Consider the following 49,698-nt stretch of genomic DNA (forward strand, 5'->3'; position numbering starts at 1 on the left):
GCAATGGCTGAGTCGGCGTTTTCAGTCACGCTCAGGATGGGCACATTTCTCGCAGCCAGTCCGGGCAGCAGTCGGGTGAGTTCATCCGAATTTCCCCCGCGTGATAGCATAATGACCAGGTCGTCGGCGCGTAAAAAACCGAGATCGCCATGCGCCGCATCCGTCGCGTTGAGGTAAATCGCCGGACGTTCCACGCAGGCGAGCATGTGCGCAACTTTACGCGCCGCAATACCGGATGTACCGACGCCAGTGACGACGATTTTCCCCTGGCAACCGCGCAGCTCCGCCATTAGCGACTGCCAGACCGGTTCAGTCAGATGCTGTCCCAGACCTGCGAGGGCATCGCTATAGAGCTGAAATACGCCGGTGGCCTGAGACCAGGAGTCACTCATGCGTCCTCCTGCATCAGTTGGCGGTATTTCATATGATCCTGATACATCTCGTGGAATACCCGATATTTGCGATCGTAGTACTGCTTAATGCGATTGGTCTGCGGGGTGACCGTTTTACCAATCCGGCTCATTGCCGACATCGCTTCCGGGAACGTGTCGAACACGCCTGCGGCGATAGTCCCCATCATCGCGCCGCCCAGCAGCATGGCTTCGCTCTCTTCAGGCAGCAGCATGGCGCAACCGGTGGCGTTGGCATGCTCCTGAACGAAGATTGGGTTTTTCGTCCCGCCGCCGCTGGCCATAATCGTATCGATGGTGTAGCCGCTTTGGTTCATCGTTTCAATGATATGGCGCGTTCCCAGCGCAATGGCCTGGATGGTTGCGAGGTACTGGAGCGCCATATCTTCCGGCGTGCGGGACAGCTTCAGTCCGGTGATTGCTCCCGTGAGCGTGGGGTTAGCGCGCGGCGAGCGGTTGCCGTGGAAATAGGGCAGGATGTGCATGTCTCGGGTCAAAAAGGCGATATCTTCCGGCTCACCAGCCATTTTACGCAGCAGCGCATTCAGCACTTCATAAATGGTTTGCCCCTGAGACTTAGCCTGCGTCAGCAGGGTTTCGTAACACGGATGCGACTGAATAACGTGGTCGATTAACGCCCCGGTTGCTGACTGCCCGCCTTCATTGAGCCAGTATTCCGGCAGTACGGCTGAGTAGTAAGGACCCCAGACGCCGCCGATAAAACGCGGCTCTTTGGAAATCGCCATGTGTCCGGTGGAGGTGCCACCAATTAGCGCGACACGACGGTCAAAATCCGCCACCTCGCCGGAAACTCCGCTTGCGCCGAGCGTACCGAGCGTGCCGGCGTGGGCATCGATTATCGAGACGCTGACCGCGGTCCCCGGAATCAGTCCCATTTCGCTGGCGGCGCGCGCGGACAGCCCGTGACCGAGCGGTTCGCCCATGGTTTTCACGTAGCGACCAATTTTGGCAGCATCATGTTCCAGCAGGTCTTCCAGCCCAATCTGGCGGAAATAGCTGGCATCCCATTTGTCTTCATGGCCCATATAGGTCCATTTACACACTGTCGAACACAATGATCGTGTGTCATCGCCAGTTGCGCGCCAGGTCAGAAAATCGGGCAGATCAAAGTAGTAACCCGCATTGGCCCAGGTATTGGGCATATGCTGCTTCAGCCACAGCAGCTTGGGCGTTTGCATTTCCGGGGAGATAATGCCGCCAACGTAGTCCAGCACCCGATGATGCAGGGCGTTAATGCGTTCAGCCTGGGTAATGGCGCGGTGATCCATCCACACAATGATGTTCTGTTCGCTGCGCCCGGACGGGCTGATGGTCAGCGGTTTACCTTCTTTATCCAGCACCACCAGTGAGCAGGTAGCGTCAAAGCCCAGACCTTTCACCTGGATTGGGTTGATATCCGACTGGTTAATCGCATCGCGAACCGCGTTACACACCGCCTGCCAGATGTTATCGGAAGACTGCTCAACAAAATCGGCCTGCGGGCGGTAAATCTCGATAGCCCGACTGGCCTGGCCGACCATTCTGCCGTTGAGATCAAACACGCCGGCACGGGCGCTTCCGGTTCCGACATCCACACCAATAAAGTAACTTGCCATAATTTTTTCTCCTGAAATCAGGCTTTACGATTCTGTAATGCGATAAAGAGGATCAGCACCGCGCCCCACAGGGCCATCGTCAGATAGCTGCTCACCCCCAGCAAGTTAAGGCCGCTTTCCAGCATTTGCAGCACAATCAGCGCCAGTACCAGGCCGATAATGCGCCCGAAACCGCCATCCGGGTTGATGCCGCCGAGGACGGAGGCAAGGATGGTGACCAGCAGGTATGACTCACCGTATCCGGCTTTTGCCGAGTTGAATTTCGCCATCATCAGAATGGCGGCGACCCAGCCGAGCAGGGCAGAAATCACGTACACGGAAATTTGTACCCGGACGGTATTTACGCCGCTGTAGCGGGTAGCCTGTTCATTGGAACCCACGAGATACAGACTGCGCCCAAGCGTGGTGTGCTCCAGCAGTACCCACAGCAGGATTGCCACCAGGAAAAAGAGCAGCAGCGCTACCGGAATACCGGCAATCGTGGCGTTACCAAGATATTGAATGGCGGTCGGGAAACCGGAAATCACTGTCCCATTGGAAAGCAGAATATTCAGCCCGGAGATAAGCGTCATCGTGCCGAGCGTGGCGAGAATCGGCGAAACCCCGACCCAGGCAATCAGCGCGCCGTTGAGCGTACCGATTGCGACCGCCACGGCAGCGCCTGCCATCAGCGCCAGCACCAGAAACAGCGGGTTATCCGGATGGGTGACGATAATCGCCGCCATTACCAGCGAGCAGGCATTCGCTCCTGCAATTATCGACAGGTTTATGCCGCCGGTCAGCATGGTCATACCCATCCCGAGGGCCAGCATGCCAAGGATCGGCAGCTGCGAGCCAATCGACTGGAAGTTAGCGACGCTGAAAAAACGGCTGCCGAGCAGGGCCGAGAAGACCAGGGCGACGACCACAATAATGACGCATTGCAGACGAATGATGGCATCACCGGGTAAAAATCTGGCGATTGTTTTCATCTCAAAGCTCCCTTGCCAGTTTGCGTTTTTCGTTCCAGGCCGTGGCGCTAATGCTGACCAGGATAATGGCGCCGCTGAACACGGTGTGCCAGTAAGAGGAGACGCTGAGCAGCGTCAGGCCATTTTGTAAGAAGGCCAGCAGAACCACGCCGAGCAGGGTTCCGGTTAATGTTCCGCGTCCGCCGCTCATGCTGGTTCCGCCGAGCACGACCGCCGCCAGCACCGTCAACTCAAAGCCGAGCAGCGAATTGGGCGCAACTGACTGGGTGATTTGCGCCTGAACCACGGCGGCAACGCCTGCCAGAATGCCCATGTAGCCATACACGTAGAAATGCAGCTTCAGCAGATTCAGCCCCAGGCGCGAGGCCGCATCACGATTACCGCCCATGGCGTAAACCTGACGGCCAAGACGGGTATAGTTCATCAGCACGGCGGTAAAGATGATCACAGCCGCCAGGCACAGCAGAGGCAGTGTCAAGCCGTAGTCGTAGCCATCCGCCGCGGTGAACGAGAACCAATTGATGCCGTTCATAAACCAGTCCGGAAAGCCGTACAGCCAGGTGCCTTTGGTGGCGTACACCAGCAGACCGTAGTAAACGTTCAACGTGGCGATGGTAATGATGATGGCCGGAACGCGCAGCCAGTAGACCAGGAAACCATTAATAAGTCCCAGCAGCAGACCCACCGCAATCGCGATGATTAACGCCAGCGCGAAGTTGCCGCCGTGGCCGATAACCCAACTGGCCATCGCATACTGGGCTATCGCGGTCATCGCCGGAAATGAGATGTCGATCCCGCCGGAAATCAGTACCACAAACAGCCCGCAGGCAAGGATGCCGAGAATCGCATAGCTGGTAGCCACATCCGTCAGGTTCCCCAAAGACAAGAACTCATCGGTGCTGATGCTCAGCCCAACGGCAAGGGCCACAACCAGCAGGCCCAGCCAAAATTCATGTTGCCCGATTAAACGGGAGAGATGCATCTTATTCATTGATTACCTCGACCACTTCAGCAATCTCCTCTTCACGGCACTGATGAGGATTAAATTCCGCCACCAGCCTGCCGCGACGCATCACCAGCACGCGGTGGCTGTTGTAATACGCTTCCGGGATTTCATCGCAAATCATCAGCACCGCCATACCCTGTTCCGCCAAATCGCGGGCTATCTGGTAAATACCCTCTTTGTTGGCGATATCTACGCCTACGGTAGGGGAGTCGAGGATCAGGATGCGGGGGTTAGTCGCCACCCATTTGGCAATGGCGATACGCTGGGCATTACCGCCGGAAAGGGTTTTAACCGGCAGGTGTGGATCGGACACTTTGATATTCAGCTCGCGGATCAAGTCGGCGACCAGTTTTTGCGCTTTACGGTGATCGAGCAGGCCGCTGCCGGTATGCAGTTGATCAAACACCGTGACGATGGTGTTGTCGTAGATCGACTGCTCCATGATCAGCCCCTGCGTCAGGCGATCTTCTGAGACGTAGCCGATCCCATGTTTGATGGCGTCATGGTTATTGCGAAGAGTGACCGGCTGGCCGTTAATGCGAATCTCACCGCTTTCTGGGTGCGTCATGCCAAACAGGCTCAGACAAAGTTCGGTGCGTCCGGCGCCCAGCAGGCCCACAATGGAGACAATCTCGCCGCCGTGCAGCGACAGATTAATGTTTTGGTATTTGCCTCTGCGGCTGAGGTTGCGCAGTTCCAGCAGGGGCTCTTGCTCAATAGCGGGTCTTTCCGGCAGCGGGCTATAGTGGAAGCGTTGTCCGGTCATCAGGAAAGCCAGCTCGTGGCTGTCGAGTTCGCTGGCAGGATAAGTGCCCACCAGTTTGCCGTCGCGCATCACGCTGATGCGGTCAGCCACTTCCATCACTTCATCCAGACGGTGGCTGACAAACACTACACAAATTCCGGCAGCTTTTAGTTCGTTAACGACCCGTAGCAGGCCATTAACCTCCTGACGGGTTAGTGAGGCGGTAGGCTCGTCCATAATCACCAGACGCGCGTCGGCGGCAATCGCCCGGCAAATGGCGACCAGTTGTCGGTCGGCAATCGAGAGTTTTTCAACCTTTTTATCGGGATCGATGTTCACACCGATGCGCTTCATGGCTGCCAGCGCCTGCTGCTTCATGGCGCCACGACGTACCCAGATATCGCCACCGGGCAGATAGCGGTTAACCGCGATATTCTCCGCGACGCTAAAGTTAGGGAATAACGACAGGTCCTGGTAAATAACCTGAATGCCATAATGGGAAGAGAGCTGCGGCGTCAGGTGATGGAACAATTTGCCATCGAGTAAAATCTGCGCGCCTTTTTCCGGATGATAAACTCCGGAGATCACTTTAATAATGGTACTTTTACCACAGCCGTTTTGACCCGCCAGACAGTGAACTTCGCCTTTTCTCAGCGTCAGATTCACGTTATCCAGCGCCAGCACGCCCGGGAATTGTTTGCTGATATTCTCAAGAGTGATAAATGCGGTGGTGTCTGCCATGGACAATACCCCTGCGAGCGCCCGGATGGACGCTGAGTGTTAGTTTGGTTGATAGCGCCGGCCAGACGGCCGGCGTTAAGGTTCCCTGGTGTTGGCTAAAGCCTTAGAAACCAAGTGATTGTGCGTTGTCTTTGGTGACTTCGAGGATCTTGTTAAAGCGGATCACTTTCTTCTCCGTGTCGATATCGGCTTTCCCTAAACCATCGATACTCAGGTCGGCGTTAACTTCTTTGCCCTGCAACAGCTGATCGGCAACCGTTACCAGCGCGTAGCCCGCGTCTTTTGGATCCCACAGCAGCGCTTTTTTGATATCACCGCGCATCAGGTAAGGTGCAGCCTGTGCTGGCATTGCAATCCCGACAACGGCGATTTTATCTTTGGCGCGTTTTTTCTGCACAGCCTGACCCGCCCCGATTGGACCCAGCGAGCCGAAACCGATAATGCCTTTCATCTGCGGATAAGTTTTCATGAGGTCCAGCGTTGTGGCGTAGGATTTATCGATGCTTTCCGCAACCGGCAGACGTGAAGTGACCTCAAACATTTCCGGATATTTTTCTTTCTGGTACTTAATTGCATAATCCGCCCACGCGTTATGCAGCGGCACCGTCAGTGAACCGACATAGATGGCGTAACCCCCTTTGCCGCCCATGTTTTTTGCTAACTCATCGACGTTGGCCTGTGCGTATTTTTCACTATCGATGGTTTCGATATCCCATTGGCCAATTTGCTCATCCGGGGATTCGTGCGTCAGAACGACAATGCCTTTATCGCGCGCTTTTTTCAGTACTGGCTCAAGGACCTTGGCATCATTCGGTACCACGATGATGGCGTTGACGTTTTTGGCGATCAGATCCTCAATCACTTTGACCTGCTGTGCCGGATCCGGCGTGGAAGGCCCGGTCTGGTAAGCATTCACATCCAGTTTTTTTGCTGCTTCATTAACACCGGTTTCCATCCGGTTAAACCACGGAATCCCGGTGACTTTGGCAACCACAGCAATTTCATATTTTTCCGCCGCAAAGGACGTGCCGGACAACATGCATGCAGAAACCAGGGTTGCACTGAGTAATGCGAGTTTGAATTTCATAGTTGTACCTTTCGTAGGGGGCAGGACATGTCACGGCGTGAAGTTAACAACGAATGGAAGAGGGAATGAATTACAAGTTTGGTGAATGTGATCTATGCCCATTATTGTAATTTTATGGAAAATAAATGGTTAAATATTGGTTAAATTTGAACGGAAATACACTCAGGAATTTAAATTCAGTGTTAACAAAGCATTAAAATGAAACCATAAATTAACAAATTGTTATCATTTTACTTAAGTTGTGGCGACGAAAAGGTATTTGGGAGGATGTTGCTGAAGAAGAAATTGTTGAAATTGAGAACTGAATCGATACCGGAAAAGGAGGCTCAACATTTTTTCGTTCAATGGTATCCTCAGCACACTTTCGCCAAACACAGCATCATTATTTGTGGCGGTGTAGATTTTTCTCGTGGAGAACTCATGCAAGGCGTTAAACGTATCATTATGACGTTGTTTCTCGCGATCCTGTCCTTTGGCGCAGGTGCGCATCCCCACAGCTTTATCCATTTGAAAACCGAGATAGTGAGCGAGAATGACCAGTTCGTCGCGCTAAAAATGCGCTGGACGATGGATGAAATCACCTCGGCAGATCTGCTTTACGATGCGGGAAATGCCAAACCTGGTGATGAGATCTGGAAAAAACTGGCGGCAGAAGTGATGGCCAACGTCCTCGGGCAGCACTATTTCACCGAAGTGTGGCACGACGGGAAAAAGGTAAAGTTTAAAAACAGGCCGACGGAATATGGCATGGAGCGTGAAGAACATCAGGCAGTGCTGACGTTCGTGTTGCCGCTGGCGGAAGCTCAGCCGCTGAGCGGTCAAAAATATACCATTTCAACCTTCGACCCCACCTACTACGTTGATATGAGCTATGACAAAGACAGCGATGCCAGGCTGGCGCAGGCCATAAGTCAGCAATGCCGTATTTCAGTACATACGCCGACGCCGAATGAACAAATGCTGAGCTTTGCGCAGTCGCTGGATAAAGAAGACGCACCGCCGGAGGATATGGAATTGGGTAAACAGTTTGCACAGACGGTGACGCTGCAATGTCCGTAGTTTATCAACAACGCGCCGCCAGACGCCGCTGGCTGACACTATGGCCGCTGGCGGTGTTTTTACTGTTGGCTGCAGTCGGCATACTGTGGCTATGGCAGGCCTGGCCGCAGGTGATGATGAAGAGTGTCGTCTGGCAGCGCGACGTTAACCAGCAGATGAGCGGTTTGCTGAAAGCCGTTGCCGCCAATCCGGCCCAGGCCGGGGGATCGCTGCTGCTGTTTAGTTTTCTCTATGGCGTGCTGCATGCGTTGGGACCAGGACATGGAAAAGTCGTCATTACCACCTGGCTGGCAACGCATCCCTCGAAGCTGAGATCGAGTATTGGCCTGACGCTGGCCTCATCTTTATTACAGGGACTGGTCGCCATCGGGCTGGTGGTTGTGGTGCTCACCATTTTGCAGTTGCCTGCACGACGGCTACATATGAGTAGTTTCTGGCTGGAGAAAGGGAGTTATGCGCTGGTTGGCGTGTTGGGCGTTTTATTGTGCGTCCGTGCGCTGAAGAAATTGCGCCAGTTACTGCGTCGCCCGAAATTTATCGCCTTCACGCCGCACCATGTGCATCACGAGGGATGTGGCTGTGGGCATCAGCATTTGCCTGATCCTGAACAGCTGCAAAGCGGTGATGACTGGCGCGCCCGGCTGATGATCGTTTTGTCTATGGGAATGCGGCCATGCTCCGGGGCAATTATGGTTTTACTGTTTAGCAAAGTGGTTGGCGTTTTTAGCTGGGGCATGGCGTCGGCGCTGGCGATGGCGGCAGGAACCTCTTTGACCATTACGTCACTGGCTTTGCTGGTACACAGTTTCCGCTCGCTGGCGGTGAGACTTAGCGGACATAAAGCGCCGGTGCTGTGGCGACAGATTGGCTGGACGACGCTGGCATTAGCCGGTGGTGCGGTGCTGATTGCTGCTGCGGTAGTGATGTGGGGGAGCGCGGTGCCGATGGGGCGAGGGATTAGACCGTTTTAATCAAAGCCGGATGGCGCTACGCCTTGTCCGGCCTGTATCAACACGTAAGCCCGGTAAGCATGACACCACCGGGCTGTACTGAATTAACGCTTCAGCGCGTCGCTCAGTTCGTCACGCATGTTAGCCAGCATGGCTTTCACTACGCGCGGATTACCTGCAACGATGTTGCCAGTCGCCATGTAGTTATGACCGCCGGTGAAGTCGCAAACCAGTGCGCCTGCTTCACGAGCAATCAGCTCACCTGCGGCGAAATCCCATGGTTTCAGACCGATTTCGAAGTAACCGTCAACGCGTGCAGCGGCAACGTAAGCCAGATCCAGCGCAGCAGAACCTGTGCGGCGGAAGTCAGCGCACTCGGTAAACATCTTGCCAAGAATTTTCATGTAAGACGTGGCGTGCTGTTTCGCTTTGAACGGGAAACCGGTGGCGATGATGGTGCCGTCCAGATCGCGTGCAGTGCTGCCACGCAGACGGTAGCCGTTCAGCTGTGCGCCCTGGCCGCGGGTTGCGGTGAACAGTTCGTTACGCATTGGATCGTAAACAACGGCGACTTCAGTACGGCCTTTAATGCGTACTGCGATGGAAACCGCGAAGTGCGGCAGACGTTTTACGAAGTTGGTAGTGCCATCCAGTGGATCGATAACCCATTGAACATCCTGATCTTCACCAACATGCTCACCGCTTTCTTCGGTGATGATGGTGTGCTGTGGGTAAGATTTGCGAATTGTTTCGATAATAATCGCTTCGGCGGCTTTATCGACGTTAGTCACAAAATCATTGCTGCCTTTCTGGCTGGTTTCTACAGAGTCTGGCGTTTCGTAGTGTTTGGCAATTACATTACCCGCCTTGCGCGCTGCGCGCACGGCGATGGTCAGCATCGGATGCATCGGTCTCTCTCACTGGATGTTAAAGAACGGGAAAACGGCGCAGAGTATAGCAGCGAGTTCGGAATATGTCTTCGTTTTATGATAATATGCCCGAATAATCTTTAGCCGAAGAAATACAATGCTGCAAAATATTCGAATCGTGCTGGTGGAAACCTCTCACACTGGCAACATGGGCTCTGTGGCCCGCGCAATGAAAACCATGGGTTTAACTAATCTGTGGCTGGTAAATCCACTGGTTAAACCGGACTCCCAGGCCATCGCCCTGGCGGCTGGTGCCAGCGATGTGATCGGCAGCGCGCAGATCGTCGATACTCTCGATGAAGCGCTGGCGGGTTGCAGCCTGGTGGTGGGTACCAGCGCGCGCTCCCGTACGCTGCCGTGGCCGATGCTGGATCCGCGTGAATGCGGTTTAAAAAGCGTCTCTGAAGCAACGAACTCGCCGGTGGCGCTGGTGTTTGGACGTGAACGCGTTGGCCTGACCAACGAAGAGCTGCAGAAGTGTCATTATCACGTCGCCATTGCCGCGAACCCGGAATACAGCTCGCTCAACCTGGCGATGGCGGTGCAGGTCATCTCTTATGAAGTTCGCATGGCCTGGCTGGCAACGCAGGAAAGCGACAAGACTGCAGAATACGAAGAAGCTGAGTATCCGCTGGTCGATGATTTAGAGCGTTTTTACGGTCATCTGGAACAAACGCTGCTGTCGACCGGGTTTATCCGCGAAGGACATCCGGGGCAGGTAATGAACAAGCTGCGCCGTCTGTTCACTCGTGCGCGTCCTGAGAGCCAGGAGCTGAACATTTTGCGCGGAATTTTAGCTTCTATAGAGCAGCAGAATAAAGGCAAGTAAGCGTCTTGATGCCGGATGGCTGCACGATTTCCAGGCCGGATTAGCGAAGCGCCATCCGGTAAATGAAAATGGCACTGAAGGTTAAATACCTGACTAAATTAGTCAAGTAAATAGTTGACTGATTTAGTCGGGAATGTCAGACTTGCCCCTGCTATGCAATACCCCCATTTTACAATAAAAAACCCCGGGCAGGGGCGAGTTTGAGGCTAAGTAAGACATGAGACTGACATCAAAAGGGCGTTATGCCGTGACCGCAATGTTGGACGTTGCGCTCAACTCCGAAACGGGCCCGGTACCGTTGGCTGATATTTCTGAACGTCAGGGAATTTCCCTGTCATATCTGGAGCAGCTGTTTTCCCGTTTGCGTAAAAACGGTCTGGTTTCCAGCGTACGTGGACCAGGCGGCGGGTATCTGCTGGGTAAAGATGCCGGCAGCATCGCAGTAGGTGAAGTGATTAGCGCTGTTGACGAGTCTGTAGACGCGACCCGTTGCCAGGGCAAAGGCGGTTGTCAGGGCGGCGATAAATGCCTGACCCACGCGCTGTGGCGCGATCTGAGCGATCGTCTGACCGGTTTCCTCAACAACATTACGTTGGGCGAACTGGTGAATAATCAGGAAGTCCTGGATGTGTCTGGTCGCCAGCACACACATGACGCTCCACGCAGCACCCGCACGCAAGACGCTATCGACGTCAAACTGCGTGCCTAATAAAAATTACGCAATATCTTCTGGTTGCATCAAGGCAGCCAGAAAGATGAAGCGTAAAAAGTATTTCAGAATCAGGCCGGGGTGCCAGACGCCCCGTTAACTCGGTCGTACATCCAGCCGGTTGCCTGATTCCTTGCATTGAAGCGATGTACGGAGTTTATAGAGCAATGAAATTACCGATCTATCTCGACTACTCCGCAACCACGCCGGTGGACCCGCGTGTTGCCGAGAAAATGATGCAGTGTCTGACCCTGGACGGAAACTTTGGTAACCCAGCTTCCCGTTCACACCGTTTCGGCTGGCAGGCTGAAGAGGCGGTAGATATCGCCCGTAACCAGATTGCCGACCTCGTGGGCGCTGACCCGCGTGAAATCGTCTTTACTTCCGGTGCGACTGAATCCGATAACCTGGCGATTAAAGGTGCAGCCAACTTTTATCAGAAAAAAGGCAAGCACATCATCACCAGCAAAACCGAACACAAAGCCGTGCTGGACACCTGCCGTCAGCTGGAGCGCGAAGGGTTTGAAGTGACCTACCTCGCCCCGCAGCGTAATGGCATTATCGACCTGAAAGAACTTGAAGCGGCAATGCGTGACGACACCATTCTGGTCTCCATCATGCACGTTAACAACGAAATCGGCGTGGTACAGGATATCGCAACCATCGGCGAAATGTGCCGTGCCCGCGGTATCATCTATCACGTTGATGCGACTCAGAGCGTGGGCAAACTGCCTATCGATCTGAGCCAACTGAAAGTTGACCTGATGTCCTTCTCCGGCCACAAAATCTATGGTCCGAAAGGTATCGGCGCGCTGTACGTTCGTCGTAAACCGCGTATTCGTATTGAAGCGCAGATGCACGGCGGCGGTCACGAGCGCGGTATGCGTTCCGGTACGCTGCCTGTGCACCAAATCGTTGGGATGGGTGAAGCTTACCGTATCGCCAAAGAAGAGATGGAAACCGAGATGGCGCGCCTGCGCACTCTGCGTAACCGTCTGTGGAACGGCGTGAAAGATATGGAAGAGGTGTACCTCAATGGTGACCTCGAGCAGGGCGCGCCGAACATTCTCAACGTTAGCTTCAACTTTGTTGAAGGCGAGTCGCTGATTATGGCGCTGAAAGACCTGGCTGTATCCTCCGGTTCTGCATGTACCTCTGCAAGCCTGGAGCCATCCTACGTGCTGCGCGCGCTGGGGATGACCGACGAGCTGGCACATAGCTCAATTCGTTTCTCTTTAGGTCGTTTCACTACCGAAGAAGAGATTGACTACGCCATCAATCTGGTTCGCAACTCCATTGGCCGCCTGCGCGACCTTTCCCCGCTGTGGGAAATGTTCAAACAGGGCGTGGATTTGAACAGTATTGAATGGTCACATCACTAATCGGTACCGATAAGGAGAATTCATCATGGCTTATAGCGAAAAAGTAATCGATCATTACGAGAATCCACGTAACGTGGGCTCTTTTGACAACAGCGACGAGAACGTGGGCAGCGGCATGGTGGGTGCACCGGCCTGTGGCGACGTGATGAAGTTGCAGATCAAAGTCAACAATGAGGGTATCATTGAAGACGCGCGTTTCAAGACTTACGGCTGCGGTTCCGCTATTGCCTCCAGTTCTCTGGTTACCGAATGGGTAAAAGGGAAATCTCTGGACGAAGCACAGGCGATCAAAAATACCGATATCGCCGACGAGCTTGAACTGCCACCGGTGAAAATTCACTGCTCTATTCTGGCTGAAGACGCGATTAAAGCCGCGATTGCGGATTACAAAAGCAAACGTGAAGCAAAATAATTAAGAGTTGAGGTTTTATTATGTCGATTACCTTAAGCGACAGTGCAGCAGCGCGTGTAAATACCTTCCTGGCAAACCGCGGTAAAGGGTTTGGTCTGCGTCTGGGCGTGAGAACCTCCGGCTGCTCAGGTATGGCTTATGTACTGGAATTTGTTGACGAGCCGGCGGCTGAAGATACCGTGTTTGAAGACAAAGGCGTAAAAGTCGTGATCGACGGTAAGAGCCTGCAATTCCTCGACGGTACGCAGTTAGACTTCGTCAAAGAAGGTCTGAACGAAGGGTTTAAGTTCACTAACCCGAACGTGAAAGACGAATGTGGATGCGGCGAAAGCTTCCACGTGTAACGCGCTTACTGATAACCCCACCGTGGTCGCCTGCGCGTGGGGTTTGTTTTACCTGACTCTCTGATTTTGCCTCATCGAACAACAGAGAATCGATGCCCTGAGAATGTTATGGACTACTTCACCCTCTTTGGCTTACCGGCCCGTTATCAGCTCGATACTCAGGCGCTGAGCCTACGTTTTCAGGATCTACAACGTCAGTATCATCCTGATAAATTCGCCAGCGGTTCTCAGGCGGAACAACTTGCTGCGGTTTCGCAGTCCGCCACTATCAACCAGGCCTGGCAAACGCTGCGTCATCCTTTGATGCGCGCCGAATACTTGTTGTCTTTACACGGCTTTGATATCCGCAGCGAGCAGCACACGGTGCGCGATACCGCGTTCCTGATGGAGCAACTTGAGCTGCGCGAAGAGCTGGACGAGATTGAACAGGCAAAAGACAATCAACGGCTGGATGCGTTTATGCAACGCGTCAGCGAAATGTACAACGTTCGCCATCAACTGATGGTGGAACAGCTGGATAGCGAGACGTGGGACGCAGCGGCAGATACCGTGCGTAAGCTGCGTTTTCTCGATAAACTGCGAAGCAGTGCAGAACAACTCGAAGAAAAACTGCTCGATTTTTAATTTCCGGAAGCGAAAATGGCCTTATTACAAATTAGTGAGCCTGGTCTGAGCGCCGCGCCGCACCAGCGTCGTCTGGCGGTCGGTATCGATTTAGGCACCACCAACTCCCTGGTTGCGACCGTACGCAGCGGCCAGGCCGAAACGCTGGCAGATCATGAAGGTCGCCACCTGTTGCCGTCAGTGGTTCACTATCAGCAACAGGGCTACTCGGTCGGTTACGATGCCCGCGCCAATGCAGCGCAGGATACGGCAAACACCGTCAGCTCGGTAAAACGCATGATGGGCCGCTCTCTGGCGGATATCCAGGCGCGTTACCCACATCTGCCTTATTCATTCCAGGCGAGCGAAAACGGCCTGCCGATGATTGAAACCGCTGCCGGTTTGCTTAATCCGGTGCGCGTATCCGCTGACATTCTGAAAGCGCTGGCCGCGCGGGCAACCGAATCGTTGTCCGGCGAACTGGATGGCGTAGTGATCACCGTTCCGGCTTACTTTGACGATGCACAGCGTCAGGGGACGAAAGACGCCGCGCGTCTGGCGGGCCTGCACGTATTGCGTCTGCTGAACGAACCGACCGCTGCGGCGATCGCTTATGGCCTGGATTCCGGTCAGGAAGGCGTGATCGCGGTCTATGACCTTGGCGGCGGTACTTTTGATATTTCTATTCTGCGCCTGAGTCGCGGCGTGTTCGAAGTGTTGGCGACCGGTGGTGATTCCGCGCTCGGCGGCGACGATTTTGACCATCTGCTGGCCGATTACATTCGCGAGCAGGCGGGCGTTGCCGATCGCAGCGATAACCGCGTACAGCGCGAGCTGCTGGATGCCGCGATTGCAGCGAAAATCGCACTCAGCGACGCCGATTCTGTGACGGTTAACGTGGCGGGATGGCAGGGTGAAATCACCCGTGAAACCTTTAATGAACTCATTTCCGCACTGGTTAAACGTACGCTGCTGGCCTGCCGCCGTGCGCTGAAAGATGCGGGCGTTGAGCCGCAGGATGTGCTGGAAGTGGTAATGGTCGGTGGTTCAACGCGCGTGCCGCTGGTACGTGAACGCGTCGGTGAATTCTTTGGCCGTACGCCGCTGACCTCTATCGACCCGGACAAAGTGGTCGCTATCGGTGCGGCAATCCAGGCGGATATTCTGGTCGGGAATAAACCGGACAGCGAAATGCTGCTGCTGGACGTTATCCCGCTGTCTCTGGGACTGGAAACCATGGGCGGTCTGGTGGAGAAAGTGATCCCGCGTAACACCACTATCCCGGTGGCGCGCGCGCAGGACTTCACCACGTTTAAAGATGGCCAAACCGCGATGTCCATTCACGTGATGCAAGGCGAGCGTGAGCTGGTGCAAGACTGTCGTTCACTGGCGCGTTTTGCGCTGCGCGGTATCCCGGCGTTGCCGGCAGGCGGCGCGCATATCCGCGTGACCTTCCAGGTCGATGCTGATGGGCTGCTGAGCGTCACCGCTATGGAGAAATCCACCGGCGTTGAGTCCTCGATTCAGGTCAAACCGTCCTACGGTCTGACCGACAGTGAAATCGCCTCCATGATTCAGGATTCGATGAGTTTTGCCGAGCAGGACGTTAAAGCTCGTATGCTGGCAGAACAGAAAGTCGAAGCGGCACGCGTACTGGAGAGTTTATCCGGTGCGCTGAACGCTGATGCCGCGCTGTTAAGCGCCGCAGAACGTCAGGCTATCGACACCGCCGCCGCGCACTTGGGCGAGGTAGCACAGGGTGACGATGTTGACGCGATAGAACAAGCCATTAAAAACGTAGACAAACAAACCCAGGAATTCGCCGCTCGCCGTATGGACAAATCCGTCCGTAGCGCGCTGAAAGGCCATTCCGTGGACGAGGTTTAATATGCCAAAGATTGTTATTTTGCCTCATCAGGATCTCTGTCCCGATGGCGCAGTTCTGGAAGCTGAGACCGGCGAAACCATTCTCGACGTTGCCCTGCGTAACGGTATCGAGATTGAACACGCCTGTGAAAAATCCTGTGCCTGCACGACCTGCCACTGCATCGTACGTGAAGGTTTTGATTCTTTGCCGGAAAGCACAGAAGAAGAAGACGACATGCTGGATAAAGCCTGGGGACTGGAGCCGGAGAGCCGTTTAAGCTGTCAGGCACGGGTAACCGAGGACGATTTAGTGGTCGAAATCCCACGTTACACAATCAATCATGCACGTGAGCATTAACAGAGGGTAGTATGGGACTGAAGTGGACCGATAGCCGCGAAATCGGCGAGGCGCTGTACGACGCGTTCCCCGATCTCGATCCCAAGACCGTTCGTTTCACCGATCTGCACCAATGGATCTGTGACCTGGAAGAGTTCGATGATGATCCACAGGCATCGAACGAAAAAATCCTTGAGGCCATTTTACTGGTCTGGCTGGACGAAGCCGAATAAGTCAACGGGCTGCCCACGGGTGGCCCGTTTTCCTGTATGCGCGAAATAAGGATAAATAAAATGACAGAAGCCATGAAAATTACGCTTTCCACGCAACCCGCTGACGCTCGCTGGGGTGAAAAGGCGACATACAGCATTAATAATGACGGTATTACCCTGCACCTGAACGGAAAAGATGATCTCAGCCTTATCCAGCGCGCCGCGCGTAAAATTGACGGCCTGGGTATTAAACATGTCCAACTGGATGGTGAAGGCTGGGATACCGAACGTAGCTGGGCGTTCTGGCAGGGTTACAAAGGACCAAAAGGCACCCGCAAAGTTGAGTGGGCCGCTCTGGACGAGGCGCAGCGCAAAGAGCTGGATAACCGTCTGAAGATTATTGACTGGGTGCGCGATACCATTAACGCACCTGCAGAAGAGTTGGGCCCGGAACAGCTGGCGCAACGCGCGGTAGACCTGCTGTGTGGCGTGGCCTGCGACAACGTCTCGTACCGTATCACCAAAGGTGAAGATCTGCGCGAGCAGAACTACATGGGGCTGCATACCGTAGGTCGAGGCTCTGAACGTCCGCCGGTGCTGCTGGCGCTGGATTACAACCCGACTGGCGACAAAGAAGCTCCAGTTTATGCCTGCCTGGTTGGCAAGGGAATTACCTTTGACTCCGGCGGATACAGCATCAAGCAAAGCGCATTTATGGACTCAATGAAGTCCGATATGGGCGGTGCGGCAACGGTCACCGGCGCGCTGGCGTTTGCCATCACCCGTGGCCTGAACAAGCGTGTGAAGCTGTATCTGTGCTGCGCGGATAACCTGATCAGCGGCAACGCCTTTAAGCTTGGCGATATCATTCACTATCGCAACGGTAAAAAAGTTGAAGTGATGAATACCGATGCTGAAGGGCGTCTGGTACTGGCCGATGGCCTGATCGATGCCAGCGCGCAAAAACCTGAATTGATCATTGATGCTGCCACGCTGACCGGCGCGGCAAAAACCGCACTGGGCAACGATTACCACGCGCTGTTTAGCTTTGATGACCAACTGGCCGCGCGTTTGTTGGCAAGTGCGGCGCAAGAAAACGAGCCGTTCTGGCGTTTGCCGTTAGCAGAGTTCCACCGTAGCCAACTGCCGTCAAATTTTGCCGAGCTGAACAATACCGGCAGTGCGGCCTACCCAGCGGGTGCAAGCACCGCGGCGGGCTTCCTGTCCCATTTCGTGGAAAATTACCAGCAAGGCTGGCTGCACATCGATTGCTCTGCAACCTATCGCAAAGCGCCGGTTGAGCAGTGGTCTGCGGGCGCAACCGGTCTGGGTGTGCGCACCATCGCGAATCTGCTGACCGCATAATTCACGACTGTATTGCCGGATGGCGCTACGCTTATCCGGCTTACATGTATTCATCCAATTTGTGATACTTATGTCCGAAACAAAAAATGAATTAGAAACGTTGCTGGAGCAAGCAGCGACAGAGCCTGCGCATCGTCCGGCATTTTTCCGTACATTACTGGAATCCACCGTCTGGGTGCCGGGTACTGCCGCAGAAGGCGAGGCGGTGGTTGAAGACAGCGCCCTCGACCTTCAACACTGGGAAAAAGAAGACGGCACGACCGTGATCCCGTTCTTCACCTCCCTGGAAGCCCTGCAACAGGCGGTTGAAGATGAGCAAGCATTTGTCGTTATGCCGGTGCGTACGCTATTTGAAATGACGCTTGGCGAAACGCTCTTTCTCAACGCTAAACTGCCGACCGGCAAAGAGTTTATGCCGCGCGAAATCAGCCTGCTGATGGGGGAAGAGGGTAATCCGCTAAGCACCCAGGAAGTACTGGAAGGTGGTGAATCGCTGATCCTTTCTGAAGTCGCCGAACCTCCGGCGCAGATGATTGACTCACTGACCACGCTGTTTAAAACCATTAAGCCGGTAAAACGCGCATTTCTCTGCTCAATCAAAGAAAGTGCGGAAGCCCAGCCGAATCTGCTGATTGGTATTGAAGCTGAAGGTGATATTGAAGAGATCATCCATGCTGCGGGTAGCGTCGCGACCGATACGTTGCCGGGTGATGAACCCATTGATATCTGCCAGGTGAAGAAAGGTGAGAAGGGCGTGAGTCACTTTATCACTGAGCACATCGCACCGTTCTACGAACGCCGCTGGGGCGGTTTCCTGCGCGATTTCAAACAGAACCGGATTATCTGAGTGAAGGAAAGCCGCCACGAAGGATAATACCTCGCGCACTGAATAATTTTGCCGCTAACTCAGTTGGCTTTTTCTCCCTCAAAAGGGAGTATTAGTTCGCTACGATGAGCCTGCTTTGCTAAAGCAGCACAGCCTGCTGGAAAGGCCCCGAACCGGACTGGCACAAAAAAACCGCTCATTGAGCGGTTTTTTTGTGGGTGAAAAAGATGAGTAAATGAGAATTTATTGAGTCTCAGCCGGTTCTACCGGTAAATCGTTACGCGCGCCCCATTCGCTCCATGCGCCGTCATACAATGCGACGTTAGAAACGCCCAGCGTGGCAAGCGCCAGCACAACCACCGCCGCCGTGACGCCTGAGCCGCAGCTGGCGATAATGGGGCGGTCAAAGCTTACGCCATGGCTGAAGAAAATAGCATCCAGTTCGTCGGTAGTTTTCAGTTCACCGTCACGAACCAGCTCTGTCCACGGTACGTTAAGCGCACCAGGCACATGGCCACGCTTGAGGCCCGGACGCGGCTCGTCAACTTCGGCATTAAAACGCGCAGCCGGTCGGGCATCGACAATCTGCGCCGTTTTTTCATGACTGGCCAGCAGTACGTCGGTAACGCGCACAACCGCTTCAGGCGTAAATGCCACGTTAAATTCACCTTCCGGTAAATCCTCATTTCCTTCTTTGAGCATTAGCTCATCGCGCTGCCAGCCAGCCAGACCGCCCGCCAGAATGGAGACATTCTCGACACCAAATGTCCGCAGCATCCACCATGCGCGTGGCGCGGAAAACAGGTTGCCATCATCGTAGACAACCAGGTGTTTATCCTGATGAACGCCCAATTCGCGCATCGCTACGGCAAAGGCTTCCGGTCGCGGCATCATATGCGGTAGCGGTGACGTATGGTCGGAAAGCGCTTCAATATCAAAAAAGACTGCGCCAGGAATATGGCCCGCGCGATACTCCTCGCCAACATCGCGATCTTCCTGTCCTGGAGGTGCCATCCGGGCATCAAGAATTTGTATTTCCGGGTCGTCAATGTGTTCGGCAAGCCAGTCGGCAGCGACAAAAAAGGCGGTGGTCATAGGCATCTCCATTTTTACCAGGTATTGGCAAATTGTCGGATGTTTAGTGCAATGCGACAAGTAAAAGAGGCTGATTTGTCAGGCGAATCCACATTAATCACGAAAAATAGGACAACGTAGAACAGTTACTGGCTTCCACAGCCGAAAATCTGACGCATAATAGTTGTTCTACGTAGCTAACGGGCCACTACGGCCAGGGATGAAAAATGAAACATTTACGCGTAGCGGCCTGTATGCTGATGCTGGCACTGGTTGGGTGCGATAATAATAACGAAAAATCACCGACGGCTGCGAAGCCTGATGCGCCTGCACCGCAGACTGCGCCAGCAAAAGATAAGGCCCAATTACAAAAGCTGATTCAGCAAAGCCAGGGTAAGTCGCTGACGCTGCTTGATGCCTCCGAGGTCCAACTCGACGGCGCGGCAACGCTCGTTTTGACCTTTTCCATTCCCCTCGATCCGGAACAAGATTTTTCTCGCGTAGTGCACGTTGTTGATAAAAAAAGCGGCAAAGTGGATGGTGCCTGGGAGCTGGCGCCAAATCTAAAAGAGCTACGCTTACGCCATCTCGAACCTAACCGGGAACTGGTGGTTACCATTGAGCGTGATTTGCTGGCGCTGAATAAAGCGACGTTCGCTATCGATTATGAAAAAAACATTACCACCCGCGACGTCCAGCCAAGCGTAGGGTTCGCTAGTCGCGGCTCGCTGCTGCCGGGAAAAGTGATTGAAGGGTTACCGGTGATGGCCCTTAACGTTAATAGCGTGGATGTGAACTTCTTTCGCGTGAAGCCTGAATCGCTCGGTGCGTTTGTCAGCCAGTGGGAATACCGTAATTCGTTGTCAAACTGGGAGTCAGACAATCTGCTGAAAATGGCGGAGCTGGTTTATACCGGACGCTTTGACCTCAATCCTGAGCGTAACACCCGAGAGAAGCTGCTACTGCCACTGAGCGATATCAAGCCGTTGCAGCAAGCAGGCGTTTACATTGTGGTGATGAATCAGGCCGGACACTATAACTACAGCAATGCTGCTACGCTGTTTACGCTCAGTGACATTGGTGTCTCTGCGCACCGTTACCACAATCAACTGGATGTCTTTACGCAGAGTCTGGAAAACGGCGCTGCGCAGCAGGGTATTGAGGTCACGTTACTCAACGAAAAAGGGCAGACGCTGGCGCAGGCTACCAGTGACGCGCAGGGTCACGTCAAGCTGGAAACCGATAAAGACGCGGCCTTATTGCTGGCCCGTAAAGACGGGCAAACCACGCTGCTGGACCTGAAGCTCCCGGCGTTGGATCTGGCTGAATTTGATATTGCCGGCGCGCCGGGATACAGCAAGCAGTTCTTTATGTTTGGCCCCCGTGACCTCTATCGCCCTGGCGAAACGGTGATCCTCAACGGATTACTGCGAGATAGCGACGGCAAAACGCTGCCTGACCAGCCGGTGAAGCTGGAGGTCGTTAAGCCCGACGGACAGGTGTTACGCTCGGTAGTGAGCCAGCCGGAAAACGGTCTGTATCGCTTTAGCTGGCCGCTGGACAGCAGCGCGCCAACCGGCATGTGGCATATTCGTGCCAATACTGGCGACAACCAGTCGCGGATGTGGGATTTCCACGTCGAAGATTTCATGCCTGAGCGGATGGCGCTCAATCTCACCGCCAATAAGATGCCGGTGGCTCCAACTGATGAAGTGAAGTTCTCGGTGGTGGGCTACTACCTGTATGGCGCGCCCGCCAACGGCAATGCTCTGCAAGGGCAGCTTTTCCTGCGCCCGCTGCGGGAAGCGGTGCAGGCATTACCGGGGTTCCAGTTTGGTAATATTGCCGAAGAAAATCTTTCTCGCAGCCTCGATGAGGTTCAGTTGACGCTGGATGACCACGGTCGCGGCGAAGTGACTACCAACAGCCAATGGCAGGAGACGCATTCTCCGTTACAGGTGATTCTGCAAGCCAGCCTGCTGGAGTCGGGTGGCCGTCCGGTGACGCGTCGGGTTGAACAAGCCATCTGGCCTGCGGATACGCTGCCAGGTATTCGTCCGCAGTTTGCGGCGAGAGCCGTTTATGACTACCGCACCGATACCACCGTCAATCAGCCTGGCGTTGATGAAAACAGCAATGCCGCTTTTGATATTGTGTATGCCGATGCGCAAGGCGAGAAAAAAGCGGTGTCCGGTTTACAGGTGCGTTTGATCCGTGAACGCCGTGATTATTACTGGAACTGGTCTGAAGGCGAGGGCTGGCAATCGCAGTTCGATCAAAAAGATCTGGTTGAGGGTGAGCAGACCCTGGATCTGAAGGCCGATGAGACCGGTAAAGTCAGCTTCCCTGTCGAGTGGGGTGCCTATCGCCTGGAAGTGAAAGCTCCGAATGATGCGGTGAGCAGCGTTCGCTTCTGGGCTGGTTATAGCTGGCAGGATAACAGCGACGGCAGCGGGGCAGTGCGTCCCGATCGCGTGACCCTGAAACTGGATAAACCCGGCTATCGTCCCGGCGATACCATGAAGCTACACATTGCCGCACCCGCTGCAGGCAAAGGTTACGCGATGGTGGAGTCCAGCGAAGGCCCGCTGTGGTGGCAAGAGATAGACGTACCGACGGATGGTCTTGATATCTCCATCCCGGTCGATAAAACCTGGAATCGCCATGACTTGTATCTCAGCGCGCTGGTGGTTCGTCCTGGCGACAAGTCTCGTTCGGCAACGCCAAAACGGGCAGTCGGCTTACTGCATTTGCCGTTAGGCGATGAAAACCGTCGTCTGGCGCTGGAGCTGGAAAGCCCGGCGAAAATGCGTCCAAATCAGCCGTTGACCGTCAAGATTAAAGCCAGCGTTAAAAATGGCGACGTGCCAAAACAGGTTAACGTGCTGGTCTCAGCCGTTGACAGCGGGGTGTTGAACATTACCGATTACGCCACGCCGGATCCGTGGCAGGCGTTTTTCGGGCAAAAACGCTATGGCGCGGATATTTATGATATTTACGGCCAGGTGATCGAAGGGCAAGGACGTCTGGCGGCGCTGCGCTTTGGTGGTGATGGCGATGAGTTAAAACGCGGCGGCAAGCCACCGGTTAATCACGTCAATATCGTGGCGCAACAGGCGCTGCCGGTGACGCTTAACGAGCAGGGCGAAGGTACGGTGACGTTACCAATTGGTGATTTCAACGGCGAGCTGCGGGTAATGGCGCAAGCCTGGACGGCGGATGACTTTGGCAGTAGCGAAAGCAAAGTGATTGTCGCCGCGCCGGTAATTGCTGAACTGAACATGCCGCGCTTTCTGGCGGGGGGCGATACCTCGCGCCTGACGCTGGACGTGACCAATCTGACTGACAAACCGCAAACGCTGATTATTAATCTTGCGGCAAGCGGTCTCCTGGAGCTGATCGGGCAAGATCCCGCGCCGGTGAATCTGGCGCCAGGCGTACGGACTACGCTGTTTATTCCGGTGCGTGCGCGGGAGGGCTTTGGCGATGGCGAAATTCAGGCGCAAATTAGCGGTCTGAATCTACCGGGTGAAACGCTGCCTGTTCAGCATAAACAGTGGAAAATTGGCGTGCGACCGGCGTTCCCGGCGCAAACTGTTAATTACGGCGTCGCACTTCAGCCGGGCGCAACCTGGCAGCTTCCGGGCGAAGAACTGACGAATTTCTCTCCTGTGACGATGCAGGGACAACTGCTGTTCAGCGGTAAGCCACCGCTGAATCTGGCGCGCTATATCCGTGAACTGAAAGCTTACCCTTACGGTTGCCTCGAGCAAACGGCGAGCGGGTTGTTCCCATCCTTATACACCAATGCCGCGCAGTTGAAGGCATTAGGTATCGCGGGCGACAGCGATGAAAAACGCCGTGCGGCAGTAGAGATTGGCATCTCTCGTTTACTGCAAATGCAGCGTGATAACGGCGGTTTTGCGCTGTGGGATAAGAACGGGTCGGAAGAGTACTGGCTGACCGCGTATGTGATGGATTTCCTCGTTCGCGCGAATGAACAGGGCTATAGCGTTCCGGCAGAGGTGATTAACCGGGGTAACGAGCGGCTGCTGCGCTATTTGCAGGATCCGGGCATGATGTCGATTCGCTATACCGACGACGCATCAGCAAGCCGGTTTGCCGTACAGGCCTACGCCGCGCTGGTGCTGGCTCGTCAGCAGAAAGCCCCGCTCGGCGCGCTGCGTGAGATCTGGGAGCGTCGTGCACAGGCGGCTTCCGGTTTACCGCTGATGCAACTGGGGATAGCGCTGAAAAACATGGGCGACGCCAACCGCAGTGAACAAGCGTTGACGCTGGCGCTGAATACGCCACGCCGTGATGCGCAGCAGTGGATGGCGGATTACGGCAGTCAGCTACGTGACAACGCGCTGATGCTGGCATTGTTGGAAGAGAACAAGCTTAAACCTGAAGTGCAGAATACGCTGCTGAACACTTTGTCAGAACAGGCCTTTGGGCAGCGCTGGCTCTCTACTCAGGAAAACAATGCGCTGTTCCTTGCCGCGCGTACGTTACAGGACTTGCCTGGCTCGTGGCAGGCGCAAACGTCACTCTCTGAACAGGCGTTAGCCGGGGAGAAATCACAAACGCGTAATCTGGATGCTGACGCGCTGTCTACGCTGAACGTCACCAATACCGGTAATCTGCCGCTGTGGCTGCGTCTGGATGTGAGTGGTTACCCGCAAACCTCGCCGACGCCTGCCAGCAACGTCCTGCACATCGAGCGTCAGATCCTGGGGCTCGACGGGAACAGCAAAGCGCTGGATTCTCTGCGCAGCGGCGAGCTGGTACTGGTCTGGCTGGAGGTAAAAGCCAGCCAGAATGTACCGGATGCATTGGTGGTTGACTTACTGCCAGCCGGCCTGGAGCTGGAAAACCAGAATCTGGCCAACGGCAGCGCCAGCCTGCAGGACAGCGGCAGCGAGGTAGCGAATTTGCTCAATCAGATGCAGCAGGCGGATATCCAGCACGTTGAGTTCCGTGACGATCGCTTTGTCGCCGCGGTAGCGGTCAACGAAGGACAGCCTGTGACGCTGGTCTATCTGGCGCGGGCGGTAACGCCGGGGACCTATCAGGTTCCTGTGCCGCAAGTGGAGTCAATGTATGTTCCGCAGTGGCGCGCGACCGGTGCGACAGAGGGGCTTTTGATTGTCAGACCGTAAATGATGCGCGGGTTGGGGAAACGCGGCTGCTGGCTCTGGCTGGCAGCCGTTGCGCTATTGCTGGTAGCGGTGGTTTGGGCGGCAGATAAAATCTGGCCGCTGCCGCTTCACGAAGTCGATCCGGCACGTGTCGTGGTGGCTTACGATGGTACGCCGCTATGGCGCTTCGCCGACGCGGACGGTATCTGGCGTTATCCGGTGACTATTGATGAGGTGTCCCCCCGTTACCTTGAGGCGTTAATCAACTACGAAGACCGCTGGTTCTGGAAACATCCCGGCGTCAATCCGTTTTCAGTGCTGCGCGCGGCATGGCAGGACCTCTCCTCAGGTCGCGTCGTTTCAGGCGGCAGTACGCTCACCATGCAGGTCGCACGATTGCTCGATCCCCACCCGCGAACTTTCGGCGGCAAGTTCCGCCAGCTCTGGCGCGCATTGCAGCTGGAATGGCATCTTTCTAAGCGCGACATCCTGACGCTATATCTTAACCGTGCGCCGTTTGGCGGCACGCTGCAGGGCGTGGGGGCGGCGAGCTGGGCCTACCTTGGTAAATCTCCCGCACAGTTGAGTTATTCCGATGCCGCGCTGCTGGCCGTGTTGCCGCAGGCACCGAGCCGTCTGCGCCCGGACCGCTGGCCGGATCGCGCTGAAGCGGCGCGCAATAAAGTGCTTGAGCGCATGGCTACGCAGGGCGTTTGGCCTGCCAGACAGGTGCAGGAGTCACGCGAAGAACCGGTCTGGCTGGCGCCCAGACAAATGCCGCAGCTAGCGCCGTTATTCTCGCGCATGATGCTGGGAAAAAGCCGGAGCGATAAAATCGTGACCACCCTTGACGCCGGATTGCAGCGCCAACTGGAAGAGCTGGCGCAAAACTGGAAGGGCCGCTTACCTGCGCGCAGTTCGCTGGCGATGATTGTGGTCGATCACACTGATATGAGCGTGCGTGGCTGGGTGGGGTCGGTAGATATGAATGACGACTCCCGCTTTGGCCATGTGGATATGGTGAATGCGATCCGCTCGCCGGGCTCGGTGCTGAAGCCGTTTATCTATGGTCTGGCGCTGGATGACGGATTAATTCATCCTGCTTCATTGTTGCAGGATGTGCCGCGTCGAACCGGAGATTATCGACCAGGGAATTTTGACAGTGGTTTTCATGGTCCGGTGAGTATGAGCGAAGCGCTGGTGCGCTCGCTGAATTTACCCGCCGTGCAGGTACTTGAAGCCTATGGCTCGAAGCGTTTTGCCGCATCGTTACGTAACGTTGGCTTACCGTTGTATCTGCCCGCAGGTGCCGCACCGAATCTGTCGCTGATTTTGGGCGGGGCAGGGGCCAGACTGGAAGACATGGCGGCGGCGTACAGTGCGTTTGCCCGTCAGGGAAAAGCGGGGAAACTGCGCCTGCAGCCAGACGATCCACTGCTGGAGCGTCCGTTGATGTCGGTGGGCGCGGCGTGGATTATTCGCCGCATTATGGCCGACGAAGCGCAACCGCTGCCGGATAACGCGCTGAGCAGAGTGGTTCCGCTGGCGTGGAAAACGGGTACCAGTTATGGCTATCGCGATGCGTGGGCGATTGGCGTTAACGCCCGTTATGTGATGGGTATCTGGACTGGCAGACCCGACGGTACGCCGGTGGTGGGCCAGTTTGGTTTTGCCAGCGCCGTGCCGCTGCTCAATCAGGTCAACAATCTTTTGCTCTCTCGCGGGACAAATCAGCCGGAGGATCCGCGCCCTGAATCCGTTAGCCGCGGCGTAGTGTGCTGGCCGGGTGGGCAGTCACTTGCGCCCGGAGACAGTAACTGTCGACGCCGTCTGGCAACCTGGCTGCTGGACGGCAGCCAGCCGCCCACGTTGTTATTGCCCGAACAGGAGGGCGTGAGTGGCATTCGTTTCCCCGTCTGGCTGGATGATGAAGGCAAACGTGTGGCGGCGGATTGCCCGCAGGCGCGCGAACAAACGTTAATCGTCTGGCCTTTACCGCTGGAGCCATGGCTGCCGGAGTCAGAGCGCCGTGGGGCGAGATTACCACCGGTTTCTGCCACGTGTCCGCCGCTGGGGCAGGATGCTTCGCTGCCGTTGCAGTTGACAGGGGTTCGTGATGGCGCGATTGTGAAGCGTTTACCCGGCTCTGCGCTGGCCTCATTGCCGGTACAAACCAGCGGTGGGACTGGCGATCGCTGGTGGTTTCTTAACGGTGAACGGCTGGATGAACGCGGACGCCGTCTTACGCTACGGCTGGCGACCAAAGGGGATTATCAACTGCTGGTGATGGATGACGCCGGACAGGTGGCGACGGTGAGATTTTCGTTGCAGTAGACCACCAGGTGACTTTTGTTGCTAAAATTCATCTTATTTTAAAGAAATGTTATCTTCGTCAATAGTCAATTGCCGGGATGCTCTTTATAATCCGCGCCAGGTAAACAACAACAAAACATCTTTTTCAGAGGTAATCATGGCTATTGAACGTACTTTTTCCATCATCAAACCAAACGCGGTGGCAAAAAACGTTATTGGGAGCATCTTTGCGCGCTTTGAAGCAGCAGGGTTCAAAATTGTCGGTACTAAAATGCTGCACCTGACCGTTGAGCAGGCGCGTGGCTTCTATGCTGAGCATGATGGTAAGCCGTTCTTTGACGGTCTGGTTGAATTCATGACCTCCGGTCCAATCGTTGTTTCTGTTCTGGAAAGCGAAAATGCCGTACAGCGTCACCGTGATCTGCTGGGTGCAACCAACCCGGCGAATGCGCTGGCGGGTACTCTGCGTGCAGACTACGCTGATAGCTTCACTGAGAACGGTACTCACGGTTCCGACTCCGTTGAATCTGCCGCGCGTGAAATCGCCTATTTCTTCGGTGAAGGCGAGGTTTGCCCGCGCACGCGCTAATCTCCTGCGTCTTTCACATCGCATCGTTTTCTATGCTTTCGGGGAGGCTCGAACGTGCCGCTTTCCTGCGATGCGAAATCCTTTGGAGAGGAATTAGCGATTTACATATTATTTTCGCTAATGCTTCGTGCAAACGTGGCATACCTGCGCCAGACTTTGTACAATGCAACGCCCCGGAAGAGCAGAACGCTTGCCGGGGCGTTTCTTTTTAACCCTCCACGGGCCACAACGTGTAACAACGAGGCCGGAAAAAATTATGTCTGAATTAGTTAACACCTCTGAAGTCGTCATTCCTGCGGTTCCAAATAAAAATGGAAAAATCAACCTGCTGGATCTGAACCGTCAGCAAATGCGCGAATTCTTCAAAGATATGGGTGAAAAACCGTTTCGTGCCGATCAGGTCATGAAGTGGATGTACCACTATTGCAGCGACAACTTTGATGACATGACTGACATCAATAAGGTGCTGCGTAACAAGCTGAAAGAAGTGGCTGAAATTCGCGCCCCGGAAGTGGTGGAAGAGCAGCGTTCCTCTGACGGTACGATCAAATGGGCCATCGCGGTTGGCGATCAGCGCGTAGAAACCGTGTATATCCCGGAAGACGATCGCGCGACCCTGTGTGTTTCTTCACAGGTCGGTTGTGCATTAGAGTGTAAATTCTGCTCTACGGCGCAACAGGGCTTTAACCGTAACCTGCGGGTGTCGGAAATCATTGGTCAGGTCTGGCGTGCGGCGAAAATCGTCGGCGCGGTGAAAGCAACGGGCGTGCGTCCTATCACTAACGTGGTGATGATGGGGATGGGCGAGCCGTTGCTCAACCTGACCAACGTGGTGCCAGCGATGGAAATCATGCTGGATGACTTCGGTTTTGGGCTGTCAAAGCGTCGCGTCACGCTCTCCACCTCAGGCGTTGTCCCTGCGCTGGATAAGTTGGGCGATATGATTGATGTCGCGCTAGCGATTTCTCTGCATGCGCCGAACGATGAAATTCGTGACGAAATTGTACCTATCAACAAAAAGTACAATATCGAAACATTCCTTGGCGCGGTTCGTCGTTATCTGGAGAAGTCCAACGCTAACCAGGGTCGTGTGACCATTGAGTATGTGATGTTAGATCACATCAATGATGGTACTGAACACGCACATCAGTTGGCAGAGCTGCTGAAAGATACGCCGTGTAAGATTAACCTGATCCCGTGGAACCCGTTCCCAGGCGCGCCGTATGGCCGTAGCTCTAACAGCCGTATCGATCGTTTCTCCAAAGTGTTGATGAGCTATGGTTTTACTACCATCGTGCGTAAAACACGTGGCGATGACATCGATGCAGCCTGCGGTCAGCTGGCGGGTGACGTTATCGACCGTACCAAGCGTACTCTGCGTAAGCGTATGCAGGGCGACGCTATCGATATCAAGACCGTTTGATGTTGAGTGCACTACGGTATAATTCATGTACCGTAGTGCAACGTAAGCCAAATGAGGTTCTTTGTTGTTGTTGTCAGGTCAATAATAACGGTGCGTTTTTGTCGACTTTAAGGCAGTATGTAACGGCGCAACAAGCCTTTAGCCCTCAGGTTTACGTTGTTTTGTCTTTGATAGTCTGACCGTTTTATACTGTCTGACGAAGGTTAACTGACCAGATGTTTCGCGGTGTGGGTGAGCATTGTGGCTCGCCGGCATCAGAACCCAAATTTACGCAGCTGTAGCGAATGAATACTGAAGCCACGCACGACAAAAATGAAGCACTATCCACCGGCGTTCGTCTGCGCAATGCCCGTGAACAACTCGGATTCAGCCAGCAGGCAGTCGCGGAGCGACTTTGCCTGAAGGTCTCCACGGTACGTGATATTGAAGAAGATAAGGCACCAGCCGATCTCGCTTCAACATTCCTGCGCGGTTATATCCGTTCTTATGCGCGTCTGGTGCATATTCCTGAAGAAGAACTGTTGCCAGGGCTGGAAAAACAGGCTCCGATTCGCCCAGCCAAAGTCGCACCGATGCAGAGCTTCTCGCTCGGTAAGCGTCGTAAAAAACGCGACGGCTGGTTAATGACCTTTACCTGGCTGGTGCTGTTTGTCGTTGTCGGACTGACGGGAGCCTGGTGGTGGCAGAACCATAAAGCGCAGCAGGAAGAGATTACCACCATGGCCGATCAATCCTCCGCTGAGCTGAATGCCGGTAAAGATGGTGCGCAGAACGTACCGTTAGATACCAGCGCCGCAGCGGGTCAGGATACTACCCCGGCTCCAGACGATGGCGCGGTGGCGGACGCAGCGCCTACGCCAGATGTTGCTGCAACCCCGGCACCTGCCGCTGATGCGCAGCAGAATGCCGTTGTGGCACCTTCTCAGGCTAACGTCGATACCGCAACTGCTGCGCCAGCGACCGCGGCGCTGCTGCCGACTGACCAGGCGGGTGTCACTACCCCAGCCGCCGATCCTAACGCACTGGTAATGAACTTTACCGCCGATTGCTGGCTGGAAGTGACCGATGCGACCGGAAAAAAACTGTTCAGTGGTATGCAGCGTAAGGACGGCAATCTGAATCTGACGGGTCAGGCGCCGTACAAACTGAAAATTGGCGCTCCGGCGGCAGTGCAGATTCAGTTCCAGGGTAAACCTGTCGATCTGAGTCGTTTTATCAGAACTAACCAGGTTGCGCGTCTGACCGTTAATGCCGAACAATCACCGGCTCAGTAACAGACGGCAATGCGGGAGATTTTTTAATGCATAACCAGGCTCCAATTCAACGTAGAAAATCAACACGCATTTACGTTGGGAACGTGCCGATCGGCGATGGCGCGCCCATCGCCGTACAGTCTATGACCAATACGCGTACCACAGATGTGGAAGCGACGGTTAATCAGATCAAAGCGCTGGAACGCGTCGGCGCAGATATTGTTCGTGTCTCTGTACCGACAATGGATGCCGCAGAAGCGTTCAAGCTTATCAAACAGCAGGTTAATGTCCCGCTGGTTGCCGATATTCACTTCGACTATCGTATCGCGCTGAAGGTGGCGGAATACGGCGTCGATTGCCTGCGTATCAACCCAGGTAATATCGGTAATGAAGAGCGTATTCGCATGGTAGTGGACTGCGCTCGTGATAAAAATATTCCTATCCGTATCGGCGTCAACGCCGGATCGCTGGAAAAAGATCTGCAGGAAAAATACGGTGAACCGACGCCGCAGGCGCTGCTGGAATCCGCTATGCGCCATGTGGATCACCTCGATCGTCTGAACTTCGATCAATTCAAAGTCAGCGTTAAAGCGTCTGACGTTTTCCTCGCCGTAGAATCCTATCGCCTGCTGGCGAAACAGATCGATCAACCGCTGCATTTGGGGATCACCGAAGCCGGTGGCGCACGCAGTGGGGCGGTAAAATCAGCGATCGGTTTAGGATTGCTGTTGTCCGAAGGGATCGGCGATACGCTGCGTGTCTCTTTGGCGGCGGATCCGGTGGAAGAGATCAAGGTTGGCTTCGATATCCTGAAATCGCTGCGCATTCGTGCCCGCGGGATCAACTTTATCGCCTGCCCAACCTGCTCGCGTCAGGAGTTCGACGTTATCGGTACGGTGAACGCGCTGGAACAACGTCTGGAAGATATCATTACGCCAATGGATGTTTCGATCATCGGCTGCGTGGTGAACGGTCCTGGCGAAGCGCTGGTTTCTACGCTGGGCGTGACGGGCGGTAACAAGAAAAGCGGTCTGTATGAAGACGGCGTGCGTAAGGATCGACTCGATAACGACGATATGATTACGCAGCTTGAAGCCCGCATTCGCGCCAAAGCGAGTATCCTGGACGAAGCGCGTCGTATTGACGTGCAGCAGCTTGAAAAATAACAACGTGATGGGAAGCGGCGTGCTTCCCGTGTATGATTGAACCCGCATGGCGCCCGCATTGTTCGGGTTAGCGCTGAGGGTTCATTTTTATATTCATAAAGAGAATAAACGTGGCAAAAAACATTCAAGCCATTCGCGGCATGAACGATTATCTGCCTGGCGAAACCGCCATCTGGCAGCGCATTGAAGGCACTCTCAAAAACGTGCTCGGCAGCTACGGTTACAGTGAAATCCGCTTGCCGATTGTAGAGCAGACCCCGTTATTCAAACGCGCGATCGGTGAAGTCACTGACGTGGTTGAAAAAGAGATGTATACCTTTGAGGACCGTAATGGCGACAGCCTGACGTTGCGTCCTGAAGGGACTGCGGGCTGCGTACGCGCCGGCATCGAACATGGTCTCCTGTACAATCAGGAACAGCGTCTGTGGTATATCGGGCCGATGTTCCGCCACGAACGTCCGCAAAAAGGGCGCTATCGTCAATTCCATCAGCTGGGTGTCGAAGTGTTTGGCCTGCAAGGCCCGGACATCGATGCTGAACTGATTATGCTGACCGCTCGCTGGTGGCGCGCGCTGGGTATTTCTCAGCATGTCAGCCTTGAGCTGAACTCAATTGGTTCGCTTGAAGCCCGCGCTAACTACCGTGATGCGCTGGTCGCCTACCTGGAACAGCACAAAGAGAAACTGGACGAAGACTGCAAGCGCCGTATGTACACTAACCCGCTGCGCGTTCTCGACTCCAAAAACCCGGAAGTACAGGCGCTGCTCAACGACGCACCTGCGCTGGGCGACTATCTTGATGACGACTCTCGCGAGCACTTTGCGGGCCTGTGCAAACTGCTGGAATCCGCAGGTATTGCCTACACCGTCAATCAGCGTCTGGTTCGTGGTCTTGATTATTACAACCGCACCGTATTTGAGTGGGTTACCAGCAGCCTGGGCTCTCAGGGTACCGTGTGTGCCGGTGGGCGTTACGACGGTCTGGTAGAGCAACTTGGCGGTCGCGCAACGCCGGCCGTAGGCTTTGCCATGGGTCTGGAACGACTTGTTTTGTTAGTTCAGGCAGTTAATCCGGAATTTAACGCTGATCCTGTTGTCGATATATACCTGGTCGCTTCGGGGGCGGATACGCAGTCGGTGGCAATGCGGCTTGCAGAACGTCTGCGCGATGAAGTTCCTGGTGTGAAACTGATGACAAACCACGGTGGCGGCAACTTTAAGAAACAGTTCGCCCGCGCCGACAAGTGGGGCGCCCGCGTTGCACTGGTACTGGGCGAGTCCGAAGTGGCTGACGGTACTGTTGTAGTGAAGGATTTGCGCTCTGGTGAGCAAACGGCAGTAGCGCAGGATAGCGTTGCCGCGCATTTGCGCACTCTACTGGGCTAAGGAGAAGGACAGCGTGGAAATTTACGAGAACGAAAACGACCAGATTGATGCAGTAAAACGCTTCTTTGCTGAAAACGGCAAAGCGCTGGCTGTTGGGGTCATTTTAGGGGTTGGCGCGCTGGTTGGCTGGCGTTACTGGACCAGCCATCAGACGGAGTCCGCACGCTCTGCTTCTCTGGCATATCAAAATACGGTGACTGCGGTTAGCGCGGGTAAACCGGATAGTCTTCCTGCTGCAGAGAAATTTGCCGCAGAAAACAAAAATACCTACGGCGCGTTAGCTTCACTGGAACTGGCGCAGCAGTTTGTTGACCAAAATGAACTTGAGAAAGCCGCAAGCCAGCTGCAACAAGGCTTAGCAGCGACCAGCGATGAGAATCTCAAAGCGGTGATTAATCTGCGTCTGGCGCGTGTTCAGGTTCAGCTTAAACAGGCTGATACCGCGCTGAAAACACTCGACACCATTAAAGGTGAAGGGTGGACGGCCATTGTTGCCGACCTGCGCGGTGAAGCATTGCTGAGCAAAGGCGATAAACAAGGTGCGCGTAGCGCATGGGAAGCGGGCGTGAAAAGCGATGCCTCTCCTGCTCTGAGCGAAATGATGCAGATGAAAATCAATAATTTGTCCATCTGAGAGGGACCCGATGCAATTGCGTAAATTACTTCTGCCAGGGCTGCTTTCCGTTACCCTATTGAGCGGCTGTTCACTGTTTAGTGGCGAAGAAGATGTCGTTAAGATGTCCCCATTACCGGTGGTTGAAAACCAGTTTACTCCGTCTACGGACTGGAGCACCTCTGTAGGTAACGGTATTGGTGATTTCTATTCCAATCTTCATCCTGCGCTGGCGGATAACGTTGTCTATGCAGCCGATCGCGCCGGCGTCGTTAAGGCGTTGAATGCGGACGACGGCAAAGAAGTCTGGTCTGTTAATCTGGGTGAGAAAGACGGCTGGTTCTCCCGCGCATCTGCACAGCTTTCTGGCGGTGTAACCGTGTCCGGTGGCCATGTTTACATTGGCAGCGAAAAAGCGCAGGTTTATGCGCTGAACACCAGCGATGGTACCACCGCATGGCAGACGAAAGTTGCCGGTGAAGCGCTGTCTCGTCCTGTTGTGAGCGATGGCGTGGTATTAATTCACACCAGTAACGGTCAGTTGCAGGCCTTGAACGAAGCAGACGGCGCCATCAAATGGACCGTTAACCTCGACATGCCTTCTCTGTCTCTGCGCGGCGAATCTGCCCCAGCGACCGCCTTTGGCGCAGCTATCGTTGGCGGTGATAACGGCCGCGTAAGCGCCGTGCTGATGCAGCAGGGCCAGATGATTTGGCAGCAGCGTATTTCTCAGGCGACAGGTCCAACGGAAATCGATCGTCTGAGCGACGTTGATACCACGCCGGTTATCGTCAATGGCGTTGTCTACGCGCTGGCTTATAATGGTAACCTGACGGCGCTGGATCTGCGCAGCGGCCAGATCATGTGGAAACGTGAACTGGGCTCAGTGAATGATTTCATCGTCGACGGTAACCGTATCTACCTGGTTGACCAGAACGACCGTGTACTGGCGCTAACCACCGATGGCGGCGTGACGCTGTGGACGCAAAGCGATCTGCTGCACCGTCTGCTGACGTCCCCGGTATTGTATAACGGCAATCTGGTCGTGGGTGATAGCGAAGGCTACCTGCACTGGATTAACGTTGACGATGGCCGCTTTGTCGCCCAGCAGAAAGTTGACAGCTCTGGTTTCCTGACCGAGCCGGTCTCTGCTGATGGTAAACTGCTGATCCAGGCGAAAGACGGTACGCTGTACTCTATTACGCGTTAATCGTCCCGGCCGCTCGCTTTGAAAAACGGCTCCTGGTGCAGGGGCCGTTTTACTGTTTTTAACAACGGCGCAAAAAATGTGCCCGTTGTCTGATGATTTATTAAATGAGGCTTTAAACATGGTACCTGTGGTCGCGCTTGTCGGGCGCCCTAACGTTGGCAAATCCACGTTATTTAACCGTCTAACTCGCACCCGAGATGCGCTGGTTGCGGATTTCCCGGGTCTGACTCGTGACCGTAAGTACGGTCGTGCGGAAATTGAAGGCCGCGAGTTTATCTGTATTGATACCGGCGGTATTGATGGCACCGAAGACGGTGTAGAAATCCGCATGGCGGAACAGTCGCTGTTGGCGATCGAAGAAGCGGACGTTGTGCTGTTCATGGTAGATGCACGTGCTGGCCTGATGCCTGCGGATGAAGCCATTGCGAAACATCTGCGTTCGCGCCAGAAACCGACGTTCCTGGTAGCCAACAAAACTGACGGACTCGATCCTGATCAGGCGGTCGTCGATTTCTACTCGCTGGGTCTGGGTGAAATTTATCCGATCGCGGCATCCCATGGTCGTGGCGTTCTCAGCCTGCTGGAGCATGTTCTGCTGCCGTGGATGGATGACGTTGCTCCTCAGGAAGAGGTGGATGAAGATGCAGAATATTGGGCGCAACTGGAAGCCGAAGAGAACGGCGAAGAAGAGCCTGAAGATGACTTCAATCCGCAGGATCTGCCGATCAAACTGGCGATTGTTGGTCGCCCGAACGTAGGTAAGTCCACGCTTACTAACCGTATTCTCGGCGAAGACCGCGTAGTGGTTTACGACATGCCGGGGACCACGCGTGACAGTATTTATATCCCGATGCAACGCGATGAGCGCGAATATGTGCTCATTGATACCGCGGGCGTGCGTAAGCGCGGCAAAATTACCGAAGCAGTAGAAAAATTCTCAGTTATCAAAACGCTGCAGGCGATTGAAGATGCCAACGTGGTGATGCTGGTGATTGACGCGCGCGAAGGTATTTCCGATCAGGACCTGTCGCTGCTGGGCTTTATCCTCAATAGTGGGCGTTCACTTGTTATTGTGGTCAACAAGTGGGATGGCCTGACGCAGGAAGTGAAAGAGCAGGTCAAAGAGACCTTGGACTTCCGTCTGGGCTTTATTGATTTTGCGCGTGTACACTTCATCTCTGCGCTGCACGGCAGCGGCGTGGGTAATCTGTTTGAATCGGTCCGCGAAGCGTATGACAGCTCTACCCGTCGCGTTAGCACCGCGATGCTGACGCGCATTATGACTATGGCGGCAGAAGATCATCAGCCGCCGCTGGTGCGTGGTCGTCGTGTGAAGCTGAAATATGCCCACGCCGGTGGTTATAACCCACCAATCGTGGTGATTCACGGCAACCAGGTCAAAGACCTGCCGGATTCCTACAAGCGTTATCTGATGAACTATTTCCGTAAGTCTTTGGATGTGATGGGGACGCCGATCCGCATTCAGTTCAAAGAAGGGGAAAACCCGTTTGCGAACAAACGCAATACGCTGACGCCGACGCAGATGCGTAAACGTAAGCGTTTGATAAAACACATCAAAAAAAGCAAGTAACTGTTGCTGATTCTGATAAAAACCCGTGCTTGTCGCGGGTTTTTTTTCGACGTTCCATCGCCAGCCTCAGCCCGTGCGATGTCAATCACTATTCATTTTTTACCAAGTTTAAATCTAAGAAAGTAGACATTTGTCGAGTTTTCGTCTTAAAGTCCGGGGGCTGGTACTAGACAAAACTAGCCTTAGGTTATCAAATGGTTAAATAAATTTTCGCCGCATGTAAAAAATCGGTCAGATACGTAACTGGCTGGCGTACATCGCGGTGTTTACACACACGACGACATAACTTTCGGGAGAATTATGCAATCCTCTGTTAATCAAAAAGAAAGCCGAACTTTCTTCGGCCATCCTTATCCGCTCGGCTCGCTGTTCTTCACAGAGATGTGGGAGCGCTTCTCGTTTTATGGCATTCGCCCGTTACTGATCCTGTTTATGGCTGCTACCGTTTATGACGGCGGCATGGGGCTGGCACGTGAAAATGCCTCGGCGATTGTGGGTATCTTTGCCGGTACGATGTACCTCGCTGCGCTGCCGGGTGGCTGGCTGGCTGATAACTGGCTCGGCCAACAGAAAGCGGTGTGGTACGGTTCCATCCTGATTGCCCTCGGCCATCTGTCAATTGCGCTCTCCGCCATTATGGGGAACAACCTGTTCTTTATTGGTCTGATGTTTATCGTGCTCGGCTCCGGTCTGTTTAAGACCTGTATTTCGGTCATGGTTGGCACGCTGTATAAAAAAGGCGATGCGCGTCGCGACGGCGGTTTCTCGCTGTTCTACATGGGTATCAACATGGGGTCGTTTATCGCGCCGCTGATTTCCGGCTGGCTGATTAAAACCCATGGGTGGCACTGGGGCTTTGGCATCGGTGGTATCGGGATGTTGGTGGCGTTGATCATTTTCCGTGTATTTGCCGTTCCATCAATGAAACGCTACGACAGCGAAGTGGGGCTCGACTCCACCTGGAATAGCCCGGTAGTGAAACGTAACGGCGTGGGAGCGTGGCTGTTGGCGCTGGCTGTCGGTGCGGCGGTTATCGTTACGCTGATAGCGCAAGGCGTGATTGTAATTAATCCGGTCGCGGTTGCCAGCATGCTGGTGTACGTGATTGCAGCCTCCGTTGCGCTCTACTTTATCTACCTGTTCATCTTTGCCGGTCTGAACCGTAAAGAGCGCGCCAGACTGCTGGTCTGCTTTATCCTGCTGGTTTCCGCCGCGTTCTTCTGGTCCGCGTTTGAGCAGAAGCCAACCTCGTTCAACCTGTTCGCCAACGACTACACTAACCGTATGATCGGTGATTTTGAAATCCCGGCGGTCTGGTTCCAGTCGATAAACGCGCTGTTTATTATCCTGCTGGCACCGGTATTTAGCTGGGCATGGCCGAAGCTGGCAAGCATGAACATTCGCCCGAGTAGCATCACCAAGTTTGTTATCGGTATCCTCTTTGCGGCGGCAGGCTTTGGTCTGATGATGCTGGCGGCGCAAAACGTTCTCAGTAACGGCGGGGCAGGCGTTTCTCCATTCTGGTTGGTGGGCAGTATCCTGATGCTGACGCTTGGCGAGCTGTGCCTGAGTCCGATCGGTCTGGCGACAATGACGCTGCTGGCGCCGGAAAGAATGCGCGGGCAGATGATGGGCCTGTGGTTCTGCGCCAGTGCGCTGGGCAACCTGGCCGCAGGTTTGATTGGCGGTCATGTGAAGGCTGACCAACTGGATATGCTGCCGGATCTCTTCGCACGCTGCTCGATTGCGCTGCTGATCTGCGCTGCGGTACTGATCATCCTCATTGTTCCGATTCGTCGCATGCTGGAGAATACGCAAACTAAACCGGCAACTAGCGCCTGATAACACCTCGATTGTGCCGGGGCAGACGTTATGTCCCGGCTATTCAATTAACGAGGTAAGAGCATGCTGTTAGGATTTGTTGGGCTTGGTGCAGTCGTTGAAACGGCATACTTGCCCGCATTACGTAATATGTTCGGTGATGCACTACGCTGTGTGGGATTTGATGTTCAACCCGCAAAGCAGCCCGCAGACGTGACGCGCTGTGCGTTGCTCGCTGAACTTCTTGCAATGCCGCTTGATACCATTTTTATTACCACCGCATCCCTGTATCACCTCGATGTGCTTGAACAGGCGCTGGCGGCTCCCATCGCTCGTATCGTGGTCGAAAAGCCTATTGTCGCCACGCTTTCCCAAATTGAAAAACTGAAAACGCTGCTGGCTCAACCGGATGCTGCCAACCGCGTGCTGGCACTCGACCATTGGATGGCACGCAATGGCGCAATGCAGCTGGCGTTGGGCAAACTCGGAGCGCAGTGGCAGGGCGATAATCCGCAACAGGCACTTGTCTCTCATTTTTCACACATTGTTAAAATCGACGGTTTTTTGCAGGAACCGAGCGGGTTTAACGCTGTTGGAGAACCCATTGCGCTTAACTTTGCCACCGGTGAGCCGGATACCCGTGAGCTTCGTCATCCGGACGGTGTGATTCTGGACATTGGCACACATGTACTGGCAATGCTGCGTGAAACAGTGCGTTACCTGGGCGGTAATGACAGTATGACCTTGCAGGTGAAGAGCGCTAAAGACCGTCTGGGACGAAATATTGTAGAGGGTGACCTGACCACAGCAGAAGGAGAGGCGCATCTGCAGGGACAGATTAGCGGCATTCCGCTGGACATCTGGCTGAATAAATACGCGGGGCCGGCTGGCGGACAAAAAGGCTTGCGCCTTTGTCTGCGTGATGGTCGTGTCATTAGCCATGATCGCCGTGGTGTCGAGGATGTGCTCGAATTGATTGACGGTGATGTTGTACAACGCTGGAGTCTGCCTGGTAGTGTATATGCCCATTGTCTGGCGGAGCATATTCTGGGCGCGCAAAGTCAGTTTGAACGCAGTCCACAGGAAGTGAGCCGCACGACGCAGCGCAGGCTGGAGGAAGTGGAGTGCCTGTTAACGTTACAGCAGCAGTTACGCGGGCGGCATTAAACGCATCGTGTTAAACTCAGCGCAGTAATGGATCCCTGTACTGGAGTCGCTATGTCTATTATTTGCCCGGATTGTCATGCAGAGCTGGAGCCGCAAAACGGTATGGCGCACTGTGATAACTGTAATAAAGATATTCAGTTAGAAGCGCACTGCCCGGAGTGCAATCAGCCGCTGCAGGTGCTTAAAGCCTGTGGTGCGGTGGATTATTTCTGCCAGAACGGTCATGGCCTTATCTCGAAGAAACGCGTGGCGTTTGTGCCGCTTTAATCCTGTTTTTTCCTGCGTGTTTTCTTTGTCTTCGTGACAGCTCTCACTTCGCTTTCCACCCATCCGTCAGACAGGCGGGTGGTGAGCACATCACCTGCTGTAACCTGTTTAGTCTGTTTCAGCACTTCACCCTCTTTTGCGGTCGTCACGCTATAACCGCGGGCCAGCGTGGCCAGTGGGCTGACTGCCTCAAGATGGGTAACCGCGTTGCCAAAACGCTCGCGCTGTTCGCTTAAACGCGCACGGATATTTTCCGCCAGGCGGTATTCCAGTTGCTGAATGCGTGTTTGCGCACGGTAAATACGCGGCTGCGGGTTTTGCTGATTCAGACGCTGCAGCATGCGCTGCTGACGCTGATTTGCCTGTTTAATCTTATTCTCAAGTGCGAAGTTCATTCTCTGACGCAGTCGTTCCAGCACGGTCTGTTGACGGGCCAGACGCAGTTGCGGATGCTGCTGTTGCAAGCGGTGATGAAGCTGGGTAAATCGACGAGTACGATTGGCGAGGTAGTAGTCCATCGCCATCTCCAGACGCTGCTGACCATGCTGTATTTGACGCAGCAGTTCAAGCTGATTACGGCTGACAATTTCTGCTGCCGCCGACGGCGTAGGTGCCCGTAAATCTGCAATAAAATCGGCAATAGTGACATCGGTTTCATGGCCGACGGCGCTGACGACTGGAATGCGGCTGGCAAAGATCGCCCGTGCAACACGTTCGTCGTTAAAGCTCCACAAATCTTCCAGCGAGCCGCCGCCGCGCCCGACGATCAGCACATCGCACTCGCCCCGCGCGTTCGCCAGTTCAATGGCCCGAACGATCTGCCCTGGCGCATCATCGCCCTGGACTGCGGTCGGGTAGATAATAACGGGCAGGGAAGGGTCGCGACGCTTCAGGACGTGGAGGATATCGTGCAGCGCGGCGCCGGTTTTAGAGGTGATTACCCCGACGCAGTGGGCCGGTGAAGGCAGCGTTTTTTTGAACTGCTGATCGAATAGCCCTTCAGCCTGCAGTTTGGCCTTGAGTTGCTCATATTTTTGCTGCAGCAATCCTTCGCCCGCTGGCTGCATGCTTTCAACAATTATCTGATAGTCGCCGCGCGGCTCGTACAATGTAATGTTGGCGCGTACCAGTACCTGCTGACCGTGCTGTGGTCGGAACGTTACACGGCGATTGCTGTTGCGAAACATCGCGCAGCGTACCTGAGCGGTGTCATCTTTGAGCGTGAAATACCAGTGACCGGAGGACGGCTGAGTGAAATTCGAAATTTCACCGCTGATCCACACTTGTCCCATTTCCTGCTCAAGCAGCAAACGAACCGTCTGATTCAGGCGGCTTACGGTAAAAATTGAGGTGGTCTGAGAGGATAACATGTGAGCGGGATCAAATTCTAAATCAGCAAGTTATTCAGTCGAAAGTAACATGCTCACAGAGGAGCGCAAGGTTTTTTTGCAAAAAAGTGTGGATGCAATCGGTTACGCTCTGTATAATGCCGCGGCAATATTTAATAACCTCCCAGGTGAGATATTGCCCATGCTACGTATCGCAAAAGAAGCCCTGACGTTTGACGACGTCCTCCTCGTTCCCGCTCATTCTACCGTTCTGCCGAATACTGCTGATCTCAGCACCCAGTTGACGAAAACCATTCGCCTGAACATTCCTATGCTCTCCGCAGCAATGGACACCGTGACGGAAGCGCGCCTGGCAATTGCCCTGGCTCAGGAAGGCGGCATCGGTTTTATCCACAAAAACATGTCTATTGAGCGCCAGGCGGAAGAAGTTCGTCGCGTGAAGAAACACGAATCTGGCGTCGTGACCGACCCACAAACCGTACTGCCAACCACCACTCTGCGCGAAGTAAAAGAACTGACCGAGCGTAACGGTTTCGCAGGCTACCCGGTAGTGACTGAAGATAACGAACTGGTCGGCATCATCACCGGTCGTGACGTACGGTTTGTGACTGATCTGAATCAGCCGGTTAGCGTCTACATGACGCCGAAAGAGCGTCTGGTGACCGTTCGTGAAGGCGAAGCACGCGATGTTGTCTTTGCCAAAATGCACGAAAAACGCGTCGAGAAAGCGCTGGTTGTTGACGACAGCTTCCATCTGCTCGGCATGATCACCGTTAAAGATTTCCAGAAAGCGGAACGTAAACCTAACGCCTGTAAAGACGAGCATGGTCGTCTGCGCGTTGGGGCTGCTGTAGGCGCAGGTGCGGGTAACGAAGAGCGTGTTGACGCGCTGGTTGCCGCTGGCGTGGATGTTCTGCTGATTGATTCCTCTCACGGTCACTCAGAAGGCGTACTGCAGCGTATCCGTGAAACTCGTGCTAAATACCCGGATCTGCAGATCATCGGGGGGAACGTTGCGACTGGTGCAGGCGCTCGCGCGCTGGCGGAAGCCGGCTGCAGCGCTGTTAAAGTCGGTATCGGCCCAGGCTCCATCTGTACTACCCGTATCGTTACCGGCGTAGGTGTACCACAGATCACCGCCGTTTCTGACGCCGTTGAAGCGCTGGAAGGCACTGGTATCCCGGTTATTGCCGATGGCGGTATTCGTTTTTCCGGCGACATCGCAAAAGCTATCGCTGCGGGTGCTTCTGCAGTGATGGTTGGCTCTATGCTGGCGGGGACTGAAGAATCTCCGGGCGAAATCGAACTGTATCAGGGCCGTTCTTACAAATCATACCGTGGTATGGGCTCTCTGGGCGCGATGTCCAAAGGTTCTTCCGACCGTTATTTCCAGAGCGATAACGCTGCTGACAAACTGGTCCCGGAAGGTATTGAAGGTCGCGTTGCGTATAAAGGTCGCCTGAAAGAGATCATTCACCAGCAGATGGGTGGCCTGCGCTCCTGTATGGGTCTGACCGGCTGTGGTACTATCGACGCGCTGCGAACAAAAGCAGAGTTTGTACGTATCAGCGGTGCGGGTATTCAGGAAAGTCACGTTCACGATGTGACCATCACCAAAGAGTCCCCTAACTATCGCATGGGCTCCTGATAAGTTTCCGCGCCCGGCTATATGCCGGGCGAATTTGTTTCACTTGCCTCGGAATTAGCGTCAATGACAGACAATATTCATAAACATCGCATTCTCATCCTTGATTTCGGATCTCAGTACACTCAGCTGGTTGCTCGTCGCGTACGTGAACTGGGCGTCTATTGTGAACTGTGGGCGTGGGATGTTACGGAAGCACAAATTCGCGAATTCAACCCAAGCGGTATCATTCTTTCCGGTGGTCCGGAAAGCACCACTGAAGAAAACAGCCCGCGTGCGCCGGAATACGTTTTCACTGCGGGCGTGCCTGTGTTCGGCGTGTGCTACGGCATGCAGACTATGGCAATGCAGCTCGGTGGTCATGTTGAAGGTTCTAACGAACGTGAATTCGGCTATGCGCAGGTTGAAGTTCAGACCGACAGCGCGCTGATCCGCGGTATTGAAGACTCTCTGACCGCAGACGGCAAACCACTGCTGGACGTGTGGATGAGCCACGGCGACAAAGTGACCGCTATTCCGGAAGGTTTCGTGACCGTTGCCAGCACCGACAACTGCCCGTTTGCCATCATGGCGCACGAGGAAAAACGTTTCTACGGTGTGCAGTTCCATCCGGAAGTTACCCACACCCGTCAGGGGATGCGCATGCTGGAGCGTTTTGTGCGCGACATCTGCCAGTGTGAAGCGCTGTGGACCCCGGCAAAAATTATCGATGACGCCGTTGCCCGCATTCGTGAGCAGGTTGGCACTGATAAAGTGATCCTCGGCCTCTCCGGCGGCGTTGACTCCTCCGTCACCGCGATGCTGCTGCACCGTGCGATTGGCAAAAACCTGACCTGTGTGTTCGTCGACAACGGTCTGCTGCGTCTCAACGAAGCTCAGCAGGTGATGGATATGTTCGGCGACCATTTCGGCCTGAACATCATTCATGTTGAAGGTGAAAAGCGTTTCCTGGACGCGCTGAAAGGCGAGAACGATCCGGAAGCTAAACGTAAAATCATCGGCCGCGTGTTCGTGGAAGTCTTCGACGAAGAAGCGCTGAAGCTGGAAGACGTTAAGTGGCTGGCGCAGGGAACCATCTATCCGGACGTGATCGAATCCGCGGCTTCTGCCACTGGTAAAGCGCACGTCATCAAATCTCACCACAACGTGGGCGGTTTGCCGAAAGAGATGAAGATGGGTCTGGTTGAACCGCTGCGTGAGCTGTTCAAAGACGAAGTGCGTAAGATTGGTCTGGAACTGGGTCTGCCGTACGACATGCTGTACCGTCACCCATTCCCGGGGCCGGGTCTGGGCGTACGCGTGCTGGGCGAAGTGAAGAAAGAGTACTGCGACCTGCTGCGCCGTGCGGATGCTATCTTCATTGAGGAACTGCACAACGCTGACCTGTACAACAAAGTGAGCCAGGCGTTCACCGTGTTCCTGCCAGTACGTTCCGTTGGCGTCATGGGCGATGGCCGTAAGTACGACTGGGTTGTTTCCCTGCGTGCTGTTGAAACCATCGACTTTATGACCGCGCACTGGGCGCACCTGCCGTATGACTTCTTAGGCCGCGTCTCTAACCGCATTATCAACGAAGTTAACGGTATTTCCCGCGTGGTGTATGACATCAGCGGTAAGCCGCCAGCTACGATTGAGTGGGAATGATTTACAGCTAACTCACAGCTAATCATTTCTATTCAATTTCGCACTCAACCCTCTGTTTTTACAGGGGGTTTTTCTTTATATCACATCATATCTATTCACTCTATCTCACATTTTTCGTCGGTACAGGTGACGGTATTACCCTAAAGGTATACTCTTCATACCGTCAAACCATGGATGCATTACGGGTGAATTGTGCTTACTGATACCAAATTAAAAAACCTCAAACCGCAGGACAAACTGTATAAGGTTTCAGATCGTGACGGGCTTTACGTCGCAGTGCTTACTTCCGGCTCTGTCTCGTTCAGGTACGACTACCGCATTAACGGACGACGGGAAACTCTGGTCATCGGTCAGTATGGTCGTGACGGTATCAGCCTTGCGGAAGCTCGTGAAGAACTTATTGCTGCAAAGAAACTGCTGAAGGCAGGCCAGTCGCCTGCTGCTGCGAAACGTGACGGTATCAGGCAGATCGCCGGGGCCGAAACATTCGCGGTATATACCGACGCCTATATGAAATACGTCACCCTGGCCGAAAGCACTCGCGCTATGAAGCAGGCAGTGATCGACAGGGATATCCTCCCGGCACTCGGCAACAAAATGATGACTGAGATAACTACCAGAGTGGTGCGCGACCTTTGCGATCGTATCGTCGAGCGTGGCGGCCGGGCGACGGCGATTCAGGTCAGGGAGATAATCAGCAGCGTATACCGGTACGCCAACGATCGCGGGCATGGCCTGTTCAATCCGGCGGCTGACATTAAGCCATCATCCATTGCCATGTTTAAGCCGCGAGAACGCACGCTTTCACCAGAGGAGATCGGGATATTTTTCCGCGCGCTGGATGACGTCGGTGCTATGGGCACCATGAAGATGGCGCTCAAGCTGGTTCTGCTTACCCTGGTCCGCAAAAGCGAATTCACCCACGCCACATGGTCAGAAGTCGATTTCAAAAAATGGACATGGACGATACCGGCGGAACGAATGAAGGGAAGCCGGGCACACGTTATCTATCTGCCAAAGCAAGCGCAGGATCTCATGGTTGGCCTGCAGATGTGCGCTGGTGGAAGTGAATACCTGGTGCCAGGGCGCTACAACTTCCGCAAGCCTTTATCGAACGCCGCTCTGAACTCCCTTATCAACCGGACCGTGGAGACCATAAACAAAGACGGCGAAAAGATACAGGACTTCACAGTGCATGACCTGCGCCGGACGGCCAGCACGCTGCTGCATGAAGCTGACTATCCCTCGGACTGGATAGAGAAGGCACAGGCGCATGAGCAGAAGGGAGTGCGTGCAGTATACAACAAAGCGGAGTATGCCAGGCAACGTGCCTATATGCTGCAACAGTGGGCTGATATGGTCGATGCCTGGGTTAACGGGGAGCACACCGATCTGGTTCCGTTCTCCCCGTCGAAGTTTGAGATGTGGATGGAAGGGATTGGTTGATATTTATTTCTCCGTATTCTTATCGATTAGCCGCATCATGCGTCTGAGCATTTTTTTGTATCGATCTGGTTCGTCGAACTCAATCGAGAATCCTGGATCGCAAAGGCCGCCATGTTCGTAATATGATTTCTCAATCGGATACTTAGCCAATATTTTTGCATGCGCCTCCGCTCTTACCGCCGCCCTGCGCGTCAGAAAATGTCGACCGCGAGAAGGAGAAAACCAGACTTTTTTCATTTGCATGGTCACTGTGCTCATACTGTTCGTTCCTTCCCGCAAATATTAGATGTTGATGGCGAAGAGTTATTAAGTGCCGCTGTTAGCATCTCAACATCACTGCGCAACCTGTTTATTTCATCGTCGCGCTGCACAATCACAGCGCGCTGCTCTTCCAGTTGGCGGATTAACTCCGCCTCGTTGAACATAGTCATGCGGCCTCCGTTCTCACAACTGGAACGGAGCAGCCCGGCAGCAACTGCACTGCTGGACCGTCGCACTGATTTCCCCATACATCGAATCCATGCGACGACTGGCGAGCGAATAGCTCAATACGTGGAACCTCACCCAACAACTGCACCAGTTTTTCTCGCACGATATCCGGCTTGCGGGAGTTCTCCAGCCTCGGCGCGGTGACATGCTGGCAGATTGAGGCGTCCATACGGGCAGGAAGTTTGCCGCGCACCGCAAACAGGCAGTCTTCGCTGTTTGCCCTGGTCATGTGGCCCATGCCGATCGCGCTGTTCCCTTTGTGCTTGTTCGTCTTATGCCAGGTGAATCCTTTCATGGTCATCAGGCGGAAGCCCCACGCTTCGATAACCTTCAGCGCTTCAACCGGTTGAGTCGGAACCCACCACATCGCCAGCAGACAATCATCGGCGGCAAGATCCCACACCGGAAGGCGGCAGATATCCAGCACGTTCATGACAGGGTATTTGAACCCGGCGCCGCGCTCTCCGTCGGCTGCTTTGTCACGGTAAACCCAAGGAGGGTCGGCGTAGATAAGAGTGTATTTACCGGTCATGCTATACCTGCCTTAATTGGACGAACCTTAAGAGATTCATTCAGCTTTTCAGCCACTCTCTGAGCTGCTATAGGGTTGCGAATAATCAGTTTGGCTGGAGTTAACCAGCCTCCATACTTCATCGAATAAATTAGTGTCACCATTCCAACGGTGATATCGTCTTGCGGATTAGTCATACACCACCCCGCGACATCCGATCCCTGCGTATTCACCACGGCGCAGGCCATTACCTTTCGATATGCACTGATCACGGCGTATCGCTATTCTGGCGCGTTCAACCTCACCGACTGCTGCATCCATGCACAGCAACCATAGTCTTGCTGCAATGCGGTACTGGCCTTTCGATTCACGCTCAACAGCGCGCTTTTCTACCTCCATTGCTGCCGGAGTTACGGCGACTACTTTTGAAGCCTGACGCTGAGACACATAGTTCAGGTGATACTTTTCAAGACGGGTTAATTTGCTCATCGGATCCAGCCTTCTCTGAAAATTACCGCCAGCAGATAGAGCCAGGCGGAAACGGCGGTCAGGAATAAGTACCATCCTGACCATTTTTCCCAGTGCCTGATCAGCGCTGTCATGCGGCGTTACTTACTGGGCGGTAAACACGCTGATCAACCGGCGGCTTTTTTCCTGTGAACTCTGCCGGGCTGGTGGCCTGACGTTCATCAAGCCAGTTCTCAACCTCTTCAGCGTTCCATGCACAACGCTTATCAGTGATCCAGAAGCGCTGCGGGAACTCGCCATTGCGCTCCATGCGGTCAATGGTGCTCATAGATACCGGCACCACTGCCATCAGTTCCTTTTTGCCAAATGCTCTTTTCATCATTACCTCTCTTGCATTTGCGACGCGCGCGGCGTCGCAGTGGTGGTTACATCGGTACTTCGTTCAGTTCGTCGCAGCGGATGGTGTAAACGTCAGTTGCTTTTGCCAGCAGGTCATCATCACCTGCCAGTTTCTGAGCAACATATTTGTAAGCTTTGTCCAGGTCGGCCTGAGTGTTGTAGTTCATCGCCGCGCCGGAAAATGCGTGCAGAATCTCTTCAGGGCCGCGATCATCTTTTTGCTGATGACGCTCTTCCTGCTTCTGCTCTGGCTTTGAGTTGATCAGGCTGTTCATGCCTTGAGCCGTTGCCGCTGCTGGCGTGATATCTCGCTCAACACGCGGTGTTGCCTCCTGCAATTCGTCAGGGGTGTAAACGCCGAGCAGAACATCAGGGGCATGCAGGCGAGCCCAGCGCTTAACGCACAGATAAGCAAGCTGCTGACGTGGATCCTGTTCCCACAGTGGAGAGTTACGGACACCGGCCTGAGCCATGCTGATGGTAAGTTCACGCGGCTCTGCTTCGCCTTTCAGCACTGCCGATACTGTTACGGTCAGTGATGGAGATTTATCGCTCTTGCCATTCACCTTTGACCAGTCGCCGTCCCAGCGATAATTCAGGCGGGTGGCCAGAAGATTGGAAGAGGACACAACCGCGTTTACCAGCTGCGCCTCATAGCCAAGCGTGCCGTTAACCACGTGCGTCTTCTGCGCAACAGCGAACGGGTTCATGCCCCATTGTGCTGCTTGCATGGTTACAGCCAGGCAATCAGCAGTCTTTCCTGCTAGGTGCTGCGGAACGGTGGCTTTGCTGTCAGCCATCAGGGTGGCAAATCGCACCAGGCGATCCATCCCTTCCGGGCTGAAGATTGCCGCGGCGGTGCCGACGGTAGCACCAGGCTGAGAAGTGATTGCGATATCGTTGCTCATACGTACATATCCTGTTTACGTGCCCACTCAGGGCGTTTAATAACTTCAAATCCACCCCAGTCGCCTGTTTCGCGGCACTGGTGATAGGTATTCAGATCCCGGCGGTATAGCGCATGCCCTGTGTCCACGTCCTGCGCATCCAGTTCGAACACCCGCACCGGGTAGCGGCCGCAGTCAATGGTTTCGCTCACTGCCAGGAAGAAGAATCCATGTGGATCGCCGGTGGTTTGCTGCGCGCCTTCGCGGTACATCGCGTCCTGTACGTGGTACCGGAATTCCTCAATGTGGCGCGAGAAACGCTCAATATCGGCAACCTTCTTCACGTCCAGCAGGGCAGGGTGATTCTTCAGGCGCTTGTCCGGGCGTATGCGGCACAACTCTCCAGTCTCCGGATCCGTCCAGTAGTGAGAGGCTTCGCAGAATCCTTCCGCCTCAAGCAGCCAGCGCGCTGCCGGGTGCGCCATTGCGCTATCACGCATAAGTTTCAGCTTCCGGCCCTGTTCGGCGTCCATTACAGTCATGCCCATGTTCTCGACGTCTTTCAGGAAGGCTTCCTGATCTGCTTTCCCTTGGTTGGTTCTCAGGTTGAACTGCGGCGCCACGATGAAGCGCTTATCGAACTCTTCCGGTTCCAGAAGCAGGCAGTGCAGGGCAGTTCCCATATCCAGAGCTTTCAGCTTTTCGGTATCGACCGGTGCTGATTTCTGCCACTGCAGAAGGGCCGGGCTCAGCGCCACCATATCCAGCTGCGATTTACTCACGCCGTCGCCGGCGTGGTAGTCCTCGTTGCTGATATCGAAGTAAATTCCTGGTGTCATGCCGCGTTCCTCGCCGTATCCAGCTGGTCAGCCAGATCCCACTTGGCAATGATGCCGGTCAGTTCCCGCTGATACGCGGCCAGGCATTCTTCAAACTCAGAGCTCATCATCAGCTCTTCCAGGATCTCGCTGCGCACGCCTTTGCGCTCCAGCTCGTAGAATGGCTTTTGCAGCTGATGGAACTTGATCGCGTCGATAAGCTCGACGTGGCGCTCGTACAGCATCTGGTTAAGCTGGTAGTCGCCGTCGATGTTGTTCATGATTTTTTTCAGGTTGTTAATCTGCTGAGTATTCATACGCACCTCAGTACTTGATAGAGACTGCAGATACCTTCCCGCTGGCGATGGCGATCAGTGCCTTCTCTGCCATTTCCTGCGTAAGGCCGCTTTCAATCAGGTCTGCGATAGCCTGTCGATTGATGCTGCGGCGGTGCTCTTTATCAGCGGCCCGGCGCGCTTCTTCTTCCGCAATGCGCTTCTGCTTGTCAACGACGGGTAAAAAGTGATCCACTTACATCTCCACCGACGGTCTAATATTGATCCACCGTTTTACTCAGGATTAGCTTCCGCTATAACCCCAGCCTTTCGTTTCTGTTTCAGTCGATAGCTC

Annotated in this window: 47 protein-coding genes and 1 pseudogene (1 of these 48 only partly in view); 29 read left to right on the forward strand and 19 right to left on the reverse strand. The window is 54.5% G+C overall.

Annotated features, from left to right (window positions below):
* From BZK42_RS21035 to BZK42_RS21060, 6 genes are all read right to left on the reverse strand, one after another.
* Positions 1 to 392, reverse strand: the 5' portion of a protein-coding gene (locus tag BZK42_RS21035) for a KpsF/GutQ family sugar-phosphate isomerase (protein WP_047358248.1). It extends 208 nt beyond the left edge of the window; 392 of the gene's 600 nt are visible here — the first part of the coding sequence; it begins with the start codon at positions 390 to 392; its stop codon lies beyond the left edge, outside the window.
* The gene (locus BZK42_RS21040; RefSeq protein WP_003847100.1) at positions 389 to 2,026 is read right to left on the reverse strand and encodes an FGGY-family carbohydrate kinase; all 1,638 of its coding nucleotides are present in this window, start codon (positions 2,024 to 2,026) and stop codon (positions 389 to 391) included. The genes BZK42_RS21035 and BZK42_RS21040 overlap by 4 nt, the downstream gene beginning before the upstream one ends.
* A gap of 17 nt (positions 2,027 to 2,043) precedes the next feature.
* Positions 2,044 to 2,997 (reverse strand): ABC transporter permease, encoded by a 954-nt coding sequence (locus tag BZK42_RS21045; protein ID WP_047416445.1) that lies wholly within the window; start codon positions 2,995 to 2,997, stop codon positions 2,044 to 2,046.
* A 1-nt stretch (position 2,998) separates the two neighbouring features.
* Positions 2,999 to 3,988 carry an ABC transporter permease gene (locus BZK42_RS21050; protein WP_008785467.1) on the reverse strand — a complete coding sequence of 330 codons (990 nt, stop codon included), beginning with the start codon at positions 3,986 to 3,988 and terminating at the stop codon, positions 2,999 to 3,001.
* Complete coding sequence (locus BZK42_RS21055) at positions 3,981 to 5,489, reverse strand: sugar ABC transporter ATP-binding protein (RefSeq protein WP_016154014.1); 1,509 nt, start codon at positions 5,487 to 5,489, stop codon at positions 3,981 to 3,983. The genes BZK42_RS21050 and BZK42_RS21055 overlap by 8 nt, the downstream gene beginning before the upstream one ends.
* Positions 5,490 to 5,592: 103 nt before the next feature.
* Complete coding sequence (locus tag BZK42_RS21060; protein WP_003037665.1) at positions 5,593 to 6,576, reverse strand: autoinducer 2 ABC transporter substrate-binding protein; 984 nt, start codon at positions 6,574 to 6,576, stop codon at positions 5,593 to 5,595.
* A 420-nt stretch (positions 6,577 to 6,996) separates the two neighbouring features.
* Here BZK42_RS21060 and BZK42_RS21065 point away from each other — a divergent pair, with 420 nt between their 5' ends.
* Together BZK42_RS21065 and BZK42_RS21070 are read left to right on the forward strand one after the other, a co-directional pair.
* The gene (locus tag BZK42_RS21065; protein ID WP_016157142.1) at positions 6,997 to 7,635 is read left to right on the forward strand and encodes a DUF1007 family protein; all 639 of its coding nucleotides are present in this window, start codon (positions 6,997 to 6,999) and stop codon (positions 7,633 to 7,635) included.
* The gene (locus BZK42_RS21070) at positions 7,626 to 8,606 is read left to right on the forward strand and encodes a nickel/cobalt transporter (RefSeq protein ID WP_047358243.1); all 981 of its coding nucleotides are present in this window, start codon (positions 7,626 to 7,628) and stop codon (positions 8,604 to 8,606) included. Before BZK42_RS21065 ends, BZK42_RS21070 begins: the two co-directional genes overlap by 10 nt.
* Before the next feature lie 83 nt (positions 8,607 to 8,689).
* On the opposite strand, the gene suhB is transcribed toward BZK42_RS21070, so the two are convergent.
* Positions 8,690 to 9,493, reverse strand: a complete 804-nt coding sequence (gene suhB, locus BZK42_RS21075; protein ID WP_016157140.1) for an inositol-1-monophosphatase — start codon at positions 9,491 to 9,493, stop codon at positions 8,690 to 8,692.
* A 118-nt stretch (positions 9,494 to 9,611) separates the two neighbouring features.
* Between suhB and trmJ the strand changes: the two genes are divergently transcribed.
* From trmJ to sseB, 11 genes are all read left to right on the forward strand, one after another.
* On the forward strand, positions 9,612 to 10,343 hold the full coding sequence (gene trmJ / locus BZK42_RS21080; protein ID WP_016157139.1) for a tRNA (cytosine(32)/uridine(32)-2'-O)-methyltransferase TrmJ: 732 nt from the start codon (positions 9,612 to 9,614) through the stop codon (positions 10,341 to 10,343).
* 217 nt (positions 10,344 to 10,560) lie between these two features.
* On the forward strand, positions 10,561 to 11,052 hold the full coding sequence (gene iscR, locus BZK42_RS21085) for a Fe-S cluster assembly transcriptional regulator IscR (RefSeq protein WP_005120405.1): 492 nt from the start codon (positions 10,561 to 10,563) through the stop codon (positions 11,050 to 11,052).
* Between the two features lie 167 nt (positions 11,053 to 11,219).
* Positions 11,220 to 12,434 (forward strand): cysteine desulfurase, encoded by a 1,215-nt coding sequence (gene iscS, locus BZK42_RS21090; RefSeq protein ID WP_016154009.1) that lies wholly within the window; start codon positions 11,220 to 11,222, stop codon positions 12,432 to 12,434.
* A gap of 25 nt (positions 12,435 to 12,459) precedes the next feature.
* The gene (iscU, locus tag BZK42_RS21095) at positions 12,460 to 12,846 is read left to right on the forward strand and encodes a Fe-S cluster assembly scaffold IscU (RefSeq protein ID WP_002913991.1); all 387 of its coding nucleotides are present in this window, start codon (positions 12,460 to 12,462) and stop codon (positions 12,844 to 12,846) included.
* A gap of 20 nt (positions 12,847 to 12,866) precedes the next feature.
* Entirely contained in the window at positions 12,867 to 13,190 is a 324-nt protein-coding gene (gene iscA, locus BZK42_RS21100; RefSeq protein WP_003835203.1) for an iron-sulfur cluster assembly protein IscA, read from the forward strand.
* Between the two features lie 108 nt (positions 13,191 to 13,298).
* A complete protein-coding gene (gene hscB / locus BZK42_RS21105) occupies positions 13,299 to 13,814 on the forward strand; it encodes a co-chaperone HscB (protein WP_016154008.1) in 516 nt (171 codons plus the stop codon).
* A gap of 15 nt (positions 13,815 to 13,829) precedes the next feature.
* Complete coding sequence (gene hscA, locus BZK42_RS21110) at positions 13,830 to 15,680, forward strand: Fe-S protein assembly chaperone HscA (protein ID WP_080860036.1); 1,851 nt, start codon at positions 13,830 to 13,832, stop codon at positions 15,678 to 15,680.
* A gap of 1 nt (position 15,681) precedes the next feature.
* A complete protein-coding gene (fdx, locus tag BZK42_RS21115) occupies positions 15,682 to 16,017 on the forward strand; it encodes an ISC system 2Fe-2S type ferredoxin (protein ID WP_003037690.1) in 336 nt (111 codons plus the stop codon).
* An 11-nt stretch (positions 16,018 to 16,028) separates the two neighbouring features.
* The gene (gene iscX / locus BZK42_RS21120; RefSeq protein WP_003037694.1) at positions 16,029 to 16,229 is read left to right on the forward strand and encodes a Fe-S cluster assembly protein IscX; all 201 of its coding nucleotides are present in this window, start codon (positions 16,029 to 16,031) and stop codon (positions 16,227 to 16,229) included.
* Between the two features lie 60 nt (positions 16,230 to 16,289).
* Positions 16,290 to 17,573, forward strand: a complete 1,284-nt coding sequence (gene pepB / locus BZK42_RS21125) for an aminopeptidase PepB (RefSeq protein WP_016157137.1) — start codon at positions 16,290 to 16,292, stop codon at positions 17,571 to 17,573.
* A gap of 70 nt (positions 17,574 to 17,643) precedes the next feature.
* Entirely contained in the window at positions 17,644 to 18,420 is a 777-nt protein-coding gene (gene sseB / locus BZK42_RS21130) for an enhanced serine sensitivity protein SseB (RefSeq protein ID WP_016157136.1), read from the forward strand.
* 222 nt (positions 18,421 to 18,642) lie between these two features.
* Here the strand turns inward: sseB and sseA are convergent, their stop codons facing one another.
* Entirely contained in the window at positions 18,643 to 19,494 is an 852-nt protein-coding gene (gene sseA / locus BZK42_RS21135; protein ID WP_016154005.1) for a 3-mercaptopyruvate sulfurtransferase, read from the reverse strand.
* 206 nt (positions 19,495 to 19,700) lie between these two features.
* Here sseA and BZK42_RS21140 point away from each other — a divergent pair, with 206 nt between their 5' ends.
* The 13 genes from BZK42_RS21140 (at position 19,701) to BZK42_RS21205 (ending at position 39,412) form a co-directional block, all read left to right on the forward strand.
* Positions 19,701 to 24,635, forward strand: a complete 4,935-nt coding sequence (locus tag BZK42_RS21140) for an alpha-2-macroglobulin family protein (protein WP_080860037.1) — start codon at positions 19,701 to 19,703, stop codon at positions 24,633 to 24,635.
* Entirely contained in the window at positions 24,636 to 26,948 is a 2,313-nt protein-coding gene (gene pbpC, locus BZK42_RS21145) for a peptidoglycan glycosyltransferase PbpC (protein WP_080860038.1), read from the forward strand.
* 136 nt (positions 26,949 to 27,084) lie between these two features.
* Positions 27,085 to 27,516 (forward strand): nucleoside-diphosphate kinase, encoded by a 432-nt coding sequence (gene ndk / locus BZK42_RS21150; protein WP_003037710.1) that lies wholly within the window; start codon positions 27,085 to 27,087, stop codon positions 27,514 to 27,516.
* 256 nt (positions 27,517 to 27,772) lie between these two features.
* Positions 27,773 to 28,939, forward strand: coding sequence for a dual-specificity RNA methyltransferase RlmN (gene rlmN / locus BZK42_RS21155; RefSeq protein WP_016154002.1), 1,167 nt, complete (start codon positions 27,773 to 27,775; stop codon positions 28,937 to 28,939).
* 284 nt (positions 28,940 to 29,223) lie between these two features.
* A complete protein-coding gene (gene rodZ, locus BZK42_RS21165) occupies positions 29,224 to 30,213 on the forward strand; it encodes a cytoskeleton protein RodZ (RefSeq protein WP_080860041.1) in 990 nt (329 codons plus the stop codon).
* 26 nt (positions 30,214 to 30,239) lie between these two features.
* Positions 30,240 to 31,358: a flavodoxin-dependent (E)-4-hydroxy-3-methylbut-2-enyl-diphosphate synthase gene (gene ispG / locus BZK42_RS21170; protein WP_016154000.1), complete on the forward strand. Its 1,119-nt coding sequence runs from the start codon at positions 30,240 to 30,242 to the stop codon at positions 31,356 to 31,358.
* A gap of 110 nt (positions 31,359 to 31,468) precedes the next feature.
* Positions 31,469 to 32,743, forward strand: coding sequence for a histidine--tRNA ligase (hisS, locus tag BZK42_RS21175; protein WP_016153999.1), 1,275 nt, complete (start codon positions 31,469 to 31,471; stop codon positions 32,741 to 32,743).
* Positions 32,744 to 32,756: 13 nt separating this feature from the next.
* Entirely contained in the window at positions 32,757 to 33,377 is a 621-nt protein-coding gene (locus BZK42_RS21180; RefSeq protein WP_016157128.1) for a YfgM family protein, read from the forward strand.
* 10 nt (positions 33,378 to 33,387) lie between these two features.
* Positions 33,388 to 34,566 (forward strand): outer membrane protein assembly factor BamB, encoded by a 1,179-nt coding sequence (bamB, locus tag BZK42_RS21185; RefSeq protein ID WP_016153997.1) that lies wholly within the window; start codon positions 33,388 to 33,390, stop codon positions 34,564 to 34,566.
* A 118-nt stretch (positions 34,567 to 34,684) separates the two neighbouring features.
* Complete coding sequence (gene der, locus BZK42_RS21190; RefSeq protein ID WP_080860061.1) at positions 34,685 to 36,157, forward strand: ribosome biogenesis GTPase Der; 1,473 nt, start codon at positions 34,685 to 34,687, stop codon at positions 36,155 to 36,157.
* Positions 36,158 to 36,457: 300 nt separating this feature from the next.
* Entirely contained in the window at positions 36,458 to 37,999 is a 1,542-nt protein-coding gene (locus BZK42_RS21195) for a peptide MFS transporter (RefSeq protein WP_016157127.1), read from the forward strand.
* 63 nt (positions 38,000 to 38,062) lie between these two features.
* A complete protein-coding gene (locus tag BZK42_RS21200; protein WP_080860043.1) occupies positions 38,063 to 39,145 on the forward strand; it encodes a Gfo/Idh/MocA family oxidoreductase in 1,083 nt (360 codons plus the stop codon).
* 51 nt (positions 39,146 to 39,196) lie between these two features.
* Positions 39,197 to 39,412, forward strand: a complete 216-nt coding sequence (locus BZK42_RS21205) for a zinc ribbon domain-containing protein (RefSeq protein WP_016157125.1) — start codon at positions 39,197 to 39,199, stop codon at positions 39,410 to 39,412.
* On the opposite strand, the gene xseA is transcribed toward BZK42_RS21205, so the two are convergent.
* Positions 39,409 to 40,782, reverse strand: a complete 1,374-nt coding sequence (gene xseA / locus BZK42_RS21210; protein ID WP_080860045.1) for an exodeoxyribonuclease VII large subunit — start codon at positions 40,780 to 40,782, stop codon at positions 39,409 to 39,411. The two genes, BZK42_RS21205 and xseA, sit on opposite strands and share 4 nt — an antisense overlap.
* Before the next feature lie 160 nt (positions 40,783 to 40,942).
* Between xseA and guaB the strand changes: the two genes are divergently transcribed.
* The 3 genes from guaB (at position 40,943) to BZK42_RS21225 (ending at position 45,496) form a co-directional block, all read left to right on the forward strand.
* A complete protein-coding gene (guaB, locus tag BZK42_RS21215; protein WP_019077375.1) occupies positions 40,943 to 42,409 on the forward strand; it encodes an IMP dehydrogenase in 1,467 nt (488 codons plus the stop codon).
* Positions 42,410 to 42,472: 63 nt separating this feature from the next.
* Positions 42,473 to 44,050: a glutamine-hydrolyzing GMP synthase gene (guaA, locus tag BZK42_RS21220; RefSeq protein WP_016153990.1), complete on the forward strand. Its 1,578-nt coding sequence runs from the start codon at positions 42,473 to 42,475 to the stop codon at positions 44,048 to 44,050.
* A gap of 192 nt (positions 44,051 to 44,242) precedes the next feature.
* Positions 44,243 to 45,496 (forward strand): tyrosine-type recombinase/integrase, encoded by a 1,254-nt coding sequence (locus BZK42_RS21225; protein WP_080860047.1) that lies wholly within the window; start codon positions 44,243 to 44,245, stop codon positions 45,494 to 45,496.
* Between the two features lie 3 nt (positions 45,497 to 45,499).
* Here the strand turns inward: BZK42_RS21225 and BZK42_RS21230 are convergent, their stop codons facing one another.
* The 10 genes and pseudogenes from BZK42_RS21230 to BZK42_RS21270 all read right to left on the reverse strand — a co-directional run.
* Positions 45,500 to 45,754, reverse strand: a complete 255-nt coding sequence (locus tag BZK42_RS21230; protein ID WP_080860049.1) for a hypothetical protein — start codon at positions 45,752 to 45,754, stop codon at positions 45,500 to 45,502.
* A complete protein-coding gene (locus tag BZK42_RS28755; protein ID WP_158083370.1) occupies positions 45,751 to 45,927 on the reverse strand; it encodes a hypothetical protein in 177 nt (58 codons plus the stop codon). The genes BZK42_RS21230 and BZK42_RS28755 overlap by 4 nt, the downstream gene beginning before the upstream one ends.
* Entirely contained in the window at positions 45,924 to 46,517 is a 594-nt protein-coding gene (locus tag BZK42_RS21235; RefSeq protein WP_080860051.1) for an MT-A70 family methyltransferase, read from the reverse strand. The genes BZK42_RS28755 and BZK42_RS21235 overlap by 4 nt, the downstream gene beginning before the upstream one ends.
* The gene (locus tag BZK42_RS21240; RefSeq protein ID WP_080860053.1) at positions 46,514 to 46,693 is read right to left on the reverse strand and encodes a DUF1317 family protein; all 180 of its coding nucleotides are present in this window, start codon (positions 46,691 to 46,693) and stop codon (positions 46,514 to 46,516) included. The genes BZK42_RS21235 and BZK42_RS21240 overlap by 4 nt, the downstream gene beginning before the upstream one ends.
* A complete protein-coding gene (locus BZK42_RS21245; RefSeq protein ID WP_000041117.1) occupies positions 46,686 to 46,985 on the reverse strand; it encodes a PerC family transcriptional regulator in 300 nt (99 codons plus the stop codon). The genes BZK42_RS21240 and BZK42_RS21245 overlap by 8 nt, the downstream gene beginning before the upstream one ends.
* Positions 46,986 to 47,094: 109 nt before the next feature.
* Positions 47,095 to 47,343, reverse strand: coding sequence for a helix-turn-helix transcriptional regulator (locus BZK42_RS21250; RefSeq protein WP_000816432.1), 249 nt, complete (start codon positions 47,341 to 47,343; stop codon positions 47,095 to 47,097).
* Between the two features lie 46 nt (positions 47,344 to 47,389).
* Positions 47,390 to 48,271, reverse strand: a complete 882-nt coding sequence (locus BZK42_RS21255; protein ID WP_080860055.1) for a RecT family recombinase — start codon at positions 48,269 to 48,271, stop codon at positions 47,390 to 47,392.
* Positions 48,268 to 49,089: a PD-(D/E)XK nuclease-like domain-containing protein gene (locus BZK42_RS21260; RefSeq protein WP_080860057.1), complete on the reverse strand. Its 822-nt coding sequence runs from the start codon at positions 49,087 to 49,089 to the stop codon at positions 48,268 to 48,270. Before BZK42_RS21260 ends, BZK42_RS21255 begins: the two co-directional genes overlap by 4 nt.
* Positions 49,086 to 49,385, reverse strand: coding sequence for a hypothetical protein (locus BZK42_RS21265; RefSeq protein WP_032439434.1), 300 nt, complete (start codon positions 49,383 to 49,385; stop codon positions 49,086 to 49,088). Before BZK42_RS21265 ends, BZK42_RS21260 begins: the two co-directional genes overlap by 4 nt.
* A 7-nt stretch (positions 49,386 to 49,392) precedes the next feature.
* Positions 49,393 to 49,572, reverse strand: a pseudogene (locus tag BZK42_RS21270) (hypothetical protein); the annotation flags it as partial.
* Positions 49,573 to 49,698: the final 126 nt, after the last annotated feature.

It is taken from the genome of Citrobacter braakii, from assembly GCF_002075345.1.
GTDB classification, from domain to species: domain Bacteria; phylum Pseudomonadota; class Gammaproteobacteria; order Enterobacterales; family Enterobacteriaceae; genus Citrobacter; species Citrobacter braakii.

What these genes read in the sequence shown, in the direction of transcription:
- pepB (WP_016157137.1), top strand. Translation starts at nt 16,290, where the DNA reads ATGACAGAAGCCATGAAAATTACGCTTTCCACGCAACCCGCTGACGCT.
- BZK42_RS21200 (WP_080860043.1), top strand. Translation starts at nt 38,063, where the DNA reads ATGCTGTTAGGATTTGTTGGGCTTGGTGCAGTCGTTGAAACGGCATAC.
- der (WP_080860061.1), top strand. Translation starts at nt 34,685, where the DNA reads ATGGTACCTGTGGTCGCGCTTGTCGGGCGCCCTAACGTTGGCAAATCC.
- BZK42_RS21045 (WP_047416445.1), bottom strand. Translation starts at nt 2,997, where the DNA reads ATGAAAACAATCGCCAGATTTTTACCCGGTGATGCCATCATTCGTCTG.
- BZK42_RS21140 (WP_080860037.1), top strand. Translation starts at nt 19,701, where the DNA reads ATGAAACATTTACGCGTAGCGGCCTGTATGCTGATGCTGGCACTGGTT.
- BZK42_RS21245 (WP_000041117.1), bottom strand. Translation starts at nt 46,985, where the DNA reads ATGAGCAAATTAACCCGTCTTGAAAAGTATCACCTGAACTATGTGTCT.
- iscA (WP_003835203.1), top strand. Translation starts at nt 12,867, where the DNA reads ATGTCGATTACCTTAAGCGACAGTGCAGCAGCGCGTGTAAATACCTTC.
- BZK42_RS21070 (WP_047358243.1), top strand. Translation starts at nt 7,626, where the DNA reads ATGTCCGTAGTTTATCAACAACGCGCCGCCAGACGCCGCTGGCTGACA.
- BZK42_RS21060 (WP_003037665.1), bottom strand. Translation starts at nt 6,576, where the DNA reads ATGAAATTCAAACTCGCATTACTCAGTGCAACCCTGGTTTCTGCATGC.
- BZK42_RS21055 (WP_016154014.1), bottom strand. Translation starts at nt 5,489, where the DNA reads ATGGCAGACACCACCGCATTTATCACTCTTGAGAATATCAGCAAACAA.
- iscU (WP_002913991.1), top strand. Translation starts at nt 12,460, where the DNA reads ATGGCTTATAGCGAAAAAGTAATCGATCATTACGAGAATCCACGTAAC.
- BZK42_RS21250 (WP_000816432.1), bottom strand. Translation starts at nt 47,343, where the DNA reads ATGAAAAGAGCATTTGGCAAAAAGGAACTGATGGCAGTGGTGCCGGTA.
- BZK42_RS21255 (WP_080860055.1), bottom strand. Translation starts at nt 48,271, where the DNA reads ATGAGCAACGATATCGCAATCACTTCTCAGCCTGGTGCTACCGTCGGC.
- sseB (WP_016157136.1), top strand. Translation starts at nt 17,644, where the DNA reads ATGTCCGAAACAAAAAATGAATTAGAAACGTTGCTGGAGCAAGCAGCG.
- pbpC (WP_080860038.1), top strand. Translation starts at nt 24,636, where the DNA reads ATGATGCGCGGGTTGGGGAAACGCGGCTGCTGGCTCTGGCTGGCAGCC.
- BZK42_RS21040 (WP_003847100.1), bottom strand. Translation starts at nt 2,026, where the DNA reads ATGGCAAGTTACTTTATTGGTGTGGATGTCGGAACCGGAAGCGCCCGT.
- BZK42_RS21230 (WP_080860049.1), bottom strand. Translation starts at nt 45,754, where the DNA reads ATGAGCACAGTGACCATGCAAATGAAAAAAGTCTGGTTTTCTCCTTCT.
- hscA (WP_080860036.1), top strand. Translation starts at nt 13,830, where the DNA reads ATGGCCTTATTACAAATTAGTGAGCCTGGTCTGAGCGCCGCGCCGCAC.
- BZK42_RS21195 (WP_016157127.1), top strand. Translation starts at nt 36,458, where the DNA reads ATGCAATCCTCTGTTAATCAAAAAGAAAGCCGAACTTTCTTCGGCCAT.
- sseA (WP_016154005.1), bottom strand. Translation starts at nt 19,494, where the DNA reads ATGACCACCGCCTTTTTTGTCGCTGCCGACTGGCTTGCCGAACACATT.
- xseA (WP_080860045.1), bottom strand. Translation starts at nt 40,782, where the DNA reads ATGTTATCCTCTCAGACCACCTCAATTTTTACCGTAAGCCGCCTGAAT.
- BZK42_RS21260 (WP_080860057.1), bottom strand. Translation starts at nt 49,089, where the DNA reads ATGACACCAGGAATTTACTTCGATATCAGCAACGAGGACTACCACGCC.
- rodZ (WP_080860041.1), top strand. Translation starts at nt 29,224, where the DNA reads ATGAATACTGAAGCCACGCACGACAAAAATGAAGCACTATCCACCGGC.
- ndk (WP_003037710.1), top strand. Translation starts at nt 27,085, where the DNA reads ATGGCTATTGAACGTACTTTTTCCATCATCAAACCAAACGCGGTGGCA.
- BZK42_RS21235 (WP_080860051.1), bottom strand. Translation starts at nt 46,517, where the DNA reads ATGACCGGTAAATACACTCTTATCTACGCCGACCCTCCTTGGGTTTAC.
- iscS (WP_016154009.1), top strand. Translation starts at nt 11,220, where the DNA reads ATGAAATTACCGATCTATCTCGACTACTCCGCAACCACGCCGGTGGAC.
- BZK42_RS21205 (WP_016157125.1), top strand. Translation starts at nt 39,197, where the DNA reads ATGTCTATTATTTGCCCGGATTGTCATGCAGAGCTGGAGCCGCAAAAC.
- suhB (WP_016157140.1), bottom strand. Translation starts at nt 9,493, where the DNA reads ATGCATCCGATGCTGACCATCGCCGTGCGCGCAGCGCGCAAGGCGGGT.
- trmJ (WP_016157139.1), top strand. Translation starts at nt 9,612, where the DNA reads ATGCTGCAAAATATTCGAATCGTGCTGGTGGAAACCTCTCACACTGGC.
- bamB (WP_016153997.1), top strand. Translation starts at nt 33,388, where the DNA reads ATGCAATTGCGTAAATTACTTCTGCCAGGGCTGCTTTCCGTTACCCTA.
- BZK42_RS21265 (WP_032439434.1), bottom strand. Translation starts at nt 49,385, where the DNA reads ATGAATACTCAGCAGATTAACAACCTGAAAAAAATCATGAACAACATC.
- guaA (WP_016153990.1), top strand. Translation starts at nt 42,473, where the DNA reads ATGACAGACAATATTCATAAACATCGCATTCTCATCCTTGATTTCGGA.
- BZK42_RS28755 (WP_158083370.1), bottom strand. Translation starts at nt 45,927, where the DNA reads ATGACTATGTTCAACGAGGCGGAGTTAATCCGCCAACTGGAAGAGCAG.
- iscX (WP_003037694.1), top strand. Translation starts at nt 16,029, where the DNA reads ATGGGACTGAAGTGGACCGATAGCCGCGAAATCGGCGAGGCGCTGTAC.
- BZK42_RS21065 (WP_016157142.1), top strand. Translation starts at nt 6,997, where the DNA reads ATGCAAGGCGTTAAACGTATCATTATGACGTTGTTTCTCGCGATCCTG.
- rlmN (WP_016154002.1), top strand. Translation starts at nt 27,773, where the DNA reads ATGTCTGAATTAGTTAACACCTCTGAAGTCGTCATTCCTGCGGTTCCA.
- iscR (WP_005120405.1), top strand. Translation starts at nt 10,561, where the DNA reads ATGAGACTGACATCAAAAGGGCGTTATGCCGTGACCGCAATGTTGGAC.
- ispG (WP_016154000.1), top strand. Translation starts at nt 30,240, where the DNA reads ATGCATAACCAGGCTCCAATTCAACGTAGAAAATCAACACGCATTTAC.
- BZK42_RS21240 (WP_080860053.1), bottom strand. Translation starts at nt 46,693, where the DNA reads ATGACTAATCCGCAAGACGATATCACCGTTGGAATGGTGACACTAATT.
- hscB (WP_016154008.1), top strand. Translation starts at nt 13,299, where the DNA reads ATGGACTACTTCACCCTCTTTGGCTTACCGGCCCGTTATCAGCTCGAT.
- guaB (WP_019077375.1), top strand. Translation starts at nt 40,943, where the DNA reads ATGCTACGTATCGCAAAAGAAGCCCTGACGTTTGACGACGTCCTCCTC.
- BZK42_RS21050 (WP_008785467.1), bottom strand. Translation starts at nt 3,988, where the DNA reads ATGAATAAGATGCATCTCTCCCGTTTAATCGGGCAACATGAATTTTGG.
- fdx (WP_003037690.1), top strand. Translation starts at nt 15,682, where the DNA reads ATGCCAAAGATTGTTATTTTGCCTCATCAGGATCTCTGTCCCGATGGC.